The 57,671-nt window shown below is 41.0% G+C and carries 41 protein-coding genes and 1 pseudogene (1 of these 42 running past the window's edge); 32 read left to right on the forward strand and 10 right to left on the reverse strand.

Annotated features, from left to right (window positions below):
- Positions 1-190: 190 nt before the first annotated feature.
- The 7 genes from HWV58_RS21920 to HWV58_RS21950 all read left to right on the forward strand — a co-directional run bounded on the left by HWV58_RS21920 (position 191) and on the right by HWV58_RS21950 (position 14,522).
- Positions 191-3,334: a SusC/RagA family TonB-linked outer membrane protein gene (locus HWV58_RS21920; RefSeq protein WP_175636148.1), complete on the forward strand. Its 3,144-nt coding sequence runs from the start codon at positions 191-193 to the stop codon at positions 3,332-3,334.
- Positions 3,334-5,265, forward strand: a complete 1,932-nt coding sequence (locus HWV58_RS21925) for a RagB/SusD family nutrient uptake outer membrane protein (RefSeq protein ID WP_175636149.1) — start codon at positions 3,334-3,336, stop codon at positions 5,263-5,265. Before HWV58_RS21920 ends, HWV58_RS21925 begins: the two co-directional genes overlap by 1 nt.
- Before the next feature lie 15 nt (positions 5,266-5,280).
- On the forward strand, positions 5,281-6,516 hold the full coding sequence (locus HWV58_RS21930) for a DUF5000 domain-containing lipoprotein (RefSeq protein ID WP_175636150.1): 1,236 nt from the start codon (positions 5,281-5,283) through the stop codon (positions 6,514-6,516).
- A 34-nt stretch (positions 6,517-6,550) separates the two neighbouring features.
- Complete coding sequence (locus HWV58_RS21935) at positions 6,551-7,771, forward strand: DUF4998 domain-containing protein (RefSeq protein ID WP_175636151.1); 1,221 nt, start codon at positions 6,551-6,553, stop codon at positions 7,769-7,771.
- A gap of 112 nt (positions 7,772-7,883) precedes the next feature.
- Positions 7,884-10,226, forward strand: a complete 2,343-nt coding sequence (locus HWV58_RS21940; protein WP_235972793.1) for a glycoside hydrolase family 95 protein — start codon at positions 7,884-7,886, stop codon at positions 10,224-10,226.
- Positions 10,227-10,233: 7 nt separating this feature from the next.
- Positions 10,234-12,276 (forward strand): alpha-galactosidase, encoded by a 2,043-nt coding sequence (locus tag HWV58_RS21945; protein ID WP_175636152.1) that lies wholly within the window; start codon positions 10,234-10,236, stop codon positions 12,274-12,276.
- A gap of 38 nt (positions 12,277-12,314) precedes the next feature.
- On the forward strand, positions 12,315-14,522 hold the full coding sequence (locus HWV58_RS21950) for an alpha-galactosidase (RefSeq protein WP_175636153.1): 2,208 nt from the start codon (positions 12,315-12,317) through the stop codon (positions 14,520-14,522).
- Positions 14,523-14,661: 139 nt separating this feature from the next.
- Here HWV58_RS21950 and map read toward each other — a convergent pair whose 3' ends face one another.
- Positions 14,662-15,462 (reverse strand): type I methionyl aminopeptidase, encoded by an 801-nt coding sequence (map, locus tag HWV58_RS21955; protein WP_175636154.1) that lies wholly within the window; start codon positions 15,460-15,462, stop codon positions 14,662-14,664.
- Between the two features lie 767 nt (positions 15,463-16,229).
- Here map and HWV58_RS21960 point away from each other — a divergent pair.
- The 11 genes from HWV58_RS21960 to HWV58_RS22010 all read left to right on the forward strand — a co-directional run bounded on the left by HWV58_RS21960 (position 16,230) and on the right by HWV58_RS22010 (position 35,856).
- Entirely contained in the window at positions 16,230-19,136 is a 2,907-nt protein-coding gene (locus HWV58_RS21960; RefSeq protein ID WP_175636155.1) for a SusC/RagA family TonB-linked outer membrane protein, read from the forward strand.
- Positions 19,137-19,145: 9 nt separating this feature from the next.
- The gene (locus HWV58_RS21965) at positions 19,146-20,774 is read left to right on the forward strand and encodes a RagB/SusD family nutrient uptake outer membrane protein (protein WP_175636156.1); all 1,629 of its coding nucleotides are present in this window, start codon (positions 19,146-19,148) and stop codon (positions 20,772-20,774) included.
- Positions 20,775-20,882: 108 nt separating this feature from the next.
- Complete coding sequence (locus HWV58_RS21970; RefSeq protein WP_175636157.1) at positions 20,883-23,972, forward strand: SusC/RagA family TonB-linked outer membrane protein; 3,090 nt, start codon at positions 20,883-20,885, stop codon at positions 23,970-23,972.
- A 10-nt stretch (positions 23,973-23,982) separates the two neighbouring features.
- The gene (locus HWV58_RS21975; RefSeq protein WP_175636158.1) at positions 23,983-25,728 is read left to right on the forward strand and encodes a RagB/SusD family nutrient uptake outer membrane protein; all 1,746 of its coding nucleotides are present in this window, start codon (positions 23,983-23,985) and stop codon (positions 25,726-25,728) included.
- Between the two features lie 361 nt (positions 25,729-26,089).
- Entirely contained in the window at positions 26,090-27,538 is a 1,449-nt protein-coding gene (locus tag HWV58_RS21980) for a hypothetical protein (RefSeq protein WP_175636159.1), read from the forward strand.
- 11 nt (positions 27,539-27,549) lie between these two features.
- Positions 27,550-28,917 carry a M60 family metallopeptidase gene (locus HWV58_RS21985; RefSeq protein ID WP_175636160.1) on the forward strand — a complete coding sequence of 456 codons (1,368 nt, stop codon included), beginning with the start codon at positions 27,550-27,552 and terminating at the stop codon, positions 28,915-28,917.
- 53 nt (positions 28,918-28,970) lie between these two features.
- Positions 28,971-30,359, forward strand: coding sequence for an alpha-L-fucosidase (locus HWV58_RS21990; protein WP_175636161.1), 1,389 nt, complete (start codon positions 28,971-28,973; stop codon positions 30,357-30,359).
- On the forward strand, positions 30,359-31,945 hold the full coding sequence (locus HWV58_RS21995) for a beta-N-acetylhexosaminidase (RefSeq protein WP_175636162.1): 1,587 nt from the start codon (positions 30,359-30,361) through the stop codon (positions 31,943-31,945). Before HWV58_RS21990 ends, HWV58_RS21995 begins: the two co-directional genes overlap by 1 nt.
- Positions 31,946-31,961: 16 nt before the next feature.
- Positions 31,962-33,464, forward strand: a complete 1,503-nt coding sequence (locus tag HWV58_RS22000; RefSeq protein ID WP_175636163.1) for an alpha-L-fucosidase — start codon at positions 31,962-31,964, stop codon at positions 33,462-33,464.
- A gap of 681 nt (positions 33,465-34,145) precedes the next feature.
- Entirely contained in the window at positions 34,146-34,418 is a 273-nt protein-coding gene (locus HWV58_RS22005; protein ID WP_175636164.1) for a hypothetical protein, read from the forward strand.
- Between the two features lie 13 nt (positions 34,419-34,431).
- Positions 34,432-35,856: an alkaline phosphatase gene (locus HWV58_RS22010; protein ID WP_235972794.1), complete on the forward strand. Its 1,425-nt coding sequence runs from the start codon at positions 34,432-34,434 to the stop codon at positions 35,854-35,856.
- 177 nt (positions 35,857-36,033) lie between these two features.
- On the opposite strand, the gene HWV58_RS22015 is transcribed toward HWV58_RS22010, so the two are convergent.
- Positions 36,034-36,816, reverse strand: a complete 783-nt coding sequence (locus HWV58_RS22015) for an HAD-IIA family hydrolase (protein ID WP_175636165.1) — start codon at positions 36,814-36,816, stop codon at positions 36,034-36,036.
- Positions 36,817-37,019: 203 nt separating this feature from the next.
- On the opposite strand from HWV58_RS22015, the gene HWV58_RS22020 reads away from it, so the two are divergent.
- Positions 37,020-37,550 carry a hypothetical protein gene (locus HWV58_RS22020; protein ID WP_175636166.1) on the forward strand — a complete coding sequence of 177 codons (531 nt, stop codon included), beginning with the start codon at positions 37,020-37,022 and terminating at the stop codon, positions 37,548-37,550.
- 20 nt (positions 37,551-37,570) lie between these two features.
- On the opposite strand, the gene HWV58_RS22025 is transcribed toward HWV58_RS22020, so the two are convergent.
- From HWV58_RS22025 to HWV58_RS22035, 3 genes are all read right to left on the reverse strand, one after another.
- A complete protein-coding gene (locus tag HWV58_RS22025) occupies positions 37,571-38,299 on the reverse strand; it encodes an esterase family protein (RefSeq protein WP_175636167.1) in 729 nt (242 codons plus the stop codon).
- A gap of 65 nt (positions 38,300-38,364) precedes the next feature.
- Entirely contained in the window at positions 38,365-38,952 is a 588-nt protein-coding gene (locus tag HWV58_RS22030) for an SGNH/GDSL hydrolase family protein (RefSeq protein ID WP_175636168.1), read from the reverse strand.
- A 322-nt stretch (positions 38,953-39,274) separates the two neighbouring features.
- Positions 39,275-39,442, reverse strand: coding sequence for a hypothetical protein (locus HWV58_RS22035; protein ID WP_158674034.1), 168 nt, complete (start codon positions 39,440-39,442; stop codon positions 39,275-39,277).
- A 488-nt stretch (positions 39,443-39,930) separates the two neighbouring features.
- On the opposite strand from HWV58_RS22035, the gene HWV58_RS22040 reads away from it, so the two are divergent.
- The 4 genes from HWV58_RS22040 (at position 39,931) to cysM (ending at position 46,308) form a co-directional block, all read left to right on the forward strand.
- A complete protein-coding gene (locus tag HWV58_RS22040) occupies positions 39,931-42,540 on the forward strand; it encodes a DUF7133 domain-containing protein (protein ID WP_175636169.1) in 2,610 nt (869 codons plus the stop codon).
- Positions 42,541-42,546: 6 nt separating this feature from the next.
- Complete coding sequence (locus tag HWV58_RS22045) at positions 42,547-44,430, forward strand: heparinase II/III domain-containing protein (RefSeq protein ID WP_217707046.1); 1,884 nt, start codon at positions 42,547-42,549, stop codon at positions 44,428-44,430.
- A 181-nt stretch (positions 44,431-44,611) separates the two neighbouring features.
- Positions 44,612-45,424 (forward strand): serine O-acetyltransferase EpsC, encoded by an 813-nt coding sequence (gene epsC, locus HWV58_RS22050; protein ID WP_175636216.1) that lies wholly within the window; start codon positions 44,612-44,614, stop codon positions 45,422-45,424.
- A gap of 11 nt (positions 45,425-45,435) precedes the next feature.
- A complete protein-coding gene (gene cysM, locus HWV58_RS22055) occupies positions 45,436-46,308 on the forward strand; it encodes a cysteine synthase CysM (protein ID WP_175636170.1) in 873 nt (290 codons plus the stop codon).
- A gap of 33 nt (positions 46,309-46,341) precedes the next feature.
- On the opposite strand, the gene HWV58_RS22060 is transcribed toward cysM, so the two are convergent.
- The 3 genes from HWV58_RS22060 to HWV58_RS22070 form a co-directional block, all read right to left on the reverse strand.
- The gene (locus tag HWV58_RS22060) at positions 46,342-46,716 is read right to left on the reverse strand and encodes a response regulator (protein ID WP_175636171.1); all 375 of its coding nucleotides are present in this window, start codon (positions 46,714-46,716) and stop codon (positions 46,342-46,344) included.
- A gap of 15 nt (positions 46,717-46,731) precedes the next feature.
- Positions 46,732-47,049 (reverse strand): hypothetical protein, encoded by a 318-nt coding sequence (locus tag HWV58_RS22065; protein ID WP_175636172.1) that lies wholly within the window; start codon positions 47,047-47,049, stop codon positions 46,732-46,734.
- 545 nt (positions 47,050-47,594) lie between these two features.
- Complete coding sequence (locus HWV58_RS22070; protein WP_175636173.1) at positions 47,595-49,181, reverse strand: 7TMR-DISM family protein; 1,587 nt, start codon at positions 49,179-49,181, stop codon at positions 47,595-47,597.
- Positions 49,182-49,415: 234 nt separating this feature from the next.
- On the opposite strand from HWV58_RS22070, the gene HWV58_RS22075 reads away from it, so the two are divergent.
- A complete protein-coding gene (locus tag HWV58_RS22075) occupies positions 49,416-50,699 on the forward strand; it encodes an ATP-binding protein (protein ID WP_175636174.1) in 1,284 nt (427 codons plus the stop codon).
- A 45-nt stretch (positions 50,700-50,744) separates the two neighbouring features.
- On the forward strand, positions 50,745-51,518 hold the full coding sequence (locus tag HWV58_RS22080) for a GDSL-type esterase/lipase family protein (RefSeq protein WP_175636175.1): 774 nt from the start codon (positions 50,745-50,747) through the stop codon (positions 51,516-51,518).
- A 13-nt stretch (positions 51,519-51,531) separates the two neighbouring features.
- Here HWV58_RS22080 and HWV58_RS22085 read toward each other — a convergent pair whose 3' ends face one another.
- On the reverse strand, positions 51,532-51,756 hold the full coding sequence (locus HWV58_RS22085) for a helix-turn-helix domain-containing protein (protein ID WP_175636176.1): 225 nt from the start codon (positions 51,754-51,756) through the stop codon (positions 51,532-51,534).
- A 97-nt stretch (positions 51,757-51,853) separates the two neighbouring features.
- Positions 51,854-52,162, reverse strand: a complete 309-nt coding sequence (locus HWV58_RS22090) for a hypothetical protein (RefSeq protein ID WP_175636177.1) — start codon at positions 52,160-52,162, stop codon at positions 51,854-51,856.
- A 223-nt stretch (positions 52,163-52,385) separates the two neighbouring features.
- On the opposite strand from HWV58_RS22090, the gene HWV58_RS22095 reads away from it, so the two are divergent.
- From HWV58_RS22095 to HWV58_RS22125, 7 genes and pseudogenes are all read left to right on the forward strand, one after another.
- Entirely contained in the window at positions 52,386-52,916 is a 531-nt protein-coding gene (locus tag HWV58_RS22095) for a hypothetical protein (RefSeq protein WP_175636178.1), read from the forward strand.
- Between the two features lie 17 nt (positions 52,917-52,933).
- Positions 52,934-53,182: pseudogene (locus HWV58_RS24635) on the forward strand (LytTR family DNA-binding domain-containing protein); the annotation flags it as partial.
- A 193-nt stretch (positions 53,183-53,375) separates the two neighbouring features.
- Positions 53,376-54,113 (forward strand): 5-oxoprolinase subunit PxpB, encoded by a 738-nt coding sequence (pxpB, locus tag HWV58_RS22105; RefSeq protein WP_175636179.1) that lies wholly within the window; start codon positions 53,376-53,378, stop codon positions 54,111-54,113.
- Positions 54,114-54,128: 15 nt separating this feature from the next.
- Positions 54,129-55,118, forward strand: coding sequence for a 5-oxoprolinase subunit C family protein (locus HWV58_RS22110; RefSeq protein WP_235972795.1), 990 nt, complete (start codon positions 54,129-54,131; stop codon positions 55,116-55,118).
- Positions 55,115-55,882, forward strand: a complete 768-nt coding sequence (locus HWV58_RS22115; protein WP_175636181.1) for a LamB/YcsF family protein — start codon at positions 55,115-55,117, stop codon at positions 55,880-55,882. The genes HWV58_RS22110 and HWV58_RS22115 overlap by 4 nt, the downstream gene beginning before the upstream one ends.
- Positions 55,872-57,056: an NRAMP family divalent metal transporter gene (locus HWV58_RS22120; RefSeq protein ID WP_175636182.1), complete on the forward strand. Its 1,185-nt coding sequence runs from the start codon at positions 55,872-55,874 to the stop codon at positions 57,054-57,056. The genes HWV58_RS22115 and HWV58_RS22120 overlap by 11 nt, the downstream gene beginning before the upstream one ends.
- 7 nt (positions 57,057-57,063) lie before the next feature.
- Positions 57,064-57,671: the 5' portion of a M1 family metallopeptidase gene (locus tag HWV58_RS22125; protein ID WP_175636183.1), read on the forward strand. Its footprint extends 1,954 nt past the window's final position; only the first 608 of its 2,562 coding nucleotides appear in the window; the start codon lies at positions 57,064-57,066; the stop codon falls past the right edge of the window.

The following is a 57,671-nucleotide window of genomic DNA, read 5'->3' on the forward strand; positions in this document are numbered from 1 at the left end:
ATATTCTTTTCTTCAAGATAGATCTGAAGCTCTTTTGGCTCTTTTTCGACTTTGAGTATTTCGAAATAATCCAGAATGCCTTCTGGTAATAAAAAACTGATAAGGGTTTGTTCGGCCTGATTCAAGGGAATTTGTAATTGCTATAAGATACAAAAGAAACAAATTATTCCATCACCCCCAACTTTTCCGCTTGATCCGTTTTTCGCAGGCAGGAAAGAAAACCATTACAGGTAAAGTTACCGATACGCTGGGGGTTGGACTTCCGGGTGTTACCGTAGCGGTAGTTAATAAAGTAAATGTGGGTACGCAAACCGACAACAATGGTAAGTATGTACTCGATGTAACTCCGGGCGAGCAACTGCGTTTTTCTTATGTGGGCTATCGCGAGCACCGTGTAATTGTTGGTGCTGCCAATGTAATTAACGTAAAACTGGCCGAAGAGAATATGCTCTCGGAAGAGGTGGTTATTACCGCCCTTGGTCAGAAACAACGTAAAGAAGCATTGGTAGGTTCGGTTACCACCGTAAAGGTAGGCAACCTTAAAATTCCATCGAGCAATTTAACCAATGCCCTTTCCGGACAGATAGCCGGTGTAATTGGTTACCAGCGCAGCGGGCAGCCGGGACAAGACAATTCGCAGTTTTTTATCCGCGGGGTAACTACTTTCGGGTATAAAAGAGATCCGTTAATTCTGATTGATAACGTAGAGCTAACCAGTTCAGATCTGGCACGCCTTCAGGTTGATGATATTGAAAGCTTTTCGATATTGAAAGATGCGAGTGCCACTGCTTTATATGGCGCAAGGGGTGCAAACGGTGTAATTCTGGTTGCGACCAAATCGGGTAAAGAAGGGAAGGCTAAAATCAATTTCAGGCTGGAGCAATCGGCTTCTCAATCGGTGCAGAATTTAGAACTGGCCGATCCGATTACCTACATGAGGCTTTTTAACGAAGCATCGATTGGCAGGGGCATGGATCCCATGTTTACGCCAAACCAAATCATTAATACGCAGGCCACGGTAAATAAAAGCCCGGGCTATAACGAATACGTTTACCCGGCGGTTGACTGGCTGGATATGCTCTTTAAAAAGCGCACCAGCACACAGCGTGCAAATTTGGGTATTAGCGGTGGCGGTGGTGTTGCCCGTTACTATATCGCAGGATCGTACAATTTAGATAACGGCGTGCTGAAAGAAGATTCGCGCAATAACAACGATAACAACATCAAGTTCCGGAACTATCAGCTTCGCTCCAACATCAATATCGATTTGAGTAAAACTACTGAAATGGTGGTTCGCTTATCAGGTAATTTTAGCGAGTATAATGGTCCGCTGGCAACTGATGGTGGTTTTTCTACCGATTTGTACAACATTGCCGTTCATACTAGTCCGGTTTCTTTTCCGGCATTTTACCCTGCCGATGCTGCCAACCAAAATGCCCAACACATTTTATTTGGTAACAGGGGAGGTTCAGGGCAGAACAGCATTTTAGATAATAACCCTTATGCTGCCATGCTGCGTGGACATAAAAACTCTTCCGAATCGCGCATGTCGGCCCAGTTTGAGCTTAACCAGAAATTAGATTTCTTTACCGAAGGACTTTCGTTTAAAACGATCTTCAGTACCAACCGCTATTCGTATTTTGATTCGCAGCGTGCCTACTCGCCATTTTATTACAACATTGGTTCTTACGATAAACAAAGCAATACTTACGTGTTAAACTGGCTTAACTCTTCGGTAACGGGTGGTGCACCAAATATTGCGCAAGAATATTTGTCGTACTATCCGGGAGGCACCAATATCAATACCTTTTTATATGCCCAGGCCTCATTAAATTACGATAAAGCCTTTGGTAACCATAATGTTAGCGGTACTTTAATTGGTACAGCCCAGCAATCGGTTTACAGCAATGCAAGCTCTTTGCAAAATTCGCTTCCTTACCGCAATTTAGGTTTGGCCGGTCGTTTAACCTATTCCTATAAGAGCCGCTATTTTATCGAATCTAACTTTGGTTATAACGGATCGGAAAGGTTTTCGGAGAACCACCGCTTCGGGTTTTTCCCAACCATTGGTGCCGGCTGGGTGCTTTCTAACGAAAAATTCTGGACAGGGGGATTAGCCAATGTGATTAACCGCTTAAAATTAAGGGCTAGTTATGGTATTGTAGGTAACGATGCCATTGGTGCGCAACGCTTTTTCTATATTTCGGATGTTAACCTAAATGGTGGTGGAAACTATGCCCAGTTTGGATTTAATGGCGCATCTAACCGTAATGGTGTGTTCATTAATAATTACGAAAATAAAGATGTAACCTGGGAAACTTCAAGACAGACCAACGTAGCGCTGGAGGCAACACTTTTTAAAGATCTGAGCCTTATTGCCGAGTTTTACAACAACTACCGCTACAATATTTATATGCCGCGTACCAACCTGCCTACTACATTAGGACTGGAATCGGGCATTGGTGCAAACGTAGGCGAGGCGCGCTCGAGAGGTATGGATTTATCGCTCGATTATAAATTCAGGGTGAACGATTTTTCTTTCGCTGTGCGTTCTAACCTAACTTTTGCCAAAAATAAATACCTCAATTACGAAGAGCCACAATGGGCAGAAGCTTACCGCTATACCACGGGACAAGCCATTAACCGCAACTTTGGTTACATTGCCGAACGTTTGTTTGTGGATGATAAAGAAGTACAGAATTCGCCAACGCAGATTTTCTCGCCCAATGGCAAACCACCAAGGGCAGGCGATATTAAATACCGCGATTTAAATAATGATGGTAGAATTGATGAGGCCGATAAAGCTTACATCGGTTTCCCACAATCGCCTGAAATCGTATATGGTTTTGGTTTCAGCTCATCATACAAAGGTTTCGATCTTTCGGCCTTTTTTACCGGACAAGACCGCATGACTTTCTTTATCGATCCGACTAAGGTAAGTCCATTTGTGCCAAGTAATCAGCAATATATACTGGGCAATACGCAATTGCTGAAAGATTTTGCCGATAACCACTGGTCGCCGGAAAACCAGAACCTGTATGCGCTTTACCCCCGACTGGCTGTAAATGCTGTTGATTTGGAAAACAATGCGCAAACCAGTACCTGGTGGATGAGAAACGGCCGTTTGCTACGCCTTAAATCGGTAGAGCTGGGCTATACGCTTCCGCAGCGCATTTCTAGCAAAATTAAGTTAAACTCCTGCCGCATTTATTTCAATGGCTTAAACCTGCTTACCTGGAGCCCTTTCAAATTATGGGATGCCGAGCAGGGTGGAAATGGTTTTGCCTATCCAATACAAAAGGTGTTCAATGTTGGTCTTAACGTAACCTTATAATGAAAACGATAAAAACATATTTCAAATACAGTTGCATCCTTTTAATGCTTTGCACTTTTGCATCCTGTAAAAAATACCTCGATGTTACCCCCGATGACATTGGCACATTAGATTATGCATTCAGGAACCGGAATGAGGCCGAGAACTACCTGTATTCTTGCTATGCCTATTTGCAGCGCATGAACGATATGGCCACGAACCCGGGCTTTACCACGTCTTCAGAGTTAATTTATTCGAATACACTCGATAATTTTCAGGGTTTTAACCCTACAGGCTTTAACCTGTTGCGCGGAACACAAACTGCTGCGAGACCTGGTTTAAATACCTGGGATGGGCAGGAAGGCAGTTATAGCCTTTGGCGTTCGATCAGGATCTGTAATATCATGCTCGAAAACATCGATAAACCAATTGACCTGGGAGCTGCTGAAAAGAAACGCTGGATTGCAGAAACCAAATTCTTAAAAGCTTATTACCACTACGTTTTATTTAAAATGTACGGGCCAATTCCTTTAATTAAAACCAACCTGGCCATTAACAGCTCAACCGACGAAGTGCGGGTGAAAAGAGTGCCTGTTGATGAAGCGGTTGATTACATTGTATCGCTTTTAGATGAAGCTGCGGCCGATTTACCACCGGTGATTAGCAGTCAGGCTACAGAGCTGGGCCGTATTACCAGTGTAATTGCCCTTTCGGTTAAAGCCGATGTGCTGGCCACGGCTGCAAGTCCGTTGTTTAACGGTAATCCGGATTATGCAGGTTTTAAAGATAAAGACGGGGTAAGCCTTTTCCCTGCTGCCTACGATGCACAGAAATGGAAAAAAGCTGCCGATGCGGCTAAAATAGCCATCACTGCTGCCGAAGCACAAGGCATTAAATTATATACTTTTAGCGCACCCTCTACCGTTGGTAAATTATCCGATTCGTTGAAAAGAGAACTGGATGTGCAGAATGCTGTTGCCGAAAGATGGGAGCTAAATTCTGAAATTATCTGGGCTTCCAACCCCGAGTTTAACTACCAGGGATTTTCTACTCCGAGGCTTACAGCGAAATCGGCGGTAAATATTTTCTCTAATCCCTCTACTTTTTCTGCTCCGATTGCTACGCAGGAACTTTTTTACACCGTAAATGGCGTACCGATTACAGAGGATAAGACCTGGGACTATGCTGGCAGGAATACGATTAAAGCCGGCGATAATGCCAGTCGCTATTATATCCAGCAGGGTTACGAAACCATTAAAGGTCACTTTGCCCGCGAAACTCGTTTTTATGCCGATATGGCTTTCGATGGTGGTATCTGGTTTGGCAATGGCCGTAACTTTCAGGATAGCCCTAGTGCACCTTTATACTATGTTTCGGCCAGGGGAAGTGGTTTTGCCGCCCCAAGCGATAATATCAGGTTGAACATCACCGGTTACTGGCCTAAAAAACTGGTGAGCTATGCCTCAGTTTATGATGATGGTTTTCAGTCGTCGCCATTCCGCATGCCTTTAATCCGTTTAGCGGGTTTATATCTTTTATATGCCGAAGCTTTAAACGAAGTAAACGGACCAACTGCAGATGTGTTTACTTACATCGATAAAGTGCGTCAAAGGGCTGGCTTACAAGGGGTACAGGTTTCGTGGGCAAACTTTTCAAAAAGTCCGAATAAATTTAATACCAAAGAAGGTTTAAGACAGATTATCCACCAGGAAAGACGAATTGAGCTGTGTTTTGAAGGCCAGAGCGGATGGGATTTAAGAAGGTGGAAAGAATTACAGGCTGTGCTAAGCAGCCCGATACAGGGTTGGAGCATCAACAATGCTGATGCCGTAAACTATTACCGGCCAACTACCCAGTTTATTCCTGTTTTTGGCCTGAAAGATTACCTGTGGCCTATCAGAAGTTCCGATCTGGTAGTGAATCCAAACCTTGTTCAAAATCCTTATTGGTAGTTTAAATTAAACAACATGAAAAATATTAAACATAGTATTTACCTGGCGCTTATTGTCGCTGTTTTGGCAAGCCTTGCAGCCTGCAAAAAAATGGAAAGCTATAACGATCCAGCTTCTTCAGATATGACCAAGCCGGGAGTGGTAACCAACGTTAAAGTCGATAATTTTAATGGCGGAGCTTACATTACCTATTCTTTGCCCAATTCTAAAAATCTTTTGTATGTATTGGCGCAGTATAAAATAAACGGGGTAACCACCCGCGAAACTAAATCGAGCTATTATTCTGATTCGATTATGGTTGATGGTTTCGCTAAAAAACAAGGTTACGATGTTACCCTGTATGCGGTAAGCAGGGCAGAGGTTAAATCAGATCCGGTTGTGGTTAAGGTTAATCCCGACACCCCACCTTATTTATTGGCTAAACCCAGTATCAATGCTGAGCCAGATTTCGGTGGAATTAAAGTTACCGGAACCAACCCGGCAAAAAGTAATCTCGGTGTTATTCTGCTTTCGGTAAACGATAACAACAGTTCTGATGTGATCGATCAGCATTATGGCAAAGCAGATGTAATCAGTTATTCGGTTAGGGGCTATGCACCTGTGGCCAAAAAAATTGGTTACTACGTTACCGATAACTTTGGGAACATTTCTGATACTACTTACAAAACCATTACACCATTTTTCGAAACCCTTTTGGATAGGGGGAAATTCTTCCAGTACAGACTGCCATCTGATGGGGTTATTGCCTATGGCTGGGATTTACCTTATTTGTGGGATGGAAAAACCGATGGGAACTCTAATGGCTGGCACACTGCACCAGGTGGTGCAATGCCTGCCATTGCGACTTTTGGTTTAGGCGTAAGCGCTAAATTAAGCCGCTTTATTTTATGGGAAAGACCTGATGGTGGCGATAAATTCGCATTTGGCCACGGAAATCCAAAGGTATTTTCGGTATGGGGTTCTGATGTAGCGGCCCCACGTGATGCGCAATTGCCTTTATCGGCACCCGAAGGAACGGTTATCGGCGACTGGATTAACATGGGCAATTACAATTATCCTAATCCGCCGTCTGGTGCCACTCCGGTAGCGCATACCACTGCAGATAACGATTTTGTAAAAGCAGGTGTAAGTTTCAATTTCCCCTTAACCAACCCTAAAGTGCGCTATATCCGCTTATCGGTAAGCACAACATGGTCGAGCGGTACCTTTGCACATGCCATGGAAATGGCCTTTTACGGCGATCCGAGATAGTTATTGATTAACAAAAGAAGATAAATTTTCAGATATGAAAAGTATATATAAAATAAGTGGTTTGTTGCTGCTGCTGTTAACCCTGATTATCAGCTGTACCAAAGATGATCTTGCTTTTAAAGAATTTTTAAAAGATGGCGAGATGGTTTATCCCGGTCGTGTGGCAAACATCATTACCAAACCGGGCAACTTGCGCACTGCACTCTGGTGGAACTCAAGTCCCGACCCAAGTGTAACCAAATACGTGGTATACTGGAACAACAACGGCGATTCGGCGGTGGTGAATTCAACCACACATAATCCGCTCGATACCGTTAAAGTAATCCTTTCGAACCTGAAAGAATATACCTATACTTTTACGGTTTACTCTTACGATGCGCAAGGGCACAGGTCTATCCCGATTGAGGCCAGAAATGTGCGGGTTTTTGGTCCGCTTTACCAATCGGGTTTGTTAAACAGGCCTTACAACGCTATCAACCCCTATGTGGTAAACAGCAATGGTTCGGTTCAGCTCAATTTTAATACACCCGATACCATTAATGTGAATACCATTGTGCGGTATACCAATAATGCCGGTACCAGCGTAGATAAAATACTTTTGCCAAAAGATACCGCTATTACCCTTACCGATTATAAGGCCGGAACAGATATCCTTTACAAATCAGCTTTTATCCCTGGTAAAGGTTCGCTGGATATATTTACGGTATCAGATTTTTCGACCTTTCCTAAAATATTTACTTATGTGCTGTGCGACAGGTCGTTGTTTAGCGAAGTGCGTTTGCCGGGCGATGCGCAGACTTACGAATCGGGAACCAGTATTAGTAAGTTATGGGATGGAAGTGTTGGGCCACAAGGTTATCCCAATATTTTCCATAGCGCAGGCAACAGTGGTATGCCTCATGTAATTACTTTCGATTTGGGTAAGGTTTACACCAATTTATCGCGGATAGAGGAAACCGGCCGCGATTGCTGTAATAATCCCGACCGTTTCGAAGTTTGGGGAACCGCCGATTTAACCAATGCAACTACTAGCTTATCGGCTAGTAACAGCGGATGGCCGGCCGAAGCAACCAGTAAAGGCTGGGTACTATTAAAAGACATTACCAGATCAGACGATGGTAAAAATGCTTTTACATCCGAATTGGATAATGGAGGCAAACCGATTCGTTATATTCGCATCCGGATTAAACATGTAACCACTGGTGATGGTAATTATAGCAATATGAGTGAAATCAGGTTCTGGAATAAGCAGTAAACCTCTTAAGCGGTCGTCATCTCGACTGGAACGGAGAGATCTTTAATAGATTTCTCGGCTTCGCTACACTACGCTCGAAATGACGATTGCTTGTATGATCAACAACACACAAATGAAACTAATGTATTTAAAACAACTTACTGTTATTGCCTGCTTTTCGCTTTTCATCGGTAAAAATGCCACAGCCCAGCAAAAGCCCCTAAACCTTTGGTATGATAAACCTGCCAAAATTTGGGAAGAAACGCTACCGCTTGGTAATGGCAAGCTGGGCATGACCCCTGACGGAGGAATAACGAAAGAGCAGATTGTATTGAACGATATTACTTTATGGAGTGGGGGTAAGCAGGATGCCAACAACTATGAAGCTTACAAAAGTCTTCCTAAAATCAGAGAACTGATACTGGAAGGTAAAAACGATGAAGCCCAGGCACTCGTTAACCGCGATTTTGTTTGTAAAGGACCGGGCTCGGGTGGTGCAGCCTGGGGGAAATACCAAACCCTGGGTAATTTGCAGGTTGATTATACGTATCCTGGCGATAAAGACGTAAAACCAGCGTTTTACAAAAGAACTTTATCGTTGGATAAGGCGGTGGCTACCACCGAATTTACTCTCAACGGTGTAAAATATAAAAGAGCATATTTCTGCAGTTTTAATAATGATATAAATGTTATTCGCCTTACGGCTGATCAGCCCGGAAAGCTAAATTGCAATATTTCCATCAGCAGGCCCGAAAAAGCAACTTTGGCCAGCGATGGTAAGGATCTGTTGATGTTTGGTCAGCTGGATAACGGCACCGATGGCAAAGGCATGAAATACCAGAGCCGGGTAAGTACCACTGTTAAAGGTGGCTCAGTAGTTACCACAGGCAATATCATTCGAATAAAAAATGCTACCGAAATACTGATTCACGTTGCAGCAGAAACCAATTTCAAACATGCTGATTTTGAAGCACGTGTTAAGAATACTTTGCAACAGGCCAAAAAAACAGCCTATGCAGTTGAACTGGCCAAACACAATGCTAATTTTGCTAAGCTTTTTAACCGCTTAAAAATCAATTTGGGCGAAGGCGAAGCCGCTAAACTACCTACCGATGTAAGACTCGAGCATTTCTACAAAGATTATCAAAACGATGTTTCGCTAGCTGCCCTGTTTTTTCAGTTTAGCCGCTATTTAAGCATCAGCAGTACCCGGGTTGGACTTTTGCCACCCAATTTGCAGGGCTTGTGGGCCAACCAGATCAATACCCCATGGAATGGCGATTACCACCTGGATGTGAACGTGCAAATGAACCATTTCGCTATTGAACAAGCTAACCTTTCGGAACTTAATCTGCCCCTGGCAGAACTGGTGCGGAGCTTAACCATACCGGGCGCAAAAACTGCAAAAGCTTATTACAATGCCAATGGATGGATTGCCCATGTAATTACCAATGTTTGGGGATTTACGGAGCCTGGAGAAAGTGCCTCATGGGGTGCCTCCAATGCAGGTTCTGGCTGGTTATGCAGTAACCTTTGGGATCATTTCGCCTTTAGTCAGGATTTAAATTACCTGAAAAGCATTTACCCGGTGTTAAAAGGTTCAGCCGAATTTTATAAAAGTGCCCTGGTTAAAGATCCTAAAACAGGCTGGCTGGTTACTTCACCATCGGTTTCGCCTGAGAATACTTTTTACCTGCCGAACGGAAAAACGGCCAGTATTTCGATGGGACCAACCATTGATAACCAGATTGTACGCGAGCTTTTTAACCACGTAATTACTGCAGCCAAATTGCTTAAAACCGATGCAGCGTTCAGCGCTTCGCTAGAGGAAAAACTAAAATCCATCCCGCCGGTTGGACTAATCAGCAAAGATGGCCGCATACAAGAGTGGCTGGAAGATTACAAGGAAACCGATCCGCAACATCGCCACATTTCACATTTATACGGCGTTTATCCGGCAGGCTTAATTACGCCGGTAACTACGCCTGCTTTGGCCGAGGCTGCTAAAAAAACGCTGGAGGTACGGGGTGACGACGGGCCAAGCTGGTCGATTGCCTACAAACAGTTGTTCTGGGCCCGTTTACTGGATGGAAACCGTGCTTTTAAGCTTTTAAGGGAAATTTTAAAACCTACCTTGCGTACCGATATGAATTACGGTGCCGGGGGCGGGGTTTATCCAAATATGTTATCGGCCGGGCCACCATTCCAGATTGATGGAAATTTTGGTGCTGCGGCAGGTATTGCCGAAATGCTTATTCAGAGTCATGATGGCTTTATCGAATTGCTGCCTGCAATACCCGATGCCTGGAAAGCTTTTGGCGAAATTAAAGGCCTAAAAGCCCGTGGCAATTTTACGGTTGATATGACTTGGAAGGATGGTAAAATTACCCATTACCGCATTGCCTCGCCAAAACCGCAAAAAGTAAAACTTAAAATAAACGGTACATTAAGCCAGATAACCTCAACTAAACTTTAAAGCGGATATGCTTATTGTTAATTTATTTAAATTCAGGTGTTTATTGGTTTTGGTTGCGCTGTTGTCGGCTTTCAAATCCGTATCGGCAACCATTATTCGCTACGGTAAAGCAGGCAAAATAGACTATAACCTTAAAACAGGCACTTTTACTGTTTTTAACGGTCCGGTTTTGCTGCTGGCGGAGGGCTTTTCGGAAGTGGGTTATCAAAACACAACACTTCGTTCCAGAAACTACACGCAAATTACTTATACAAAAAGCGCAGTAAAAGATGCTTTTGGACAGGGAATTAAACATACCTTTTTATTAAAACAGGATGGCTTGCCCAACATGCAGCAAATCATTTTAACCTATTCCAACCGCGATTACTTTCTCATTTCTGTAAACATAACCGGCAGTAATCTGGCCACAAACCGCATGGTACCTTTAAAGGGAAATCTGATGGATAGCCAGATTAAGGATGAAGCTACCAGCTTATTTGTGCCTTTTGATAACGATACCTTTATTTCTTATCAGGCCCTTCCATTTCAAGCCAATGTTAGCAATCCGAGTGCCGAGGTTACTGCTTTATACCATAATCCATCGCGAAAGGGTTATGTGATAGGCTCTGTTGATCACCGCAACTGGAAAACCGGAGTCATCACTACAATGGATGCAACTAAAGAAATAACTGTTGAGGCCGTTTGCGGTTACACTAACGAAAGCATTACCCGCGATAAAATAGCGCACGGTTATCTGAAAGGAAATACAGTGACTTCGGCCAGTATATTTTTTGGCAGTTTTAGCGATTGGCGTTCAGGGATGGAAACTTATGCCAAAGCAAACCGTATAGCCGAGCCACCTGTAATTTTTAAATGGAAAAGCCCTACGCCAGTGGGCTGGAACAGTTGGGGAGCCATGCAGGAGAAAATTACATTAGAAAAAGCCAATCAGGTAGTTGATTTCTTTGCCGATAGCCTTAAATCTTTCAGGAGTGAGGGGGTAGCTTATATCGACCTCGATTCTTACTGGGATAATTTACTTAAAGGTGGTTTAACCGGCGACTATTCCAAACTCAAAACTTTTGCCGATCATGCGAAAGCAAAAGGTTTAAAACCCGGGATCTACTGGGCACCTTTTGTAGATTGGGGTTTTGCAGGCGGCGGCAACCGCAGGGCCGAAGGGACCAATTATACTTTTGGCGAGATGTGGACCAAAGTTGGATCGGGCTATCATGATCTTGATGGTGCCCGTGCTTTAGATCCCACACATCCGGGCACCCAACAACGCATTGCAACTGTAATTAATAAGTTTAAGGAATGTGGTTTTGAAATGATTAAAATCGACTTTTTAGGTCATGCTGCAATCGAATCGGAGCATTTTTACGATCCTAAAATTAGCACTGGTATGCAGGCTTATCAGGCTGGTATGGAATTTCTGCTCAAACAGCTCGATCATAAAATGTTGGTTTATGCTGCTATTTCGCCCAGTTTGGCTTCTGGCAGGTACGTACACATGCGCCGTATTGCCTGCGATGCCTTTAAATCGATACACGATACCGAATATACTTTAAATGGTGTGAGCAACGGTTGGTGGCAAACGCATCTGTACGATTATATTGACGCAGATCATGTGGTGTTTGGCGATCAATCTGATGCGGAAAATACGGCTCGCTTTTTATCAGCCATTGTTACAGGCACTTGCATTACAGGCGATGATTTTTCCCGCCCGGGTAAATGGACAAACACGGCCAAACGCTTACTGAATAACACCGAAATCCTTAAAATTTTAAAGAATGGAAAAGCATTTGTTCCGGTAGAAGGTGGTATGGGCAAATCTGCTTCACCACTTTTTGTAAAACAGGTTGGAAATGTGACTTATCTGGCCATATTCAATTACAGCGATGCCGAACAAAAAATCAACCTCGATTTCTCCCGTCTTGCGTTAAGAACTGGCGAAAAATACAATTTTACAGATCTTATTGCTCAGAAAACAGCTTCCATTCAGGATAATCAGCTCCTAAAACTGGCTGCAAAAGATGCGTTGATTTTTAAAATAACCTCAAAAAAATAAAAACCTATCTAAAACATTAGCCTATATTTTAACCACAAATGAAAAAAACAGATCAATTTTCAAATTACTTTAAACGAGGAGTTCTGGCCATTGCCCTTTGCCTGGGCTTTGGCACTTTAAATGCCCAAACTATCATTCCTATCGAAACGGCAAACAATGCCCTGGTATTACAAGCCGGGGCAAATAAGGATGTGAATACCATTTTCTTCGGGAAAAAACTTGCCAATAAGCAAGAATACGCGCAGGTTGCCGGTCAGTATAAACAAACGTCCGATTATACCGGTCAGTTAAATTCCGTTTATACTCCATCAGGATCTCGTAACCTGGTAGAACCTGCCATTACGGTTACCCATGCCGATGGCAATAATTCGCTCGATCTTAAATATGTAGATCATACCGTAACTGCTGTTGATGATAATGTAAGCTTGCTCAAAATCAGGCTAAAAGATCCTGTCTACAATTTCGAGGTTACCCTGTTTTACAAATCGTTTTATAAGCAGGATGTAATAGAACAATGGACCGAAATTAAACACAGCGAAAAGGGAGCGGTGGTGCTGCATAAATATGCTTCAGCCAACCTGCACTTAAAATCGCCACATTTCTGGCTAAACCAGTACCATGGCGATTGGGCAAAGGAAATGCAGCCAGAGCAAAGCGAAATTACCCATGGCATTAAAACATTGGATAGTAAACTGGGAACGAGGGCCAACCTGTTTCAGCCATCGGTTTTTATGATTTCGTTAGATAAACCTGCAGAAGAAAACGAAGGGAGTGTTTTATACGGTGCCTTAGAGTGGAGCGGGAATTTCAAAATTGATCTCGAACTGGATTATCAGGATAACCTCCGCATTATTGCCGGCATGAACAATTATGCTTCGCCTTATAGCTTAAAGCCGGGAGAAGTTTTTGCAACACCTGCATTTTTATATACTTTTTCTGATCAGGGAAAAGGTGCGGCCAGCAGAAAATTGCAGAACTGGGCACGTAACTATAAAATATTGGATGGGAAAGGAGATCGGTTAACGCTTTTAAACAACTGGGAGGCCACTTATTTCGACTTCAATGAGCAAAAACTGGCCGAATTATTAAAAGATACCAAAAAACTGGGTGTCGATTTTTTTCTGCTGGATGACGGTTGGTTTGGAAACAAATATCCGCGCAACAGCGATACCGCCGCATTGGGCGATTGGCAGGAAAATAAGCAAAAACTTCCGAATGGGATCAGCTCCTTAATTAAAGAAGCCGATCAGGCAGGTACCCGCTTTGGGATCTGGATCGAACCCGAAATGGTGAGCCCCAAAAGTGAATTGTACGAAAAACACCCTGATTGGGTAGTGAAGCAGCCTAAGCGCCCCGAATATTATTTCAGGCACCAGTTAGAACTCGATTTGTCGAACCCCAAAGTTCAGGATTTTGTTTTCGGTGTGGTTGATGACCTCTTGACCAAAAACCCGAAACTAGCTTACATTAAATGGGATTGTAATGCCGTAATTTATAATGCCTATTCTGCACACTTAAAAAATCAATCGCATTTTTACATTGATTATGTTAGGGGATTATACAGTGTATTGCAGCGCATCAGGGCTAAATATCCAGTTATTCCGATGATGTTGTGCTCTGGAGGCGGTGGCAGGGTAGATTATGGCGCTTTACAGTACTTTACCGAGTTTTGGCCAAGTGATAATACCGATCCTTTAGAACGCATTTTTATGCAATGGGAGTACTCTTATTTTTATCCGGCCATCAGCAGTTCTAACCATGTAACCGATTGGGGCAAACAGTCAATCAAATTCCGCACTGATGTGGCCATGATGGGGAAACTGGGCTTTGATATTGTAGTGAGTAAATTGCCGCATGAGGAACTTCAGTTTTGCCAGGAAGCGATTAAAAACTATAACGAAGTGAAACCGATTATCTGGCATGGTGAGCAATACCGTTTGGCTAACCCACGCGCAGGTAGCGTAGCATCGATGTTGTATGTAAATGAACAAAAAACAGAAGGGGTGATTTTTAATTACCTGGTGAATTACCGCTACGAGGAGGGAAGTAAGTATCCCATTAAAATGGCTGGATTAGATGCTGCAAAAAAATACCAGATTAAAGAAATTAACCTTTTTCCGGGTAAAAAATCAACCATTGATAGCATCAAAACTTACACCGGCGATTTTCTGATGAAGGTGGGTTTCAACCCAAATTTGAACAATAACAGAACCAGTGTAGTATTAAAACTGGAAGAAGCGAAATAACGATATTCTATTTAAGAATTGGTTTAGGCCCGGCAAGAATTGCCGGGCTTTTTTATGGCAATATTAAGGGAAACCAACGTACGTCATGCTGAATTTATTCAGCATCTCTCCCTATGTTATTTTAACACCTTTAAATCTCTTAATAATAAGAAGTATTCAGGTTAGCATTTGCTTTCTCAGCGGCCTCGATAATCGAATAATCGGAAAGAATTAAGGCTTGACCTTTTTTAACGCAAACATCATGTTCGAAATGAACAGAAGGTTGTCCGTCGGCAGTTCTGATTGCCCAGCCATCTTTATCCAGAAATACATCTTTCGTACCCATGTTAATCATAGGCTCAATAGCCATTACCAGATTTTCTTTTAACATGGTTCCGCTACCTTTGCGGCCGTAGTTTGCCACTTGTGGATCTTCGTGCATACTTTGGCCAAGGCCATGTCCAACCAAATCTCTCACCACGCCATAGCCTTGTTTTTCATTATAGTTTTGAATGGCAAATCCGATATCGCCCAGGCGTTTGCCTACAACAGCTTCTTTAATGCCTTCGTAAAGCGATTCTTTGGTGGTTTTAACCAGTTTTAAGATCTCAGGTTTAACTTCTCCAATAATAAAAGTATAAGCATGGTCGCCGTGCCAGCCGTTTTTAATGGTACCCACATCAACCGAAATAATATCGCCGTCGCGCAGTTCTTCTTTGCCAGGAATGCCATGTACCACCACATCGTTAATAGAGGTAATAATATGGGCCGGAAAACCATTATAATTATAGAATGACGGAACAGCACCATTATCAAGAATAAACTCATTCGCCAGTTTGTCGATTTCAAGCGTACGCATGCCTGCTTTTAAAACTTTAGCAACTTCTGTAAGGGTTTGGCTCACCAATAAGGCACTGATTCGCATCAGTTCTACCTGTTCGTCTGTTTTGTATAAAATCATTTGGCGCAAAGGTAACATTATCATTTTGTGTACCGAATTTTCACTTCAAAAGTTTACCCCTTGCTGATTAGGTTATGGAAGAGGTTACCAGTATGACCTTTTCATACCTGCCCATATCTCTGAAAAAAAATCGTATTAAACGATAAAGTTTTTAGGATAAATAACAATGGACTCCAATCGACTGGTTTTTGTTGTTTTTTAACCAAAATGCTTTAAAAAGGTGCTCATTAATGTTTTTTCTACCTTTTTGTTTACAATTTTCATCTTTTTTAATCAGATAATACTCCAGTTTTGATTTAACCAAAAGCACGTAAAACCAGATAGATTTTATTTTAAAAACAGATTAAAAACAGAGCACCCAGTTGTCAAATGGGAATGCTTTGTAAATGATCTTATTTGGCAAACGCTGCACACGCTTAACAACCAATTTGCTAACCAAAATAAATTTATGCACAAAAACTAACTAAAGAGACTAACCAACAGAGTCGAATCACGACTTTAAAAATGATACCCAATATCAACAAACCAAATTCAACCAACTAATGAAATTTAACCCTAATCAGGGCATTATGCCGATTTGCATATACCCGCACTTTCATTCTGCTATTTACAAGAACAGAATCAAATCTGCTGATTCGTATGCCTTAAGCATAGCTAGAATCCGTACAACAGTAAATACCGACAAATAATTAGGCTAACAGAATTTACGCCTGGGCGTACTCTTGCACGGCAAAATTAAATTGATCAATAAAATAAATTTATTTTAAATGAACAGAACATATACTTTGATTATAAAACGGATGACTCTGTTTGGAGTGATATTATTTTTTGCAAACAGCGCTGATGTTTTGGCATTTCCAAGTCTTGCTAATTCTTTAGGAAATAAGAAATTTCAGGTGCCACTATCAACCCCGAAAAAAAATAAACAAATTCCAAACGATTCATTATCGAAATTAAAAGATTCTCTAAGAACTAGATTAAAGAATTCTATAAATGTAAACTTACCCGATAGCGATGTTCCGGTCTTATTTGGGACACAAAAAAATGTAAAGAAGATTCAATCATCCGCAACGATAAGCGGGGAAGAACTTAAGAGTTTTCCTACGCCGCAGGTTGGTTTAATGCTTTACGGAAAATTGCCCGGCTTGTACGTAGTGCAAAATAATTTCCAGTTAGGGTCTGACGAACCCATCTTATCGTTAAGGGGAAGGTCTCCTCTGGTGGTTATTGATGATGTTCCACGCTCATATTTAAGTATTGACCCTGAGCAAATAGAAAGCATTTCTGTAATAAAGGATGCTTTAGGAACCGGATTGTATGGCATGAAGGCTGCTGATGGGGTGTTGCTGATAACCACAAAACGTGGTGCAAATATGCCTAAGCAAATAACCTTTACCAGTCAATATGGTATTCAGCAGCAAATAGATAGACCTAAGTTTTTGGATGCTTTCAATTATGCCACTTTATTTAATGAGGCATTGGCAAATGATGGCAGGCAAGCCATTTATACAGCATCCGATTTGGATAAGTATAAAAATGGTACAAGCCCGTTTACGCACCCGAATGTAAACTGGGCCGATGAGATTTTAAAGGAAACAGCACCCGTGAGCAGGCAAAATCTTAATTTAAGAGGGGGCACTAAAAAGGTGAGGTATTTTGTAGATCTCGACTATTTGAGCCAAAGTGGTTTTTTGGTTACAGACGCATCCATAAATACTTATGAAACAAACAATAGCTTCAAACGCTTCTCTTTCAGGAGTAACGTTGATGTAGATTTAACGAACAGCACAACACTTAGTGTAAGCTTGTTCGGTAGAATAAGAAACAGCAATCAACCGGGCGCTACGGTAGCCAGTATTTATAGCGCACTATTAACTACACCCAATAATGCTTATCCGAAATTTAATGAAAATGGCTCGCTGGGCGGAAATACCGAATTTCAGAACAACCTGTATGGTATGGCCATCAAATCGGGATATAGACCTTCGATAAACAGAAATTTAGGGGCAGATATTTCATTAATGCAAAAGCTCGACACCTTTTTACCTGGCTTATATGCGAGTGGTGCGATATCTTTCAATTCGTACTACAACGAAAATATAAACAGGAGCAAATCTTTTGCAGTGTATTCTCCGGTAGTAAATCCGGCAACAAACCAAACTACCTATAAAGCGATAGGTGGCGACGGTACGCAGTCTAATAGTTCTTCTCCTACAGATTTAAATCAACAAACATTTTCTCGCTTTGATCTGGGTTATGATAAAACAATTGATAAAAATACTTTTAAGGCGCAGTTATTATTTATTAGAGATAGTTACGTTTTAGGCGGAAATTTATCGCAGGTTAATCAATCGGTAGGCGGACGCTTTAACTACGATTACGACAATAAGTATTTGCTCGAGATTGCCACATCGTACATGGGGTACGACCGGTATAAAAAAGGAGATCAGTGGGGTCTTTTTCCTTCAGTTGGTTTAGGCTGGAATATGGCCAACGAAAATTTCTTTGCTAATTTAAAAAATACCATTAATACTTTAAAATTGAGAGCCTCTTATGGTTTAACAGCCACAAATGCAGCTGCTGGTTATTTCCAGTACCTGCAAAATTTTGATAATGGCGATACATTTTACAGTAGAAACCCGCTAACAAGTTCCAATACAAAAGATGAAGGAGCCTTGGCTAATCCAAATATTACCTGGGAGAAAGCAAAGAAACTTAATGTTGGTATTGATGTTTCCATGCTAAAAGATAAACTATGTTTTACTGCAGATTATTATAAAAACAATTATTACGATTTGTTGCAAATCAGAAGAACAAATGCAAGTGCTGTAATAGGAGCTGTTTTACCGCAAGAAAATATTGGTGAAAACCAATATTCGGGTGTTGAGCTGGGCGTGGGATATCAGGATCAAATAAACAGCTTTAAGTATTTTATTTCTGCAAATGGTAGTTGGAATGCGAGTAAGGTAATATTTAATGATGAGCCTTTTAGAAAAAATGCTTACGAATATAGAACCGGACAACCTGCAGGGCAAACCTTTGGTTACGTAGCAGATGGTTTTTATAATAATACCAGCGAAATTAACAACGGGCCAAAGGTTGATGGCTATCTTCCGGTTCCCGGCGATTTAAAATATAAAGATTTAAATAACGACGGTATCATTAATACCTATGATATGACTGCTATTGGCAGTACTAAACCCGTTTTTTATTATGGTGTAACTGGGGGCTTTAATTTCAAAGGATTTGATTTCTCGTTTACCTTAAATGGTACAGCAAATAGAAATGTGTATTACAATTTCGCCAATTTTGCATCTACAGGCGCAGGTGCCGGCTACGGACAAGCCCTTGAAAGTAGTTTACAAAGATGGACACCAGCTACTGCTTCGCAGGCACAATATCCGCGTTTAAGTGTGGGGATTAACCCAAATAACAATCAAATATCTTCTTTTTGGGTTAAAAATGGCAACTACCTAAGGTTAAGGAATGTAGAAGTAGGTTATAGTTTGCCTGGTAGCTTAATCAAAGTAATCGGACTTACCAATGTCAGGTTATTTGCCAATGGACTCAATCTGCTAACCTCGTCAAATTTAGATGGGGTAGATCCGGAAGTGCTTATTGGAAATGTGCCCAATCAGCGGATATTCAATTTTGGTGTTAACATTCAGTTTTAAATCTTGATTATGAATAATTATAAAAAATACTTCGCTATAATTTGCTTGTTATTTGCTTTTGGCTGTTCGAAACGATTCGAAGCAGAGCCTTTAGACCGGATAACAGGGGATTTAATCTTTGATCCGGTTGATAAGAATGCCGACTATGCAAAACAATTTTTAAACGGAACCTATCTCTTGTTACCCGATTGGTACAACAGGATAGATGGCAGTTTCTTAGATGCGGGAACGGATGATGCGTTGCCTTCGAGGATAGGTACACAGGCCGAATTTTATCGTACCGGTAGAATATCATCTACAACACTTCCTGATGATGTTTGGAGTAGGAATTATCTGGGCATAAGAAGAGCTAATCTTTTTTTAAGCAAAATTGATGTAGTACCAACTACTGCGGTTCTAAAAGCACAATTTAAAGCTGAAGCAAGATTTTTGAGAGCCTATTTTTACTTCGAAATGGTTAAGCGTTGGGGCGGCGTACCTTTAATTGGCGATAAGGTATATACCATTAACGACAATATAAATGTGCCGAGAAACACCCTGGATGAATGTTATGCGTACATCGTTGCTGAATTGGATGCCATAAAAAGCGATCTGTTGCCATACGCCATTACCGATGGAGATTGGGGCAGAGCGAATATAGGAGCTGCAATGGCACTAAAATCGAGGGTGCTTTTGTATGCTGCCAGCCCTTTAAGCAATCCAACAAATAATACGCAGAAATGGGCATTGGCCGCACAGGCAGCCGCAGATGTTAAAGCTTTAGGCTATACCCTGGTTACCGATTGGATTGCCAATTTCAATGCTACTAAAAATACCGAGTTTATTTTTATTAAACAGAACGCGTTAAATACAAATATCGAAATTAATAATGGGCCAATAGGGTATTTACAGGGTGTTGGATTAACAAGTCCGTCGCAAAACCTGGTAGATGCATTTTTGATGCTTGATGGAAAAGCGATTTCTGATGCAGGATCGACATACGATCAGAACAATCCTTATCTAAACAGAGATCCAAGGTTAACGGCAACCATTATGCATAATGGCAAAAATTGGTTGGGCAGACCGGTTGAAACATTTGAGGGCGGACAAGATAAGCCCGGAGGAAATAGAACGCAAACCAGAACCGGTTATTACCTCAGAAAATTCATGGGGAAATTTGAAACTTCTACTACATACACCAACCAGGCACACCATGTAATCTTATTCAGGTATGCCGAAATTTTGTTAAATCATGCAGAAGCTTTAAACGAATCGGGTGGCCCGGTTGCAGATATCGTTAACAACCTGGTTTTAATCAGAAAAAGAGCAGGTATTCTTCCAGGTACCAATAATCTTTACGGTTTATCGCTCACACTGAACAAAGACGAATTGCGTAAAATAATTCAAAACGAGCGCCGTATAGAATTTGCTTTTGAAGAACATAGAACCTGGGATTTGAGAAGGTGGAAGCTGGCTGAAATTGAATTAAATAAACCAGTTAGAGGTGTACAGATTATCAAAAACGGAACGGCCTTATCTTACAGCTATTTCAATTCTGCCAACGCTGTTTTCGATACTAAAATGTATTGGTACCCTATACCACAAGCCGAAATATTAAGCAATAACAAAATGGTTCAAAATCCAGGATGGTCTAATTAGTAAAGAGCATCATTAAAAAATAATGGAACCATCACGATTTTTTCAAATCGTACAGATGAAATAAAATCATGATGGCTTCATCGCCGATAAAAAAGAAACTATATACAGATGAAAAAAATACTGAATATAATATTGCTTGTGCTGATAACTAATCTAGTTTATGCCCAAACGAAAGTTGTACGGGGTGTTGTTGTAGATGATAAGGGTACAACACTAATTGCTACAACAGTTACCGAAGAAGCAAACCCGAAGAACATCGTGATTACCAATACCAGTGGCGCTTTTAACATAAAAGTTGGCGCAAACAGTACCAGGTTAATTATAAGTTCTATAGGTTACATTAAAAAAGTGGTTACAATTACCAACCAACCATTAAATATTGTTTTAAAAGAAGATAATTCAAATTTAAACGAAGTAGTTATAGTTGGTTTTACCCCACAAAAGAAGATAACCAACGCCGGTGCAACCAGTACCGTATCGGGTAAAGAACTAAGGCAGAGCCCAGCCGCAAGTTTTCAAAATGCATTAGCTGGTAGGCTACCTGGTTTATTCCAACAGCAAACCAGCGGTCAGCCAGGTGCCGATGCAGCCAATATTTACATTCGTGGTGTAAGTACTTACACCGGTGCTTCTAACAGACCTTTAGTTATTGTCGATGATGTAGAGTATCCTTACGAACAGCTAAGTCAGTTAAGTTCTAATGAAATTGAAACGGTTTCCATTTTAAAGGATGCATCTTCAACAGCTATATATGGTATTAAGGGTGCCAATGGAGTAATTGCGATTACGACCAGAAGAGGTACATTTTCTGCTCCAAAAATTACATTTAGAAGTGATTTTGGCTTGCAAATGCCAACCATAAGAAGAAAACCACTCGATTCTTACAATGCATTAACCTTATTAAAGGAACAAGAGGTAAACGAAGGAAGAGATCCGAACCTTACTTATCCCGGTCTGGTTACCGACGAAGCCTTGAATCATTTTAAATTAGGCGATGATCCATATCGCTACCCGAGTGTAAAATGGTACGATGAAGTTATGCGCAAAAGTGCTTTGCAGCAAAGCAATAATATTGATATCGTTGGGGGTACACAAAATTTAAAGTATTTCGTGGCATTGGGCAACCTCAATCAAAACGGTATTTTAAAAGAAATCCAAAAAGACGAAAACTTTAATAGTAACTATTATTTAAAAAGATACAATATCAGATCGAATGTTGATTTAAATGTAACTAAAACACTAACATTAAAGTTAGATCTTTCGGCCAGGTTTAACGAAATTAATGAACCAAACCTGCCAGATGTTCTTGCCGGTGGTGCTATTTCTATTTGGAGAAGGCTAAGCAGCGGTCTTTTAAACCCATGGAACTACCCTGTAAAAAATGAAGATGGAAGTTACGGAGGTAGAAAATCTGCTACATTAAATCCGGTTGGTATTTTACAATATGCAGGTTATAACAGAAGATACAGTAATAACCTTAACCTAAACTTAAAGGCCAATCAGAATTTAGATTTTTTAACTAAAGGTCTTGCGGCAAGGGTAATCTTAGCTTATACCAATAATGTAGAGTTTAACCGCTCGCTAACCAGAGGACGTTTCCCAACTTATGCGTACCTGCCGGGCTCTGATGTTTTAGATCCGGTTTTTCCTGAGTTAAGCAGGTTAGAACCTTTAACTGCGTCTACTGCATTCGATGCCAATGTATCTGCTTATCCGCTTCGCAAAATCAATGCACAAGGTATTTTAGATTATAACCGCCAGTTCGGAGACCATAATTTATACGGTCTGATTGTTTATAACCAGTTGGCTGATATTTCGGGATCAAACATTCCTGCAAATTTTAGAGGGTATTCTGCAAGGGTAGGATACAATTACAAATCGAAGTATATATTCGAATTAAACGGTGCATATAATGGTACCGATAGGTTTAAAGCCAATAAAAGAAATGGTTTGTTTCCGGCAGTAAGTGTTGCCTGGAACATTAGCGAAGAACCTTTCTTTAAAAAAGCGCTTCCATTTATCAATTACATGAAATTTAGAAGCTCGCTGGGTACTGTTGGCTCGGATGATTTTCCAAATACTTACCGCTATATCTACGAAGAAATTTATAATGCCCCGGCAACAGCTGCAAACTCTTATTGGTTTGGGGAGAATAACACCCTGCAGTACGGAATTACCCCTGGTGCTCTGGCAAACGAAGATGTAAGGTGGGAACAGGAGCGTAAGCTGGATATTGGTACCGATATTAAATTGCTGAATAGTAAACTGGGAATAACCTTCGATTATTTTAACCATAAAAGATACGATATTTTAACAGTTAGGGAAACGGTTCCTAATTTCTCTGGTATTAGCTTGCCTCCGGTAAATTTGGGTATCGTAAACAATAAAGGTTTTGAACTCGATCTTTCGTACCAAAACAAGCTATCAGAAAACTTCTCTTATTTTGTTAAAGGGAACATTTCCATTTATAAAAACAAGATCATTTATCGCGACGAACCTTATAACCAGGGTAATCCATTACTGATGCGCACTGGCAGGCCTATTGGTCAGATTTATGGCTACACCAATATTGGTTTCTATAACGATGCTGCCGATATCGCAAATAGTCCAACATCTGTTGGTAGGGTAGTTAAGCCAGGTGATTTGAAATATGCCGATATCAATAACGACGGAAAGATCGATCAGGGCGATATTGGCCCAATTGGTAATCCCAATATCCCTCAAATAAATTATGGTTTTTCTTTAGGAACAAGCTACAAAGGATTTGATATTTCTGTGCTTTTTCAGGGCGCTGCAAAAGGAAGTTTAAGTGCATCAACCATGTTCCAGATAGGAAATGTTAATGGTACCCCATCCGAAATACATTTAAGCAGATGGACACCTGAAACCAAAGAAACCGCACTGTTGCCGCGTTTAGGTGGTGCCAATTTCGATCAGTCAACGTTTTGGTTACGCCCAACGGATTACATCAGACTTAAAAACGTAGAACTAGGATATAACTTTAATAATAAACTGGTAAATAAAATCGGTTTATCAAGCGCACGGATTTATGGAAGCGCAGCAAACCTGATTACCTGGTTTAAACTGAAAATTTATGATGTAGACCCTGAGTCTATAAATTCTACAGGAACGGTTGAGGCCTACTCATCTTATCCTCAGCAAAAAATTGTAAACCTAGGCTTACAGGTAACATTTTAATCATAAGAAAATGAAAAATATTAATTATTTAAAAACCCTAATGTTTGTAGGCTTATTAGCCATGGGGGCTGCTGCCTGCAAAAAAACTGATAGCAGTAGTTTTTTGGATAAAACAGATGTGGGGCAGCTTAATGAGGCTACCGTATTTGCAGATAGTTTATTAACATTCCGCTTTTTAACAGGTATTTACACTGGCCTGGCAGGAACATATTATCTGGATAATGGCTTAACCGGTGGCGGTTTATGGTCGTACAGCGATGCATCCGACGATTCGGATATCGTATGGAGTGGCGCTACTGCACAAATAGCGCCTGCATTTAATTCGGCAACCTTTCAAAGTCAGGCCGATTTTAGTCGATTCAAAAATCACTGGAACAACTGTTACAATAACATTAGGCGTGCGAATGTTTTTCTGGCAAATGTAGATAGATCTCCAATTTCGGCAGCCAGGAGGGCAACGCTGAAGTTAGAAGCCAGGTTTTTAAGGGCTTATTATTACTGGCATTTGCTACGCAATTACAGCGGTGTTCCGGTTATTGGTGATAAAGTGTATGCAATTACCGATGATTTCGGTTTAGCCAGATCTACCTTTGCCGAAACGGTAAATTACATTGTTAGCGAACTGGATGCTTGTGCTGCTTTACCTGTAACCACAAAAATTGAAGATTTCGGACGCCCAACCAAGGGTGCTGCATTGGGTTTAAAGTCAAAAGTTTTACTTCTGGCCGCAAGTCCGCTGTTTAATGGGCAAAATCCGGGTACAGGTACCAATAAAAGTCTGGCAGGTTACGATAATTTAGATAACAACAGATGGAAACTCGCTGCCGATGCTGCAAAAGCAGTAATAGACATGGGGATTTACAGCTTAGTTAAAGATAATACCACTGCTCCGGGTTATGGCTATTATCAGATGATGATTACCAGAAATACCCCTGAACATATATTTCAGGTGATGAAATCGACAAACAGATGGTACGAAGGTTTCCTGCTTCCGGTTTCCCGAGGTGGACAGGCTTATTCCTATCCAACGCAAGAGTTGGTTGACACTTATCCAATGAAAAATGGCAAAAACATTAAGGAAACAGGATCGGGTTATGTAGAAGCAGATATGTATAAAGACAGAGATCCCCGTTTTTACTACTCTATATTATACGATGGCAGTTTGTGGTTAAACAACACCACTAATACCAAAACAGTTGTGAACTTATATGCCAATGCCCCTGGGGATGGTTTAGGGACTTCGGGTTCCACTAAAACAGGGTATCTATACCGTAAATTCTGTCACGAAGGTGCTGGTGGTAATTTTGGTATATCAAATAACATTGGTTTGGTTGCTATCAGATACGCGGAAATACTACTCAACTATGCCGAAGCACTTAACGAGTTTAGCGGGCCAGGCACAGAAGTATATCAGGCTATAGAGCAAATTAGGGAAAGAGCAGGTTTAGTTCCGTTTCAGTTGCCTTTAGGGCTTACTAAGGAGCAAATGAGAGAGGTAATTAGAAATGAAAGAAGGGTAGAGCTAACCTACGAAGAAGCAATCAGGTTCTTCGATATCAAAAGATGGAAACTGGCAGAAACTTTAATAAACGGCCCAGCCGGCGGCATGAGATGGACACGTAGCGGATCGACTGTTACTGGTGCGCGTTTTTCTTTCGAAACCAGAAGATTTACAAATCCTCAGATGTATTATTTCCCCATTCCACAATCAGAGATTAATAAGAGTGCGGTCCTGATCCAAAACCCGGGTTGGTAAGAGATCGGTTTTCAGTTAGCAGTTTTAAGTTGATAATTAACAGTTGTCGAATCGTTTAAATGCAATTAACCAATTGCAACAATTAGACAGTTAACCTATTTACTCAGTTTTTAATTAGCAATGACGTGTGTGCAACAACCTATAGGTTAAAGCCACCGTCATTGCTTACGAAAGCAATTGGAATAAGGAAGCAATGCTTTTGGATAAACAATACATTGGAAAAAGCTTCACAGATGAGTTGTAAAGCATAACAAACAGGAAGAAAAGATGGGACGGGTATTAAAATTTACTTTTTAGGAATTATTAAAACGAATACGAATGAAATACAACTAAATAATCCATAACCTAAACCACTTAAACAATGAAAAACACCAAACAAATTTGCCTGGCTCTGCTCTTAGCTGCTTCAAGCAGCATGTTAATGAGCGGATGCAAAAAAGCACCTGTTGCAGAACCACAAACAACAACGCTGGCAAAACCAAACGCATTGGCATCAGGCTCGGGAACCACTCCGCCGAGTTTTGTTACCAATACCAAAAATTTAAACATTGTGATGTTTGTGCCGACAGATAATCCGGCACTATCCGATTACAAAACCAGATTAACCGGTTTAATGGTTCATTTTCAGAACTGGTTTCATACCGAAATGTTAAGGTATGGCTACGACAAGTACATGGGGTTATCTAAAATCGACTCGACCGGACTGGTAAGGTTTATTGAAATCCCGGCAGCAGGTCCGCAGGCAGATTACCCTTATTCTTCGAGTGTATCGGCAACCAAAATCTTAAACGAAATTGCGGCCTACAAAGCTACACATGCATCAGAATTTTCAAATTCGAGCCACACACTTATTTTATTGCCACAAAGAACAGATGTTGCCGCCGGTGATCAACCCTTTTATGGTTATGGTAAAAACTGTTTTGCCGTTGATAATGCAAATATGGCAGTCGATAAAATTCCAAATCCAAGCTCCAATTATCTAGGTGGAATGTTGCACGAATTGGGACATGGTTTAAACTTACCACACGATCACGCCAAATATGCTTCCGAACAACCAACGTTGGGCACTTCATTAATGGGGTCGGGTAATGTTTCATTTAGTAAAGGACAGCCTACTTTTTTAACTGAAGTTGATGCTGCAATCCTAAACAGAAACGAAATTTTCCAGGATCCATTGCCACTCGAAATCCCTTATGAAGCTGCAACCACAACAATTAGTGCCAATGCTTCATTTAACAGTACCAATCAAACAATTAACTTATCTGGTAGTTTTACCAGCGATAAAGAGGTTAGTGATGTATTGGTTTACCTCGATCCAAATGTGAATAACGAAGGGGTAGGCACCAATAAAGATTATAATGCAGTAACCTGGCGATTTAACCCGGGGGCAAGTCAAACTCTTTCCGGATCTATGCCATTAAGTGAACTTTATTATAAAAATAACGAGACTTATGAGTTAAAAGCTAAATTGCTGCTAAAAAACGGCAATACGATAACCCAAACGTATTCATTCTCGTTCCTGAACGGTGTACCGCAAATAGGAGCTAACGGATCGGCTAGTTTTTTCCCGAATACCAGTTATACCGGAACTGCTGTATCGTTGCCAGTTGGCAATTATACCACCGCCGATCTAATTAGTTTGGGTATTGGTAACAATACCGTTTCATCAGTAAAGGCTAGTCTCGGTGTAAAGATAATTATGTACGATGGCGACAATTTTACCGGTAGCAGCTATGAGGTTACCTCGCAAATTTGGTATATGCCTACCTTTAACGATAAAGCCTCATCAATTAAAGTAATAGCCCTGTAAACTAAACCGATATGAAAAAGATATATCCCTTAAGCTTACTTAGCTTCGCTTTCTTACTGTCGGTTACGGCTTGCAAAAAAGCAAATACAGCAGCCGATAGTCAAACATTTTCGTTAAAAAATAAGGTTTCAGCTACTGGCCCGGTATCGGGTATGGTTGCGCCGGTAACCCAAACCTATACCGAAAATGTAGGTAGTCAGGCGGTGGCAAACCGGCTAATCCAGTCGAACCATAACGAAATGCTGCCAACCGGTTACTACGTGGCAGCAAACGACTCTATTTATGTTACCGTTGCTCAGGTAAGCGGCACCCGTTTGCCACAACTGGTATTGGGTACACCTTTTAGAGATAACATCAGGCCCGTGCGCACTTATTATACCCTGCAGGTTGGTTTAAACAAAATTAAAGCCGATCAGTATGGTGGAATGGCCTGGGTAAAATATGTAAGCAGTGCTACTCCGGCTGCTTCGGCAAGCCTGAGCTTCGGCAAGGGTTTTAAACCGGTGCCTTACTTTAAGAAAAATGTAACCAGCCATGCCGATTGGTTAACCATGCTCGATAGTTTGAGCAATGTACCAGATGTAATCATCGAAACCGACCGTGCGCTTGTAGTGGCGCGCAGAGACGATGCCATTACCTATAAAACAGACGATCAGCAGGTGTTGAGTACCAAAATTGACCAGGTTGTTGATGCCGAAGATGCCTTTAGTGGTATAGACGGATCAACAGCATTGCACACCAAAGGACCTTATAAATACCTCATTACCGTTAAAGATCCGGCAAATTCTGGCGATTACATGGCAGCGGGAATCGGTATTTTTTATATCCGTTCTTTAACCTACCGCATTTTGCAAAATGCCAATGTGAATGGTGTTTCGGGCTGGGGTTTATGGCACGAAGTTGGGCACATTCACCAACAAGGCCCGTGGACCTGGACCGGTTTAACCGAGGTTACAGTTAACCTGTATGCTTTGGCTGCTGAAAGGTATTTTGCGGTTACACCATCTCGGATGAACCGAGATGGAAAATGGACTTCTGTTGATAATTATTTTGCTATTGCACAGGCTAGCCGTAATTTTAATGGCACCATTACCAATGCCAACGATGTGAGGCTGGGCATGTTTTATCAGTTATGGATGGCCTATGGTGATAGTTTTTATATTGCCCTGCATAAACAAACCCGTACCGAAAACCCTTCGCTAACAACTGATGCAGCAAAAATGCGTTATTTTATGCTGAAGGCCTGTAACATCAGTGGTAAGGATTTGAGCGACTTTTTTAAGAAATGGGGACTGCCGGTAACACAGTCTGTTTATGATGAAATAACTGCCCTGGGATTACCTGCACCAGCAACTGATTTGACAACTTTAAGAGATTAAAATTTAATACCTTACACTCCGGAAGCGTTTTTCCGGAGTGTATAATTTGGCTAATGAAAAAAATATACCTGCTTTCTTTATTTATGCTGTGCCAAGCCTTAAGGCTATCAGCACAATCAGGTCCTATCGATCAGTTTAAGGCCGATAAATTTGGCATGTTCCTCCATTGGGGATTGTATGCGCAAACCGCCGGCGACTGGAAAAACCATGTCGTAAAAGGAGGTGAACATTTTATGCTGTACGAGCGTATTCCGGTGAGCGAGTATGTTACTATTGCCAATCAATTCAATCCAACAAAATTCGATGCCGATGCCTGGGTTAAACAGGCTAAAACCGCCGGAATGAAATATGTTGTTTTTACAGCAAAACACCACGATGGTTTTGCGATGTACAATTCGGCCAGCAGCGATTACAATATTGTAAAACGGAGTCCGTTTAAACGCGATCCGGTTGCAGAGCTGGCCAAAGCCTGCAAAAAATATAATTTAATGCTTTGCCTGTACTACTCTTTGGGCAGAGATTGGCAAGATCCGGATGTGCCAACCAACTGGCCGGTAAAGGCCGGAAGAAGCAACACCTGGGATTATCCGAACGAAGACGGGAAGGTTTTTAACCGTTATTTTGAAAGAAAGGTTAAACCACAAATTACAGAGTTATTGAGCAATTATGGGCCTATTGGCGTGCTTTGGTTCGATACGCCAGAATTAATCAGTAAAAGCGAAAGTGCCGAACTGAAAGCACTTGTTCATAAATTACAACCCAATTGTTTGGTAAATAACCGCATTGGAAATGGTTTAGGCGATTTTTCGATCTCAGAACAATCATTAACACCATCATCAAAAAAAGCATGGGAATCGTGCTTAACCATAGGCAAAAACTGGGGGTATAACCGGCACGATAGCACCTGGAAATCGCCGGATGTATTGGTGCGACATTTGGTAGAAGTAGTAGCCAACGGCGGCAACCTTTTATTAAACATTGGTCCGCAAGGCGATGGTACATTTCCCGATTGGGCTACGTCAAGATTAAACGCAATAGGGGGCTGGATGAAAACCAACCACGAAGCCATTTATGGTACACAACCCTGGCTGGTGGTTAAAGAAACCACGGCAACTGCCGAAGAAAGCAGCACCATTGAAGCCAGTAAAAACGCTACTAAAGATGCTGTTTTTGATGGCACACCACAAACTATCGCACCAGATGTATATTACACAGCAAAAGGTAAAGTTATTTATGCGTTTTTAAGAAGCTGGCCAACGCCACAGGTAATATTGAAACAGATCAATAACAAAACCGCATCTGTAAAATACATTAGCCTGTTAGGCAGCAAAAAGAAAATTAAATGGACCGGTACCAATCAGGAATTGAAGCTGGATTTGCCTGCTGATTTTAAAAATATAACCGATGTACCGGTTTACGTATTAAAAATAACTACCAATTAATGAAATTACTTGTTCTGGCCCTTTCGTTTTTTACCACTGTTGCATTTGCCCAGGTTGGCAACATTATCCCCATGCCCGATAAATATGTTAAAGGCAACGGCTTTTTTACGTTGAATAACAACAGTACCATTAGCTACAATAATAACCAGTTAAAAACAATAGCTTACTATTTTCAGAATGAGTTGTTGAGCCAAAAAGGTATTACGATACAAAGGCAAACTAAAGCGGCAAATATTGCGCTGGTACTTAAACCAAATGCGAAAATTACCGATTCGAGTGCTTACCAGTTGAATATAAAACCTGATCAGGTTACCATTTCGGCTAGTCATCCTAACGGCGTTTTTTATGGTGTAATTTCCTTATTGCAAATGGCGCTTACCAGTAAAAATAATCAGATCGAGGCGGCAGAAATCAGCGATGCAGCAGCTTACGGCTGGCGCGGCTTCATGCTCGACGAATCGCGCCATTTTTTTGGTAAACAAAAGGTGAAATCGATTTTAAACTGGATGGCCTTTTACAAACTCAACACCTTTCACTGGCATTTAACCGATGAACCAGGCTGGCGCTTAGAAATCAAGAAATACCCAAATCTGGCACTTATTGGCGGAATTGGCGATTATTTAAATCCAGGTTTACCGGCTCAGTTTTATACTCAGGCCGATATTAAAGAAATTGTGGCTTATGCCGCAGAACGATACATTAAGGTTATCCCCGAAATTGATATGCCAGGTCACGCAACAGCGGCCAACAAGGCTTATCCCGAATTTTCGGGCGGTGGTTCGGCTGGGCACCCTGAGTTTACCTTTAACCCCGGTTTAGAAAAAACATACCGCTACCTAACCGATATATTAAAAGAAACCAATGTACTTTTTCCTGCCGGAATGATCCACCTTGGAGGCGATGAAGTGAGCTATGGCAACGAAAAGTGGAAAAGCAATGCCGATATATTAAAACTACGTGAGCGTGAAAAGCTTAATAATGATACAGAAGTAGAGCAATATTTCATGAAACGCATGGCCGATTCGCTTTACAGCCTCCGTGCCAAAGCAATTTTTTGGGATGAAATGGTTGATGTTAACGTGCCAAAAGAAAAAACGATTATCTTCTGGTGGAGACATGATAAACCAAGCCAGTTGCGTACAGCACTTAGTAAAGGCTATCAAACGGTTTTATGCCCCAGATTGCCGCTTTATTTCGATTTTGTGCAGGATAGTACCCATCAGTACGGCCGCAAGTGGAATAAGTTATATAACCCGATTGAGCAGGTATACCAGTTCGATGCGCGCGCCTTTGCTGCAGATGCAAAAGAGCAAACACTCATTTTAGGTATTCAGGCCGACCTTTGGACCGAAACCGTGGATGGCGATTTTCGCCTGGATTATTTACTTTTTCCACGTATTGCTGCATTGGCCGAAGCCGCCTGGACTAAAAATTCACGCAAAGATTTCGCGGTATTCAGCAACAGTTTAAAGCCACATTTAGCACTTTATGGCCAGGCAGGTTTATATTATTACAATCCTTCAAAACCACTGCAAAATCCCGAATTGCCGGTAAAAAGGAAGAAACCCTTAAATTATAAAGATTAAACACACAAAAATATACATGAAAAATACGTTAAGATGCGCATTAATTGCTGTTGCGGCAGTTGCTGGTATAAGCCAGGCAAGCGCACAATGGACAGGCCCTAAAAAGAAGAGTGACACGCTGATTGAAGTTAAATATGGTTCGCTAACACCGCGCAACCGTACCGATGCCAATATGCAGGCCTTCCGCAGTTATGGCCTGGGTCAGTTTATCCACTGGGGCATTTATTCTATTGCTGGTAATGAGTGGAATGGTGTAAGTGCAAGAGGTGGAGCGGCAGCTTCAGAGTGGATCCGCTCGTGGGGTGGCCCAACTGCGCCTAAAGACTGGACAAAAACTTACGATAATTTATATAAACAGTTTAATCCTAAAGATTTTGATGCCAAACGCTGGGCCAAACAAGCCAAAGATATGGGGGCAAAGTATGTGATTTTTACCACCAAGCATCATGATGGTTTTGCACTTTGGCCAACCAAATATTCGGATTACAACATTAGCAACACTCCTTACAAAAAGGATATTGTAAAGCAGATTGTAGATGCTTACACTGCCGAAGGAATTGATGTGTACTTATATTTCTCCATTCTGGAATGGAACAACCCAAACTATATGGGGAAGGCACCAAAAACAGATGAAGAAAAAGCAAAGTTTGATAAATTTTTACAGTACACGCGCAACCAGTTGTTAGAACAGCTGAAAAACTACCCGCAGATTAAAGGTTTTTGGTTTGATGGTACCTGGGATGCTTCGTGGAAAAGTGCATATCAGTTTACCTACAATCTGGAAAAAGAACTTCGCGAAAAACATCCGGGATTAATCATTGGTTCACGTTTTCGCAATGATGAGCACGGATCGCGACATTTCGATTCGAATGGGGTTATACTGGGTGATTACGAGCAAGGCTGGGAGCGTAAGCTGCCTGTAGAGTTCGAGTGGTTAAACGGTAACGATTGGGATGCAGTAATGACTATTCCGCCAAATGGCTGGGGTTACATGAAAGATTGGTCGGGCATTTATACTAAAACTACCGACGATTTGTTGGATATGCTGATGCATTCGGTATCGATGAACGGCAATTTTGTATTAAACTTTGGTCCCGATGGTAACGGAAATATGCACCCCGAAGAAGATAAAATTGCAGCTGAAATAGGTCAATGGGTAAAACAAAATGCCGAGGCGGTTTATGGGGTGCGTCATGCGGCTTTAACACCTTCAAAACTGGGCTATTTTACCCAAAAGGAAGATCAGTTGTACTTAACTGTTTTCAATAAGCCTGTTAATGGCATTGTACGTATCGCCGTGCCTAAAAATGCTACACAGGTTCCAGGGAGTGCGGCACTGCTAATCGGTGATAAAAGCTTAACGTTAAAACAATCAGATATTGGAATCGACCTGGATAAGAATACTTATTTTGATGTTCTCCTTCCAAAAGATTTCCAGCCCAGCCAGGCATTTGTAATCAAGATGAAACTGGTTGCTGCAAAAACTAAAACAACAAAATTAATGGATGCCAAAATGTAATTGGACATCTTCTTTTGACATGCTCAGTGAGCTGAAAACTTAATTAATATAATTCAAATGGAGACAAAGTGGTAGTATAAGTTTTGGTTTATTAGGATATCCAATACAATTACCAGAAATACTGATAATGTACGTAGGATTGGTGATCTAATGTGCAGCAGTATAAACATTTTGATTAGTTAGTTAATAATTGCGTAGCGATGGATGTTGCTGCGCAATCCTTTTATTGTCCTTGTTTATACGAGGATAAACGAGAGGCGCGATTGTATCGCTATGCATTGCAAATGCCTGTTTCTCAAGTGCTCGTTACAAAGCATGACGATTACGGTTTTACCGTCTTATATATTACATATTTATTATTGTCCTCGTTTGTAACGAGGATAAACGAGAGGCGCGATTGTATCGCTATGCATTAGAAATGCATATTTCCCTCATCCTCGTTGCAAACGAGGACGATTAAGGAGATTAAAGATTTTTGACCCTATTAATATACAATTAAAACTGGCAGCCTCCTTTTAACAATTTCGTAATCCTAATTAACCACAGTGGTAATAGCAGCTTTTCATCTTTGTATCATATTTCCGGAGGTTAAAACAATAACACATTAATCGGTTATTGCTTTACTATTTTATTGTCTTCGATATCGAGCGCTTCCGGGAAAGATAATTTAAGCGAAATAATATGAGACTGATTTCCTGCGTTGCCTTGTTAATGGTTATCCCTGCAGTAGCCTTATTGATTAAAGCGGATGACTTACCGGTTAATAAAACAACGGATGCAGCTCCGCAACAGCTTAAAAAAAATATCGGGCAATTAAACACAGCACATTTATCGGTAACTCAGTCAACGGTAAAAGATAATTCAGGTAAAGATGAATCTTACAAAACCGGTTGCAGTCCACGTTTTGATGGGCGAAGTTATTTCAGCTCCATTCCTTTATTTACCAAACCATAATTAAGGCATTCTGATGCCACAGAAATATATGAACAGAAGATCGTTATTAAAAGGCGGCTTATTGGCTGGCTTTGGCTTGCCTTTAATTGGCCTGAAAGATGTGATAGCCGCACCCGTTGGCGGAAGTAAAAAAGCAAAAAACATTATCATGATGGTGAGCGATGGCATGAGCACAGGCACTTTAAATATGGCCGATTTATATGCCAATCGCACCTTTGGCAGAAGCAGTAAATGGTTAGGGCTTTACCGCGACAATAAAGCCGTAAGAGCTTTAATGGATACTGCTTCGGCCAGCTCGATGGTTACCGATTCGGCTGCTGCCAGCTCTTCATGGGGTGGGGGCATACGCGTTAAAAATGGTTCGCTTAATGTGGGCATGAATGGCGAAAAACCACAGCCCATTTTGCAGAAATTTAAAGAAAACGGTAAAAAAGTAGGTTGTGTAACTACTGTACCTATTACCCATGCTACACCTGCCGGTTTCTGTGTAAATATTGATAACCGTGGCGGACAGGACTTGATTGCAGAAATTTACCTGGGCTTAAAATTTGATGTGATGATGGGAGGCGGAAGCAAGTATTTCGGCGAGAAAAGGGCCGGAGGAAACCTATTGCCTAAATTTTTAACCCAGGGTTATAAAGTGGCCGAAAATCGTAACGAAATGCTGGCTTTAGACAAATCGAAACCTGTTTTAGGGCTTTTTGCAGAAGATGGATTGCCTTACGAGATAGACCGCCAGCACGATGCTAAACTTCAAAAAGAAGTGCCAACTCTGGCCGAAATGACCATGAAAGCCATCGAGCTGATGAAAGATAATCCTAAGGGTTTTGCGCTACAGGTTGAAGGTGGAAAGGTAGATTGGGCAGCACATTCCAACGATTTAAGCGGACTTATTTTCGATCAGCTGGCTTTTGATGAAGCCGTAGGCAAAGTAATTGAATTTGCCGAAAAGGATGGCGAAACATTGGTAATTATTACAACCGATCATGGTAATGCCAATCCTGGTTTGTTTTATGCAGACGAGGCCAATAAAAAATTTGATAGCCTGCAACGATTTAAACATAGCAATACCTGGTTGCTGGGCCAGCTTAACCAATCGTTTAGTGAGCAAAAAATCATGGAAATGATTAAAGAAAACCAGGGTGTTGAGATGAAAGCTGATGATGTAAAATCTTTGCTAAACCATTTTAAAGATATTGTTCCCGGAGAATTGTACAACGAATCAAATCTGCCGTTTTACGAGTATGGAAAAATTCTGAGTAAATATACAGATGTACAATGGGCTGGGATGAACCACACTGGCGATTATGTGGAATTAACCATGTTTGGCCCTGGATCAGATCAATTAAAGCCTTTCGTTAAAAATTACGAACTGCATAATTTTATGCTAAAAGCCGCCGAAATGCCCGAAAGCTTTCTGGTATCGGTAGGGAAGTAGTTTATTGGCTCATTTGTTCAATGGTTCATAAGTTCAATAGCCATTAGTTCATTGGTGTGCGATATCTAAGTGAAAGAAAAAAACAATTCCATTGGTTGATAAAATCGACCAATGGAATTGCTGTTCGTTTTGGTATCTGTTCAGACTCCCAACTTAGAACTTCTGACTCCCGACTAACTACTTACCTTCCCACCAGTTGAGTGGAAATTTAATTTCATCAACTGAACTGGCAATCATATCCGGTTTAAAGGCATAATGGCCTAATGTATCTTTTGTAGATATGCCAGAAAGTACCAGAATGGTTTTATAACCCATTTGCACACCACCCTGGATATCAGTTTCCATGGTGTCGCCAATTACAGTAGTTTCGCTGGTTTCTAAACCCAAAAATTTACGCGCCGAACGCATCATTACCGGACTTGGTTTACCTGTTACAAAAGCTTTTCTTCCGGTAGCTTCTTCAATCATGGCAGTTGTGGCAGCAATGCCTAAATTATTCCAGCCTGGTTTTTTAGGCGATGGGTCGCGGTTGGTAGTAATAAATTTGGCTCCTGCCAGAATCATATCTACTGCACGTTGTACCATTTCGAGGGTAAAATTTCTTCCTTCGCCCAGCACCACAAACTCCGGATCGGTATTTACCAGCGTAATGCCATGGTCGTGCAAACTGCTCAATAGACCACCTTCGCCCAATACATAAGCAGTACCGTTAGGACTTTGGTCGGAAAGGAATTTTCCAGTAGCCATTGCACTGGTGTACACATGGCTTTCCTCAACCTTTATGCCCAGACCTTTCAGTTTCCGTACCACTTCGAGCGCGGTTCGTTGGCTGTTGTTGGTCATAAAAGCAAAAGGGATATCTTCATCAATTAAATGTTTAATAAATTTATCTGCGCCAAATATCAATTCCTCCCCGCTGTAAATCACCCCATCCATATCTATTAATAAGCCTTGTTTCATGTTTTTTCGTCGATTTAATGTTTAGTGCAAACATAATATTTTCTTGTTCAATCCAGGTTAAGAGAATGTATTTGAAAGGGTTTATTTTGGAATTAAATTCCCTGCTGGTATAGCCTTAAACACATTAATTTATTTAACATAAACTTAATATAACTGCTGTAGCGAATGGTTTTGCCTGTACGTGTTAGTATTAAAAAAACAAGATGATGAAAAACGCTTTCAAAACCACAGCTTTTACTTTGTTGATAATAAGTGTTTTAATGGCCTGTAAAAAGAAAGCAGATGCGCCGTTGGATTTTACAATTGATGAGCAAAATTTAACCGAATGTCCGCAAGGAACCAGTTGTAGTTTCTTTTATGCCGATAATGCAGCGATGAGTGGCAACAACTTAACCTTAACAAAGGGGCAATACCGGATATTTTGGGTAAGGAGTCAGGGTAATGGCCGAACCTATTGGTTGTACATTCAGGCACCAATGTTGGTCGAAAAATTCTTACTTACCGATACCGATGTTAAAGCGGGTAAAGTAAAATATGTATCTTCCTGCCCATACTGTTTTGGCATAGAGTATAAAGCAATAGGTGGAACGGTTAAAGGGATTAAGGTCGCTAAAACCAATTCCTCTCCTGAGAAATGGTTGATTGAAGCCAGTGTAGGGATTGGCGCGGAAGGTTCAACAGAACCCGTATCTACCGTTGCTTTTAAACAGTATTACTTTGCTGCTGTAGAGTAATTATAACCTGTTTTTTGATTTTAGATATATATCGGTGCCATTTTACGCCAGTAGTGGGGGCGGTGCGCATTGCTTTCCCAGGTGTGGAACTGGTTCGGGATGCCTTTTTCCCACAATAAGCTGCTCAGGTGTTGGTTGCCACTTAAAAACGGATCGGTTTCGCCAACAGCGAGTATGATTTCCATGTTTCGCACTGCCGTTAACAAATGGTCGTCGCTGAGGTTGGCAATATACTGCGCTGGCATATTGAAATATACTTCTTCATTACGGAACCCGCTTAGCAAATCCTTGAAATCTCCTATGTTGTCAGTTAAATCGTATCTGCCGCTTATGCCAACAGCTTTTTTAAACAGCCAAGGATATTTCATGGCGAGGTTAATGGCGTGGTAAGCCCCCATGCTGCAACCTGCAGTTTCTACGTAACCGCTATTATTTTGTTGTTCAATAAAAGGTATTACCTCGTCTAAAATGTATTTTTCGTACTGCAGGTGCCGGTTTATCCGTACCGATGGAAATACTCCGTCGTTATAAAAGCTCTCGCCGTCAATACTATCCAAACAAAATACCTGTATTTCGCCATTTTCAATCTGATGGCTTAGCGAGCCAATAATCCCCCAGTTTTCGTAGTCATAAAACCTCGCCATCCGGGTGGGGAAAAAGATTACAGCCCTTCCGCCATGACCGAAAACCAACAGTTCCATATCTCTTTGTAGGTTATGGCTAAGCCATTTATGGTATTCCCTTTTCATTGATTTAAATCTTTGAGGGAAAAATAGGGCTTCGATATTATCAGGATATTAATTAATGGTAATGATTAACCTAATTTCTCTTTAACGATCTGTGTCCACAGGCGATAACCCGCTTCGCTAAGGTGTAGTCCGTCGTGGTCGTAAAATGCAGGATCGGGATTACCTTCTTTATTGAGCATTTTCTTAAAAACATCAATAAATTTCCAGTTTCCATTATGTTTAATAATCTCACTTTCAATCAGGTTATTGGTATATCTAAACTGATCGGCTTTATGCCAGCGGGTTAAACTGGGTTTCAGTGAAATAAAATAACAGGGGAGATCATTAAATCTGGTATTCGCTTTTACCATTAACTGCTGAAAAAAGATGAATATCTCTTCCGGGTTTCTGCCGTCACCCAGATCATTATCGCCAGCATATACTACAAGTGCTTTCGGACGGTAATTGGTCATTATCCTTTCGAAAAACCATACGCAGGCCGCAAGGGTAGAACCACCAAAGCCCAGGTTGGTTACTTTACTGGTAGGAAAATCATCTTCAAGGCTATGCCATAAACGTATGGATGAACTGCCATAGAATACAATACCAGGATGCTCCCGGTCTAACCAATGCGTTTTTTCTAATTGCTTAACCTCTTCTTCGTACCAGTACATGTGGTTAAAGATAAAAAGATATGCGATTTGGAGAACTGCTGAATATGTTAAGTTTATGTAAATAGGTTATTTGGGTTGTTGGTCAATAGTTGATGGTTCATCGCAAATCACTGTCATTGCCTGTAACCCTGAGCGTAGTCGGAGGGTATGTTTAAAGGTTCACGAGTTCATTGGTCATTAGCCGCACCCATAACGTAAATCTTACCATTAGCAGAAACCACTCTGCTCATTGATTATTGAACATTGATCATTACCAATTTACGGGCATTAAAATTTAAGCCCCTGATCCGTTGATCGGGAATAATTAAGTTAAAAACACAGACTACTCGCTGTAGTTTCTCTTGTTTGCATATACATGGTACCAGATGTACAGTAACCAGATTAATATTACGGTGCTATAAACCAATTCGGGATCAAACGTAGCATCCGTAGTTAATAAAGCAATTGAAGAGATCAGGGCAGTCAGGAAAAAATATAAGATATTTTTCATAACATACTGATTTAATGAAATTTGTAAAGTAAATCTAATGAAAAATCTTCGTTTTATCAAGAAATAATCTTTTTTATTTGCATTTTAATGACGGTTAATGTGTTTTTATTAGGTTTTAAAAACTAAATGAGCTGATTTGTTGTCGGAAAATGATTAAATCGTGTGGTTTGTGTGATTTTTATGTTAATTTTTTACATTAACTATTGTAAAATGAGCTCTTTTATAATGTACTTGCATTTCATTGTAGCTGTTACTGTTTTTTCTGTTTTCTACAGATTTCTGCCCTCGTGTTTATATTTATCTAATATCGGGTGAGGCAGGAATTTAAAAATTTTTGATTTTTTTTACGAGAATGATTACAATTAGCGCTGTTTGGCGTGAGTAATTCAAAAAAATGTTAATTATCACAAAATTTTGGCAAGAGTTAATTTGTATTTTTTGTAAGTTTACCCGACACTAACCAAAAAAAACAATAACAAACACACACAATGATCAAATTTTCTTTAAGTTTAATTTACTTATCTGTCATTTTCCTGGGTTTTAAAAACCTTTTCAGCGAACCCGAGAAACCACGTTTTGCTCCCCCTGGGTTAACCATTACTAATTTTGCCGGTCCGGATATTACACCAAGTCCAGCATGTTTGGCAGTAGCGCCAACAGGTGAAGTATTTGTAGGTGTTGATATGATTGGTTCATTAGGTAAGGATGCAGGCAAAGGCCGTATTCTTAAACTCGTTGATAAAAATAACGACGGTAAAATGGACAGCCATACCGATTTTGCCGATGTAGATAATCCACGTGGTATAATTGTTCAAGGCGATCAGGTATTTGTATTGCATACCACTTTCTCTAAAGAAACCGGTAAGGCAACAGGTATGAATTTAGTCGTATTTGAAGACAAAGATGGCGATGGCAAGGCTGATGGACCAGAAAAACCACTTATCGAGCACATCAGTAACGAAAAATACATCCGCGAACGTGGTACCGACCATGCTACCAACGGCATTAGAATGGGGATTGATGGCTGGATTTATATCTCTGTAGGTGATTTCGGTTTCCACGATGCAATAGACCGTTCTGGTAAGAAAATGACCATGCTTGGCGGTGGAATCGTACGGGTACGCCCCGATGGAACTGAAATGGAAGTATTTACACATGGTACGCGTAATGTGTATGATGTGGCTATCGATCCTTATATGAATGTATTTACCCGCGAAAATACAAATGATGGTGGTGGATGGAATGTGCGTTTTTCGCACCATATTCAGTCGGGCGAATACGGTTACCCGGTTTTATTCCAGAATTTTACCGATGAAATTATTCCAGCACTTGCCGATTTAGGCGGTGGCTCAGGTACTGGTGCCTTATTTATGAACGAACCAAACTGGCCTGCGCAATATAATAACGTGCCGATGATGGCCGATTGGGGAAGAAGCATGTTGTATATCCACAGGGTTACTGCCGATGGACCAACCTTTACTCAAAAAGACGAAGAATTTATTAAACTTCCGCAAATTACCGATTTGGATGTAGATGGATCAGGAAGACTTTACCTTTCGGCATGGGATGGTGCAGGTTATTCTGGCAGTCCTGATAAAGGTTATATTGTACGTGCAGTACCTACCGACTGGAGCTACAAGGCATTTCCTGATGTTAAAAAGCTTTCAGTAAAAAAACTAACCGATTTGCTTAAATCGAATAGTTCGGTTGCCCGTTTATCAGCTTCGCAGGAATTGGTTGCCCGTAACAATAAACAAGCTACCGAGGCGGCTTTAAAAACGGCTTCAGATCAGGCTTTGGCACTTGATGTTCGTGTGGCGGGTATTTACACTTACGCACAGTTAGCGAAAGAAAATGGTACTGCAGCACTGGTAGAATTAACAAAAGATGCTGCGGTAAAAGAATTTGCCTTAAAAGCATTAACCGACCGTAAAATTTATTTGGCTAATGTGCCAATCGAACCATTTTTACAAGGGCTTCAGGATGCTTCTCCACGCGTACATGCCGTTTCAATTATTGGTTTAAACCGCTTAGGTAAAGTAGACGAAGCTGCAAAAGCACTTTTGGCTACCAAAGTTCCGGCTTCTTTTACTGCACCTGCAAAAGGGGTAGAGGGACCTCATGCTACGCCTAACTCGGCTATTATTTTACCTCACCTTGCAGTTAGGGCATTGGTATCATTACAGGCCACTGATGCAATGGTAGCGGCCATTAAAACTGAAAATGCCGATCTTGCTTTATGGGCATTACGCTACATGCACAACGTTAAAGCTGTGAACGGATTAATCGATAATTACAAAACTACGCAGGATGAAAAACTGAAAAAACAGATTTTAATCACTTTGGCCCGTTTGTATAAAGAAGAAATTGCTTACGATGCCAGCTGGTGGTGGGGAACGCGTCCAGATTCGCATGGTCCGTATTTTAAAGCTGTTACCTGGTCAGAATCGCCTGTAATTGAGCAGTTTTTAAAAGCAGAAGCGCTTAAACAAGGTGCTAAAGAAAAACAGTTTTTTGTTGATTTAAATGCACGTCACCGCATGGATATCGCTGAATTTGCCGAGGAGGAAAAAGTTGCAGCAGTTGAAGAACCAAAAATTGATTTAGAAAAGATCAAAAACCAAAAAGGACAAGTAGGTAAATCATCAATTGAAGATGTATTGCTGGCCATTAATAAATTACAAGGCAATCCGGTTAAAGGAAAAAACATTTTCAACAACCAGGGATGTATTGCCTGCCACAGCTTAAACAAAACCGATAAAATGAAAGGTCCTTTTATGGGACAGATTGGTTCGATTATGAACCGTGAGCAAATCGCCGAATCGATCTTAAAACCAAATGCATCTATTTCGCAAGGTTTTGCTTCGGTAATGATCAGTGCAAAAGGCGATAAAACCTATATGGGCTTCGTTCAAGAAGAAACTGCTGCCAAAGTGGTATTGCGTAACATTGCCGGTGAAGTTTTTACCATCAAAACAGGCGATATCCTTTCACGTAAAGAGCTTGAAACTTCGATGATGCCTGAAGGCCTGGCCAATTCACTGTCGTATGAAGAACTTGCCTCACTGGTTACTTTCCTGTCAGAGCAGAAAAAATAATTTCAGGTGATTCAAAAAAGATCATTTATAACCATTTTATGTCTGGTAGCCATGTTCCTTTACAGGAGCGTGGCTATTGGGCAAATTGCTGTAATCGATTCTGCTTATAAACTCCCTGATCATCCCCGTTTGCTGATCTCGGCCGATAAAGAAAAACAGATTGTAGTAGGTATAAATGAAGATGCAGGTTTAAGGCAAATCCATCAGGCTATACTTTCGGGTGCTGGTAAAATGTTAAACCAGCCGGTGTTAGAAAGGGTTATGATTGGCAAAAGATTGCTGGATGTATCGAGAGAAGCATTAAAAAGAATTTATTACCTGGCTTACGCTTACAGGATTACCCACGAAAAAAAATACCTCCAAAGAGCAGAAAAGGAAATGCTGGCTGTTTCTGCCTTTAAAGACTGGAACCCAAATCATTTCCTCGATGTTGGGGAAATGACCTTGGGTTTAGCTATCGGTTACGATTGGTTGTATCATGATTTAACTGTTGAAACACGTAACACCGTATCATTGGCCATTCTGGAGAAAGGGATTACACCCTCAATGGATAAACGGTATAACAACTGGCTTAACATTACCAATAATTGGAACCAGGTATGCAATACAGGCATTACCTTTGGTGCAATAGCCACCTTCGAATCGCACCCGGCACTTTCGGCTACATTGGTTAACCGGGCCATTAAAAGCGTGGTGTTACCCATGAAACAATATGCACCTGATGGGGCTTATCCGGAGGGATATGCTTATTGGGAGTATGGAACTTCTTTTAATGTAATGTTGATTAGTGCATTGGAAAGTGTGTTTAAGCAGGATTTTGAATTGAGCACCCAGCCTGGTTTCCTAAAAACTGCCGGCTATATGGTAAATATGACGGGGCCATCGGGTAAGCCGTTTAATTATTCGGATAGCAGGGCTGTAGCAGAATTTAATCCGGCACTTTTTTGGTTTGCCTCAAAATTAAAAGACCCCTCATTGCTGTGGGTAAGCAAAAAGCAGGTTAACGAGCATAAACTCTTAAATAATCGCTTATTGCCATCGGCTATGTTATGGGCAAACGGCATATCATTTAATCAGGTGCAGGCACCTAAAACTACGTTCTGGAGCGGAAATGGCACTACACCTGTAGCGTTGATGCGAAGCTCGTGGACTGGTCCCCTGGCTACTTTTGTGGGTTTTAAAGGAGGGTCGTCAGGAACAAGTCATGCACACATGGATGTGGGTTCTTTTGTAATGGAAGCCCAGGGTGTGCGATGGGCAATGGATCTGGGTATGCAGGAATACGAATCCTTAGAGTCGAAAGGGATCGATTTATGGAACAGCAAACAGGACGCACAACGCTGGAGAATATTCAGGTACAATAATCTGGCACACAATACCCTCTCGGTCGACAGCACTTTTCAGCTGGTTAACGGAAAGGGAAATTTTCAAAGCAGTTCCGATAACAGTAATTTCATGAATGCTGTGGTTGATATGAGTACACTTTATGCCGGTAAACTCAAAAAATCGCAAAGGGGAGTAGCGCTGATCAATAAAAAGACAGTGTTGATCCGCGATGAAGTAGAAACAGGAGATCAGGATGTTACCTTACGCTGGTCGATGGTTACACCTGCTGCAGTGAAAGTGTTAAATGCACATACTATTGAATTGAATAGTGAAGGCAAAAAATGTTACTTATTTATCGAAACGGATGGCAAAATTGAGGTGAAACAATGGCCTACCGCTCCGGTTACCAGTTACGACGCGCCAAACCCCGGAACTACTATTATTGGTTTCACTACTCAGCTTAAGGCGAACAGCAGTAAAAACATATCCGTTTTTTTAACACCTGAAAAACCTTCATCTAAAAGACCTGCAACAGCCCCTCTGGCTGCGTGGCCTAAAAATTAATTCCTGATTCTGGTATTCCTCATAGTTTTGAGGCTGTTATTGATCTTATTGTTAAGATAAGGCAATTTTTGCAATAAAAAATGCCTGATAAGTTCTGGTTTAAAAAAACAAAACTTACATTTAACGATTAAATCTATATAGTTAATCAACAAAACAAATTTTAGTGGGGCAGACAATAATGATGGAGGACCATTTTTTTGAGCATATTTTTAAAAATCCCCTCGAACAGCCAAATATTCCACCAAACGAAGTCATATCGAATTGGGCAGAAAAGCTGATTAAGGTCATTTTTCCAGAAAATGCAGGGCAGGAATTTTCAGATATTTCAGCACTGAAACAATATGTGTCAGGACTGGAGCTTGAACTTTTTATGATTATATCAGCCAGCTGCAAACTCAAAAACAACGAATGTAAAAAAGTAGCCGGAGAATTTTTTGCCGGACTACCTGAGTTATACCGCGTGCTCAATACGGATATTTCGGCCATTTACGAAGGCGATCCGGCTGCCCAGAGCAGGTTTGAGGTGATCAGAACTTACCCGGGCTTTTATGCTATCTGTTTTTACCGCATAGCACATCTGCTCTATAATTTCGATGTTCCACTCGTTCCCCGCATACTTACAGAGCATGCACATTCAAAAACGGGTATCGATATCCACCCGGCTGCCAGCATAGGCGAGTACTTTTATATCGACCACGGTACCGGAATTGTAATTGGCGAAACCAGTATTATCGGTCGCTACGTAAAGTTTTATCAGGGCATAACGCTTGGCGCTTTGAGTGTTAAAAAAGCGCTTGCAGGAAGTAAAAGGCACCCAACGGTAGAAGACCGAGTAGTAATTTACTCGGGCGCAACCATTTTAGGCGGCGATACTGTTATCGGGCATGATAGTATAATAGGAGGTAACGTGTGGCTTACCGAGAGTATTGAGCCATTTTCAACAGCCTATCATTCGCCCATAGTTACCATCAGAAACCACAAAGAAACAAGTTAAAACAGAATAATATGGCAGGAATAATCGATCTTATCGGTAACACGCCGATGGCCGAACTCCAAAAACTGAACATCAATCCAGCGGTAAAGGTATTTGCCAAACTGGAAGGCAATAACCCTGGCGGAAGTGTAAAAGACAGGGCCTCGTTAAATATGATCAGAAGTGCAATAGAACGCGGCCAGGTAAGCCCCGAAACCAAGCTGGTTGAAGCAACCAGTGGAAACACCGGTATTGCCCTGGCTATGATTGCAAGTTTATATGGTTTAGAAATAGAGCTGGTAATGCCCGCCAATTCAACACGCGAACGTAAAGTAACCATGGAGGCATTTGGCGCTAAGGTTACACTGTTAGGGAGTATTGAGGAGTGTCGCGATTATGCAGAAGCAAAAGGAGTTACCCCCGGACATTTCTTATTAAACCAGTTTGCAAACCCGGATAATTACATGGCCCACTATAAAGCTACCGGCCCTGAAATCTGGCGCGATACTGCTGGGCAAATTACGCACTTTGTAAGCTCGATGGGTACCACAGGTACCATTATGGGCTGTTCGAGATATTTTAAAGAAAAAAACAGCAACATTCAGATAGTAGGTTGTCAGCCAACAGAAGGATCATCAATCCCGGGAATCAGACGCTGGCCTGAAGAATACCTCCCTAAAATATTCGAACCTGAAAGGGTAGACCGGGTAATGGATATTGCGCAGGAAGAAGCCACAGTGATGTCGCGCAGAATGGCCAAAGAAGAAGGCCTTTTTGCAGGTATGAGCTCTGGTGGTGCCTGTGCTGCGGCATTAAAGCTTGCCTCGGAGCTTGATTCAGGAACAATCGTGTTTATTGCCTGTGATAGGGGCGACCGCTATTTAAGTAGCGACCTATTTGGGTAATACAAGCCTTGATGTATTTAAAGTCAGCCGGGATTAATCCTGGCTGACTTTTTTTGTGAGCAGCATTTTTACGCGATTTACAATAGCAATCATTTCGAAAGGTTTTTCGATGTAATCATCCCAGTACACTGCAAAATGATGATTATGGCTAAACTCCAGATAGGATGACATCAAAAGAATCGGAATGTGCGCATGTACCGATAGTTTTAGTTCAGTGCAGATCGAACGCCCATCGGCTAAGCCCAGCAAAGCATCGATTAAAATAATATCCGGCTGAAAAGCTGAAATCTGTGTATGTAAATGTTGTGGCCCGGAAAGTGCCAATACCTCATAACCCTCAAACTCGAAAATCATTTTAATTGCATCAAGCGTTGCCGGGTAGTTTTCTAAGATGATGATTTTTGGCATGTAACGGGCGCATTTTTAAGGGTAACGAAGACTACCTGTCTTTCGCTTTTCTATCAGCAAATCAATTAACTTAGAATCGGAGCGTGTTAAACTATCAAGTGAACTGCGAAGGCTTTGATTAACAAGACTTAGATTGGTAAACATCAGTCTTAGTTTTTCGTTCTCATCCCTCAATTCCATCAGTTCGTTGGCAATAATTCCAAAATCCCTTATCCAGGTATCAAAGCAATCTTTATCGATTGCTAGCTCCGAATAAATGAGTTCTGGTTCTTTTCCGTTATAAAAATCTTGTATGCTTTCAATAATTTTGGCGGGTGTGGCACTTGGTTTCATAGTTTGTTTTACTAGCTGGCATCTAGAAGGCTGGACCGTCCCCTGTCCAGACCTCCCAAAGCGCAGCATCTGTTTAAAATCTTTATTAAGGCAGACAGGGACAAAGAAATGACGCATTTAAAAGTTATCAAAATTATTCTCTACTCACTCCTACGCAACTTTTTTAAAATGCTCTTTTTCAGTTATTTAAAATATGTGTCTTAATGGTTTTTCATTTGCGGGTATTGTTTTGAGTTGATTAGCGTTTAATAAAATACCATGCCGGTAGTCGTGTAACAAATCATCCCGGATAAGACCGTTGCTACCGACATGGTTAAAATCGGGTACTTTCAGACATAAACAAGAGTTTGTTTGGTCATAAACGGTATCGCACCGCCAGTACTCCGACTGAATTTATACAAAGAAGATGCGGTACATGCATTTTCGAACTACGCATTTCTACGCAGGTTTTATTAAGTTGTTGTTGCTTAGTCTTTTATTAAAGTTTGCTGCCTGTATAAGTTGGCAATGATATTAATTTACATTGTATGTTTTTTGTATATTATTTAGGACGTTCTGGCTAAATCCAGCATCCAGGTTTGCAAATTTGCTTCAGCATCAATCCCCAGTTTCTTGCGCACCCGGTATTTTCTGCTTTCTACAGCACGCACACTTAGGCGGCAGGCACGGGCAATTTCTTTAGTGTCGAAATTTAACCTCATGTAGGCACAAAGCTCAAGTTCGGCCGGGAGTAGCTGCGGAGATAACTGTAAGAGCTCTTTTATAAATCCGGTTTCATTTTCGCGGAACCTTTCCATAAATGATGGATCTCTTGTTTGCGCCAGGTTGGTCAGTTCTTTTAGCGATAACGGAATAGTCGGGGCCACTACTTTTTCGTCTAACTGTTTTTTATAACCTTCCATTTGTTCCTGCAAAAGAATGCGCTGCCGGCGAAAATGGGCATTATGACGGGAAAGCAAACGGAGCCTTTGTCCAAAAAGTCCTAAACTGATTAATATCCCCTCAATTATGGCAGCAAAGGTGAGGAGATTAAAGGCGTAAGATTGAAAAGGAATAATTGCCATTAAACTTAGCACCAGGTAAATAGAAACCAATGCAACAGGTATCCATCCTAAAACATAAAAGCTAATAAAAGGAGCAGTTTTAGCGTAGCCGCGTATAACAATTACTTTTATACTGCTAAATAAAAAGAGCAGCGAGGTAATCAGGAATAAAAGCTGTGTGAGTGCATTGGTAATACTTCTGGCATCCCAGAGCGAGCATACTAAAATCAGCCCCCAGGCAATATTTAATGTTTTAAAGATTTTATGCAGGAGCGGGAGTTGTCTTTTCAGCTTTAAGAAATAGCTGTTAAACAGGATGGTGCAGATGTAACCGAGTGCAATAAAGAAATGGGCATGCAAGAAAATAAACCGGGCTATAGGCAAGCTAAGCATGAGGCCATAACCCTGCAGGTAGCACACCATGGTAATGAAAAAAAGCAATATTACCCGCGCCATGTACAAAGCAAAAAGCTTGCTCCTCGTCATTACGAACATAAACAGGTGGAAAATGAGAATCATCACTGCAATGCCCATATAAATAAGCTGTGCACTGTACTCTTTGGTTAATGCACGGTTTAACACCGGTTCGGTAATTAATTTCAAGGGAACCAGCAGCGTATTCATAGTCTGCATTCGGATATAAATTTCGCTTACAGGTGCCTGGGTATGTTGTAATGGAAAGATATATCCGGTACCGAGTACGGCATCATTTTGTTTTAAACCCAACATGCCCGAGTGCACATGCTGTACATTACCCAAAGTATCGCGGTAAAATAAACAGAGCGAATCGATACTGGCATAATCAATAAACAGATAGGGGATTGTTCCGGGTTTCCGGCTGAAACGTAATTTCATCCACCAGGCATGGCCACTTGTTCCTCCGTTGAAAACAGGCGATTTTCCTGGTGCAAACTCCGCAGGACTCAGTTTTTCTACTGTTTCGAAAGAGGTTTTTCCGGTACTATCCCGCCAAAAATAAGCCGATTGGCCTAAATTGATGAAGTTTTGCCCTTCAACCTTTATCACAGGTTGTGCAACACATAGGCCGCTTACCATAAAGCAAGCAACAATAATAAATATGGCCCTCATTAATTAAACCAATGCAAAAGAATTGGGATGATCTATTACAGGGGAGAAATTATAGCTTTATTACAGAAAATCCAAATTTTATCTGAAAAAAGAGAAATACGCTTGCACCAGGGTTAATTTAGGTAAAGAATACAGCCTGCACGACCTATAAAATTACACCATGTTTAAAACTTAAAACTGAAAATTTAAGCTAAGGTAGAATTTAATATTATATTTGCTAATTAATTTAGTATTATGTCGGTAAGTGTTAACATCACCTCAAAAGGTATTCAAAAAGTATTAAAAAACTATAATGAGAAACAAGCCATTGCCGAGTACATCTGGAATGGTTTTGATGCCAATGCCGATACCATCAAAATTGATTATGTGGCCAATGCTCTTGGCCATTTAGAAAGTTTGGATATTGCCGATAACGGGTATGGAATTGATTTCGACCGTTTGCAAAAGAAATTCGATCCTTTTTTCGAGTCGGAAAAAGCCATTCAGGTTATTACGCCTAAGCATACTTCTAAAATGCATGGCCGAAATGGGGTGGGGAGGCTTACTTTTTTTACTTTTGCCCATAATGCCACATGGCGTACTACTTATCAGGCGGAGAACGGATTCAGGCATGGCGAAATTTACATCAGTACTGGTGGCCTCAACAGTTATAATCACGATTTTTCAGCACTGCCTACAGCAAATGGCAACACGGGTACCGTAGTTTCTTTTTCTAACCTGCGCATTGGGCAACAGGATTTAGAAGAAAGTGTGCTTCCTTTCCTGATTAACGAATTCTGTTGGTTCATAGAATTGAATAAGCATAAAAACTATTCGGTTATTGTAAATGGTACTGCCCTTAATTTTAGCGATAACATTAAAAGTTTAGAGGAGTTTAACCTTTATTATCCCGATACCGCCGTTAATTTTAAAATTAAATATGTGCATTGGAAAGATAACCTGCACAAAGAGTTATCTAAATATTATTTTCTGGCGGGTGGAGAAGAAGTATATAAAGATTATACCACCCTGAACAAAAAAAGCGATGATTATTTTCATAGTGTTTATATCGACAGCGATTTCTTTCGCGATTTCGATTTTAAAAGTTTTGAAAACGAAGGGCAGGTGGCCATATTTGGTGCCGCAAAATCATCGCCCGAATACCGCTTTCTGATAAAAGAACTAACCGAATATCTGAAAAGCAAGCGCAAGCCTTTTTTGAAGGAATACGCAAACCGCTTAATTGATGCTTACGAGCAGGAAGATATATTTCCGGTATATGCAAATGAAAGAGAAAAACAACAACGGAAACCTGAGCTTATCAATTTAATTAAGGCTATTTACGAAGCTGAGCCTAAATTATTTGGCAGTTTAAATACCGGCCAGAAAAGAACACTGGTGAGGTTAATGGATCTTTTACTTGTTTCTAACCAGCGCGATCAGATTTTTGAGCTCTTTAACGGAATGATTGAACTGGAAGCTGAAGAAAAGGAAGAACTTTTAGATTTAGTAAAAAAAGTGGAGCTGCAGGGAGATTAACTTGTTAATTTGTTGTAGGTTAGCCTGAAAAAAATAAATACGCAGATGAAAAAAATCCTTTTATGTTTAGTTTTTTCACTATTTAGTGCTTCGTTTTTATGTGCACAAGAGGGAAAAAGGAACCTGAATATTGTGTTTATAGGCAATAGTATAACTCAGGGTGTACAATTGGCCAATGTGGTCGAAGCTCCGCCAGCTAACGCAGTTGCTTATTTGCTTAAACAAAAAGGAATTGGAACAGTTAAATTCAGCAATCAGGGGCATAGCGGGTACACCACTTTCGATTTTTTACCCAGTGAAACCCGTACGTTTACTAAAATAGAGGAAGCTGCAAATGCTTTTACTGATAAAGAAGCACTGCTTGTTTTTTCGGTGAAACTCGGTACGAACGACAGTGCAATACAAGGCCCTCATGGTTCGCCCGTATCTCCCGACCGATATATCGAAAATGTAAAAATTATAGTCGATAAATTATTGGCTGATTTTCCTAAAGCTGTAGTGGTATTGCATCATCCGATATGGTATAGCCCAAATACCTATAATAGTTCCAAATACCTGCAGGAAGGTTTATCGCGATTGCAAAGCTATATTCCAAAAATAGATAGTCTGGCTAAAAGTTACCGGTTAACTCATCCGAAACATGTGTTTGTGGGCGACAAGAAAGCATTTGCTTATTTTAAGAAGCATCACTTAACCGAACTAATTCCTGAGAAAGGACAGGCGGGTACTTTTTATTTGCATCCAAATAAACTAGGGGCAGCATCATTGGGTAAGTTTTGGGCAGAAGCGATAGGAAGTATTGTAAGGAAAAATTTTTAGCCTGTAAAGCCAGTTAAAAGTCGAGTAAATCTTTCGGGTGGATATCTAATCCTTTAGCCAGTTCAATAATTGTGGTAAGCTGCACATCAAATTTACCGTTTTCGATTTTAGAAATATTGCTGTCATCAATCTCACAATTCCGGGCCATGGCGCGCAAACTCAAGCCTTTTTGGTTCCTGATCTTCTGCAGATGGAAACCAAATTTCTTTTGAATTTCTGAGCCTTCTTTCTTAATCATTAAGGTTATAATTATTAAGCGCTCAAAGTCTCTAACTTATTTTAAATAATTGCGGTGATTTGTTACCGCAATTTCAGTTATTTGTATTATATTTGATTTAATAATTAGGTATTAACTTGCTGTCTGCAACTTCGTTATCAGGTTTCGATGCTGGCTTGATTAATATAATAGGCAAGCGGTTTAAAATTGCAATAGCTGTTTGAGTAGACAAAAAGCCAATCATTTTCTGGGATTGTTTCGCAATAAAATGCAGTTGCGTGGGGCTTAATGTAAAATGTTCAGCCATCCATTTTTTAAAATCCAATGAAATCAGATCTGCTTCTGCTTTAAGTTGGACATCGGTAAGTTGGTAAAGTTGATTTTGAAGGTCTTGCCCCCCCAAATCAGTAAATGGAAATTTTTGCATAATAGTAGGTGTTAAGGTTAATAAATTCCCCAATCGGGTAAGCAAACATAATCTCCGTTTAATATTTTTTTGTGGGTTTAAAGTGGTTTTAAAGCTGAACGATAGCAAAAAATGAGCTGAACGATACATGTTCTCTTAATTTTGGAGAACCTTTTGCAGTAGGACTTATAAGTTTCTAATTATCTGAAACCTGAAGTTGGTCTATCACATTAAATTTAACGCTATGTACCTCTCCAAATGCAACATTGCTTATCCGGTAATTTATTATCGTACACCTGTTTTTTTATTGGCTGCTCATTATCTTGTAGCTTATGGCGAACCCGAAAGCATTTTTACTTTACTGCAATTACCCTACTATTATCGGGCTGTTTTGGGAAGCTTTATCATTACATTGGCAGGAGGCGAGTTTGTTTTAGCTATTACCAGGTATTTAGATAAAATAAAGCCCTGGACAACCAGTTTTAGTAGCAGGCTTTGGCTTCAACTGATTTTTGGAGTAATGTTAACGTTACTGGTGATGGTTTTACTAGCGGCAGTCTACTTTTATATCAGCGGAAAAAATATTATTACAGCAGGGTATTTTAAGTACGATTTTACCCTGGTGGTTTGCTTTGTGCTGTTTTTAAATTTAATGTACTTAATTATTGCTCAAATGCGGGGATTGCAGCAACGGTCAAAATTTCGCTTGCCAAATAAGCATAAACCATCAGAAGTTAACCAAAGTAAAACGGAAGTCGTAGCCATTTTCCTCTAGGGCAGGGTTATTTAGCGGTTTTAAAAAACGGTGAATCGGTAATATGGAGTAAAACGCTCGAGCAAAGTTTAAGCGAATTACCTGCAGATCAATATTTTTTAATTAACCGTTCGGATATTGTAAACCGGGCTATTATTACAGGCTTTGAGTTGGGAGACTCGAGGCGGTTGAAACTAATTTTAAAATGTAATTTGCCCAATAACCGCAGTTTAATAGTTAGTCAGCGTAAAGCAGTGGCTTTTAAGCGGTGGTATAAAGGGGATTAAACAGGCTGTTTAATCAGGTATCTGAGGATTATTTAGTCAATATACACCGATTGATACCCGCTTTTACAGCTTTTTATCCAAAAACGCATTAAACTTGCTATTTCGATATTATATAATCATTTTTATGGCTACACTTTGTTTACACAACAGGTATGCAGCTTATTTATTCTGAAAATAGTTTGGTATAGTTAGTATGAGCGAACAGCAGGAAGACTTTGCGTCTGATTATTCCATTTCTATTTATGCCTTAAGCGAAAAAGCCTTAACAGTGGTATTTGGCCAGGTAATAAGCGAAACACTGTGGCATCTGGTAAGCAGCTTTAACCGGCTTCTAACGCAAAATCCTTTTTCGGGCCTAACCACTACCGTACCTGCATACAGCACATTAACTGTTTTTTTCGATCCCTTAGTGGTTGCCTCGGCAGATTTGCCAGGTAAAACCTGTTACGAAAAGGTTTCGGCTTATTTAAAGACAATTAGCCACAATGAGCCCGGCCAAACAGGGCTTGGGGGAAACCATATCGTTATCCCGGTATGTTATGGGGGCGATTTTGGACCTGATATTTTAACTGTTGCTCAAAACAACGGCCTTAGCGAAACGGAGGTAATTACCTTACACAGCGGTGCCAGTTATCGTGTTTATATGATAGGCTTTGTACCCGGTTTTGCTTATATGGGAGGGATGCCACAAACATTGGCTACTCCCCGAAAACAGGTGCCAGCAGCTGCAATACCTGCCGGTTCTGTGGGTATAGCCGGATTACAAACCGGTATTTACCCAATTGAAATACCCGGTGGCTGGCAGATTATTGGCCGAACCCCATTGCAGTTGTTTGATGCAACGCGCCAACAACCTGCGCTTTTAAAAGGTGGCGATTCGATTACCTTTAAAGACATTACCATCGAAGAATTTAATGCTTACCGGGTTTAAAAGATGGAGATAAGCATGATTAAGCCTGGACTGTTAACTACCGTGCAAGATAGGGGAAGATACCAATACCTTGCGCAGGCTATCCCCGTTTCGGGCGCTATGGACCAGCTGGCCCACCGCCTGGCCAATAAAGCCGTTGGCAATGACGATGATAGGGCAACCCTCGAATTTACCTATGCAAATGCTTCATTTAAAACCCATACGGCTGTTTTGCTGGCTTACTCGGGCGATGGCGCTTTTTTGATGTACAGAGGCGAGATAATGCCTGCAGAAAAACCACTGCTTTTTCCGGAAGGGGCAATACTTACTTTTACCCATAACCCGCTAGGCGCACGTACCTACCTGGCTGTAGCAGGGGGCTGGCAGGTACCCGAGATAATGGGAAGTAAAAGCACTTACCTGCCGGTTAAATTTGGTGGTTTGGAGGGGCGTAAACTGGTTGCAGGTGATGTGTTGTGCAATGGTGATGCCATCAGTGCTGTTTCTGCAGCTATTATACATGAGTTGAGCAGCAGGGGTTTAATTTATCCCAACTGGCGCATTTCGCGCGAAATTTTGTTGCCGCTTAACCGGAAAAGCATCAGAGTGGTACTAGCTAACGAATTTAACTGGTTTGATGCCAGCTCGATTATTGCATTCTTAACCAAAACATACCAAATCAGTTTAAAGAGCGATAGGATGGGTTGCCATTTATCGGGCAAACCTATGGTTCGGAAAGCAAAGAAGGAACTGCTCAGTACCGCAGTTACCCCCGGTGTTATACAGGTAACAGGCAATGGCGATTTGGTGATATTAATGGCCGACTGCCAGACAACTGGTGGCTACCCGCGTATTGCACACGTTGCCGATGTAGATTTACCATTATGTGCACAGTTAAAACCAGGAGATGAGATCAGTTTTTCTGAAATATCGAGAGATGAAGCAGAAGAACTTTATCTTCAGCAAGAGCATGATTTGTTGTTGATTAGCAAGGCTATAAATATAAAGTACACCAGCACAATATGAAAGAAATAGATCTGAATTGCGATATGGGCGAAGCATTTGGAAATTATACCATGCCCAATGATGTTGAACTGATGGATTACATTTCATCAACCAATATTGCCTGTGGTTTTCATGCAGGCGATCCTGCCGTAATGCAGCAAACGGTGGCCATGGCCATCAAAAAAGGAGTGGCAATAGGTGCACATCCGGGCTTGCCCGATTTGCAGGGTTTTGGACGCAGGGAAATGAAAATTTCGGCACAGGAAGCCTATCAGCTTACGTTGTACCAGATTGGGGCTCTAAGCGCTTTTGTAAAGGTCGCAGGAGGAAAATTAAATCACGTAAAAGCACATGGTGCACTTTACAATATGGCTGCTAAAGATGCAGAACTTGCTAAAGCCATTGTACAAGCGGTGTATGATTTTGATCCGAAATTAATTTTGTATGCACTTTCGGGGAGTAAAATGATTGCTGAAGCCCAAAATAAGGGCATTGCAACTGCCTCGGAAGTTTTTGCTGATCGAAGTTATCAGGATGACGGATCGTTAACGCCGCGCACCGAAGCCGGTGCGCTGATTACGGATGAAAACGCGGCTTTAAATCAGGTTGTTGCTTTTGCATTAAAACAGGAAGTGCGCAGTGTAAGCGGTAAAATTGTTGCCGTTGATGCCGAAACCATTTGCGTGCATGGCGATGGTGTACACGCAGTAACCTTTGCAAAACGCATTGCCGAAAAGTTAAAATCGGAAGGGATTTTGGTTAAAGCTCCACGATATGAAAAATAAGTACAATTGGAGCGTGCTTTTAGGTGCTGCCTTCTTAATGGCTTCGTCGGCCATTGGGCCTGGCTTTTTAACGCAAACAGCTGTATTTACGCAGCAGCTGGGCGCTAGTTTTGCTTTTGTAATCCTGCTTTCAATCGTACTCGATGCCATTGCCCAGCTCAATATCTGGCGCATTATAGCCGTTGCCGATAAACCTGCACAGGATATTGCCAATAAGGTGTTTCCCGGATTGGGTTATTTTATTTCCTTTCTTGTCTTTTTGGGCGGTTTGGCTTTTAATATCGGGAATATTGCTGGGGCTGGACTTGGTTTAAATGTATTGTTCGGCATCAGTGTTGGGCAGGGGGCAGTAATCAGCGCAATTATGGCTATTGGTATTTTTATTTACAGAGAAGCCGGTAAGGCCATGGATCTTTTTGCCAAATGCATGGGGCTGATTAAAATTTTACTCGCCCTGTTTATTGCCTATACCAGTTCGCCACCCCTGGCCGAGGCAGCTTTAAGATCGGTTAATCCTACGCAATTCAGTTTTACGGCAGTTTTAACCATAGTTGGCGGAACGGTTGGTGGTTACATTACCTTTTCGGGGGCACATCGTTTGTTAGATGCCCGCCAAACCGGCATACAACACCTTGGTGCTGTGAACAAAGGAGCTTTAAGCGCAATAGGTTTGGCATCGATAATGCGTTTATTATTGTTTATTGCTGCATTAGGCGTGGTAAGTAAAGGTTTTACCTTAGATGCCGGTAATCCGGCTGCTTCGGTATTTAAACTCGCCAGTGGCGAAATCGGTTATAAAATATTCGGTGTAGTAATATGGGCTGCAGGTATCTCTTCGGTAGTTGGTTCGGCTTACACGTCTGTATCTTTCATTAAAAGCTTTAACCCTTTGATCCTTAAATTTAACCGCGCCATTATCATTACTTTTATTTCTGTTTCCTGCGTTATTTTTATCCTCATTGGCAAGCCTGTTAAAATATTGCTAACAGTAGGGGCAATTAATGGTTTTATATTGCCTATTGCATTAGGTGTAATGCTTGTTGCAGCTTACCGCAGTAAAATTATTGCCAGTTACAAACAGCCGCTATGGCTCACCTTAACGGGTTGGGCAGTGGTGCTTACCATGGTTTGGATGAGTTACGGTACCATAGTACAAATGATAAACGGAGAATAACACAACGATGAAGATTAACTCTAAATACTTTTTTACCTTTTTATTGCTCGGGCAGGCAGCTTTTGCCCAACAAAATAATACTGATATACCAGTTCAGCCGGGTGTATCATTCGCCCTGGCAAGCCACAGAAGCGCAACGATCAGTAATATTCAGTATCAGGTTCATTTTAGTATCCCGCAAGAACTTAGTGCAGTCATTCAATCTACAGAAAACATTGATTTTAAATTAAATAAGTTAAGTGATGTACAGATTGACTTTAAGCAAAATGCTGATCATTTAAAGCGCATTATCGTTAACGGAAAGCAAGTCCCTGTTAACTTTAAGGAAGAGCATATCCTCATTGCCCACACGGATTTACATTTGGGGAATAACCGCATTGCCATTGAGTTTGTGGCTGGCAACGAATCGCTAAATAGGAATAAAGATTTCTTATACGCACTTTTTGTTCCAGACCATGCGCGCACCGTTTTTCCGTGTTTTGATCAACCCGATTTAAAAGCTAATTTTTTACTTTCATTAACCGTTCCAAGTGATTGGAAAGTAATGGCTAATGCTGCCAAAAAGGATTCGCTGGTTAATGGTAATGCAATTACCTATAATTTTAAAAATTCGGA

This window comes from Pedobacter ghigonis, assembly GCF_903166585.1.
Classification (GTDB): domain Bacteria; phylum Bacteroidota; class Bacteroidia; order Sphingobacteriales; family Sphingobacteriaceae; genus Pedobacter; species Pedobacter ghigonis.

What these genes read in the sequence shown, in the direction of transcription:
- epsC (WP_175636216.1), top strand. Translation starts at nt 44,612, where the DNA reads ATGGAGGACCATTTTTTTGAGCATATTTTTAAAAATCCCCTCGAACAG.
- HWV58_RS22040 (WP_175636169.1), top strand. Translation starts at nt 39,931, where the DNA reads ATGATCAAATTTTCTTTAAGTTTAATTTACTTATCTGTCATTTTCCTG.
- HWV58_RS22025 (WP_175636167.1), bottom strand. Translation starts at nt 38,299, where the DNA reads ATGAAAAGGGAATACCATAAATGGCTTAGCCATAACCTACAAAGAGAT.
- HWV58_RS21975 (WP_175636158.1), top strand. Translation starts at nt 23,983, where the DNA reads ATGAAAAATATTAATTATTTAAAAACCCTAATGTTTGTAGGCTTATTA.
- HWV58_RS22080 (WP_175636175.1), top strand. Translation starts at nt 50,745, where the DNA reads ATGAAAAAAATCCTTTTATGTTTAGTTTTTTCACTATTTAGTGCTTCG.
- HWV58_RS21940 (WP_235972793.1), top strand. Translation starts at nt 7,884, where the DNA reads ATGAAACTAATGTATTTAAAACAACTTACTGTTATTGCCTGCTTTTCG.
- HWV58_RS21990 (WP_175636161.1), top strand. Translation starts at nt 28,971, where the DNA reads ATGAAAAAAATATACCTGCTTTCTTTATTTATGCTGTGCCAAGCCTTA.
- HWV58_RS22085 (WP_175636176.1), bottom strand. Translation starts at nt 51,756, where the DNA reads ATGATTAAGAAAGAAGGCTCAGAAATTCAAAAGAAATTTGGTTTCCAT.
- HWV58_RS22095 (WP_175636178.1), top strand. Translation starts at nt 52,386, where the DNA reads ATGTACCTCTCCAAATGCAACATTGCTTATCCGGTAATTTATTATCGT.
- map (WP_175636154.1), bottom strand. Translation starts at nt 15,462, where the DNA reads ATGATTTTATACAAAACAGACGAACAGGTAGAACTGATGCGAATCAGT.
- HWV58_RS22120 (WP_175636182.1), top strand. Translation starts at nt 55,872, where the DNA reads ATGAAAAATAAGTACAATTGGAGCGTGCTTTTAGGTGCTGCCTTCTTA.
- HWV58_RS22000 (WP_175636163.1), top strand. Translation starts at nt 31,962, where the DNA reads ATGAAAAATACGTTAAGATGCGCATTAATTGCTGTTGCGGCAGTTGCT.
- HWV58_RS21925 (WP_175636149.1), top strand. Translation starts at nt 3,334, where the DNA reads ATGAAAACGATAAAAACATATTTCAAATACAGTTGCATCCTTTTAATG.
- HWV58_RS22010 (WP_235972794.1), top strand. Translation starts at nt 34,432, where the DNA reads ATGCCACAGAAATATATGAACAGAAGATCGTTATTAAAAGGCGGCTTA.
- HWV58_RS21980 (WP_175636159.1), top strand. Translation starts at nt 26,090, where the DNA reads ATGAAAAACACCAAACAAATTTGCCTGGCTCTGCTCTTAGCTGCTTCA.
- HWV58_RS21945 (WP_175636152.1), top strand. Translation starts at nt 10,234, where the DNA reads ATGCTTATTGTTAATTTATTTAAATTCAGGTGTTTATTGGTTTTGGTT.
- HWV58_RS22015 (WP_175636165.1), bottom strand. Translation starts at nt 36,816, where the DNA reads ATGAAACAAGGCTTATTAATAGATATGGATGGGGTGATTTACAGCGGG.
- HWV58_RS22035 (WP_158674034.1), bottom strand. Translation starts at nt 39,442, where the DNA reads ATGAAAAATATCTTATATTTTTTCCTGACTGCCCTGATCTCTTCAATT.
- HWV58_RS22065 (WP_175636172.1), bottom strand. Translation starts at nt 47,049, where the DNA reads ATGAAACCAAGTGCCACACCCGCCAAAATTATTGAAAGCATACAAGAT.
- HWV58_RS21985 (WP_175636160.1), top strand. Translation starts at nt 27,550, where the DNA reads ATGAAAAAGATATATCCCTTAAGCTTACTTAGCTTCGCTTTCTTACTG.
- pxpB (WP_175636179.1), top strand. Translation starts at nt 53,376, where the DNA reads ATGAGCGAACAGCAGGAAGACTTTGCGTCTGATTATTCCATTTCTATT.
- HWV58_RS22070 (WP_175636173.1), bottom strand. Translation starts at nt 49,181, where the DNA reads ATGAGGGCCATATTTATTATTGTTGCTTGCTTTATGGTAAGCGGCCTA.
- cysM (WP_175636170.1), top strand. Translation starts at nt 45,436, where the DNA reads ATGGCAGGAATAATCGATCTTATCGGTAACACGCCGATGGCCGAACTC.
- HWV58_RS22005 (WP_175636164.1), top strand. Translation starts at nt 34,146, where the DNA reads ATGAGACTGATTTCCTGCGTTGCCTTGTTAATGGTTATCCCTGCAGTA.
- HWV58_RS21965 (WP_175636156.1), top strand. Translation starts at nt 19,146, where the DNA reads ATGAATAATTATAAAAAATACTTCGCTATAATTTGCTTGTTATTTGCT.
- HWV58_RS21970 (WP_175636157.1), top strand. Translation starts at nt 20,883, where the DNA reads ATGAAAAAAATACTGAATATAATATTGCTTGTGCTGATAACTAATCTA.
- HWV58_RS22090 (WP_175636177.1), bottom strand. Translation starts at nt 52,162, where the DNA reads ATGCAAAAATTTCCATTTACTGATTTGGGGGGGCAAGACCTTCAAAAT.
- HWV58_RS22020 (WP_175636166.1), top strand. Translation starts at nt 37,020, where the DNA reads ATGATGAAAAACGCTTTCAAAACCACAGCTTTTACTTTGTTGATAATA.
- HWV58_RS21950 (WP_175636153.1), top strand. Translation starts at nt 12,315, where the DNA reads ATGAAAAAAACAGATCAATTTTCAAATTACTTTAAACGAGGAGTTCTG.
- HWV58_RS21930 (WP_175636150.1), top strand. Translation starts at nt 5,281, where the DNA reads ATGAAAAATATTAAACATAGTATTTACCTGGCGCTTATTGTCGCTGTT.
- HWV58_RS22110 (WP_235972795.1), top strand. Translation starts at nt 54,129, where the DNA reads ATGATTAAGCCTGGACTGTTAACTACCGTGCAAGATAGGGGAAGATAC.
- HWV58_RS21960 (WP_175636155.1), top strand. Translation starts at nt 16,230, where the DNA reads ATGAACAGAACATATACTTTGATTATAAAACGGATGACTCTGTTTGGA.
- HWV58_RS22075 (WP_175636174.1), top strand. Translation starts at nt 49,416, where the DNA reads ATGTCGGTAAGTGTTAACATCACCTCAAAAGGTATTCAAAAAGTATTA.
- HWV58_RS22060 (WP_175636171.1), bottom strand. Translation starts at nt 46,716, where the DNA reads ATGCCAAAAATCATCATCTTAGAAAACTACCCGGCAACGCTTGATGCA.
- HWV58_RS21935 (WP_175636151.1), top strand. Translation starts at nt 6,551, where the DNA reads ATGAAAAGTATATATAAAATAAGTGGTTTGTTGCTGCTGCTGTTAACC.
- HWV58_RS21995 (WP_175636162.1), top strand. Translation starts at nt 30,359, where the DNA reads ATGAAATTACTTGTTCTGGCCCTTTCGTTTTTTACCACTGTTGCATTT.
- HWV58_RS22115 (WP_175636181.1), top strand. Translation starts at nt 55,115, where the DNA reads ATGAAAGAAATAGATCTGAATTGCGATATGGGCGAAGCATTTGGAAAT.
- HWV58_RS22030 (WP_175636168.1), bottom strand. Translation starts at nt 38,952, where the DNA reads ATGTACTGGTACGAAGAAGAGGTTAAGCAATTAGAAAAAACGCATTGG.